The sequence below is a fragment of the Polyangium sorediatum genome (genome assembly GCF_029946465.1).
Lineage (GTDB): Bacteria > Myxococcota_A > Polyangia > Polyangiales > Polyangiaceae > Polyangium > Polyangium fumosum.
Window position 1 is genome coordinate 1 of sequence record NZ_JARZHI010000048.1, and the last position, 57,671, is coordinate 57,671.

Here is a 57,671-nt window from a genome sequence, read left to right on the forward strand (position 1 = left end):
TCGCGCGAGCGACTGTGCCCTTCGCGCGAGCGACGGTGCCCTTCGCGCGAGCGACCGTGCCCTTCGCGCGAGCGACCGTGCCCTTCGCGCGAGCGACCGTGCCCTTCGCGCGAGCGACCGTGCCCTTCGCGCGAGCGACCGTGCCCTTCGCGCGAGCGACCGTGCCCTTTGCGCGAGCAGCAGTGCCCTTGTCGCGAGGCACGCACAGCGGGCATCGCGAGATCGTTTCGGCACCGATGGCCGAGACGCCGGAGGATTGATACGCTGCGCGCTCGCGAAGGAGAGCGCAATGGACCGTCGGCAACTGATCTTGGCATTGGGCGGCGTGGTGGCGCTCGGCGCGTGCCGGTCGGCGGACGGCAAGTCGCGGCCATCGGCGGCGCGCGCCGATCTCTACCAGTGCGAGGGCTGCGAGGGCGTGTTCGAGCGGCAGCCGACCGCTTCGAGCGCGCGGATCGCGCCGCCGGGTGAGCCGGGCGAACCGCTGGTGCTGGCAGGAACGGTGATCGCGCTCGACGGCAGGCCTGCGGCCGGCGTGACGATCTACGCCTATCACACCAATTCGGCGGGCTTTTATGCCAACGGCACGCCCGAGACCGAGTGGAGCCGCCGCCACGGCCGGCTGCGCGGCTGGGCGAAGACCGGAGCCGATGGGCGCTACCGCTTCGAGACGATCAAGCCCGCGCCCTATCCCGACCGAAGCCTGCCCGCGCATGTCCATCTGACCGTGCTCGAGCCCGGGCGGCGGCCCTACTGGATCGACGACATCGTTTTCGACGACGATGCGCTGGTCGATGTTGCCTATCGCCGGCGGATGGAGAATCGCGGGGGCGACGGGATTGTCCGGCTGGACCGCGAGGCCGACGGGCGGCTGCTTTCGGTGCGCGACATCCTGCTCGAGCGGCACCCCGCGTAGCGGCGGCAGAGCCGCGCGTCCTCGACCGAGGGCCCTGCCATCCCGGCGGGGTTTCCTGGGGAGTTCTGCCACTCGCAGAGAAACCGGACTATGCCGCGCGCCTCCGCGCAAACACCTCCACCGTGATGTTGAACGCAGCGCGATGCAATACCTCCGCCGCGCATGCTGCTTCCTCCGCCGTCGCCGCAAAGCCGCGGAACACGTCCCGGCCTTCCGCATCGATGGCCCCTTCCTCCACATAAATGCAGCCATCGCTCCCGAGCGCGAGCTTGTGGAGCATCGCCCACGCGAGCAAGTCCGCCGCGCTGAACCTCACGGCTTCTTCCGCATGCAATGCGTACCCAACGAACAACGGACGCCCCGGAGGCAGCCCGTCCTCGAACTGGAAATAAAGCTTGCCGTCGCTGGCGAGCGCAAACTCCGTGGCCAGCTTCTCAGGTTCGGACGACTCGGGAGCGGCGGGGACCCTTCTCTTGCTGGGCTTTCTGGGCATGGCTTTATCTCCTGAACGAACGTCAAAGAGGACGATGGAGACCACGCGCCGAGGGCGTGCAGCCTCGTTCGCCCCCTTTGCGGGGACGTTTCCTTCGGCCGTCGTCGTGACGGACCTACTTAGGGGGATTGGGTCGGCCGCGGCGAAGGGACACCCAAAAGTTCACTCAGCGCGCGGCTTTCACAATCTTCCCGAGGAGCGCTGCCCTCACCTTGGGGAAAGGGTTCGCAGGGAAACGACCATCGTAGCGAGCAAGCGCCTCACGGGCATCCGCGATATTCCCCCGCTCCAAGGCGCCTCGGGCCCGATCCAGCAAGGCACGCGCCTCGAGCAGGGGATCTGCCGGTGAATGCCCCGCAAGGAGTTTCTGCGGTGGCGCTGCTGGCGGCGTGCTTGCCTGCGTCGACGTCGCGTCCACGGCAGGGACGTGCGGGACGCGCTCGTCCATGTAGGCCCGTACGGCCACCGGCATCGGGGCCGGCGTGATTTGCATCTGCGTGAAGAGATAAACGAGGACGCCAACCACGATCCCGCCCATGAAGTTTCCGCCGACGAACGAGCCGACGTTCGAAGCGGCAGACGTGGCCGCGTCGGCATTCGGCGCGGCCTCCGGAACCGCGGGCCGGGCCCCCGACGCAGGGCTTTGCTCGACGATGGCGCGAAGCTGCGCGAGCTGGTCCTCCGACACCTGCTCCGTGCGGGCGCGAATGAACGCGAACAGCCCGTCCACCACGAAGGGCAGGACGACGAGCCCGCGGTCGCGCATCTTCCGCTTGATCCGCCGGGAAAAGTCCTGCCGCGCCCGTTCCAGCCGATCCTTGACCGTTCGTTTCGAGTCCCCGATGAGCTGTGCCGTCTCCTCGTAGCTCAGCTCCGCGAGCTCCACGGCCGTCAGCACCTCGCGGAGATCCTCGTCCATTTCCCCGATGGTCTCGTGAACGAGCCGCTCATACTGCGCTGTCGCCATGGCCTCCTCGGGGTTTCTCGTGCCCACCGGCAGGAGGGTCACGTCTGCATCGTCGGTGAAATCGCTCCGATAGCCCTCGCGCTGGCGATGATCACGCGCCATCCGCCTCGTGATCACGTAGAGCCAGACGCCCAGCGAGCCTTTGGCCGGATCGTACCGCGACAACCCTGCGACGGCCGCGAGCAGCACCTCCTGCGTGAGGTCTGGGATGTGCTCGTCGGCGACGGGCCCCCAAGGGGGCGCGAGACGGGCCAGCCAGATCGGTACGCGGCGGGCGAATTGCGCGAGTTGGTCACGGGTCGACGTGTTCGAGGTTCGTTCCTGGGTCACATCTTCGGGGATTGGGTCGAGCCCCCGAGAGGGACACCAAAATCTCAAGGGCGACAGCAAATCGTCGAGGGGCGGAGGCGCTCCACCTCGCCGGTAGGCTCACCGCCGATCGGCTGACACGTGCCCGGGTGGTACTTGACGTCCGACAGGGTTTTGCTTCCGAGCGCCGGGCCTGGTGGCGTCAAGGGCAAACACACCTCGTCCAGCGACGAGATCGGGTATCCCGAAATCAGCGGCGTCTGACACAGGCTGTCCGCGTAGATCGAGGCGGTCGCTGTGCACAGGCTGCCGTCGACCTCGGGCGCGCACGTGCAATCCGTGCAGGTCCGCTTGTCGTCGTAGCCGCTATAAATGACGAAGCGATCGGTATAACTTTCGCCTTCGCAGGGGACGTCCCCTTCCTGATATACGCAGACGAGAAACGCGGGAGGAGGCGCGGGATTCGGGGCGCACTTCGCCGCGGAGCCGCACCCCACCTCCCCGCCTTCCGGGAACCCTTCGCAACCGAGAACCGTGACCCCCCACCTCGGCACGTCGGAGGTTCCCGTGAGGATGGGCTCCTCCTCCACCTCGCAGCCGACGTCCACGGCTTGCATCGGGCCAATCGTGAGAGACTCGACGCATGCCTTCCCGTCGCATTGTTTGCCGGCGGCGATTGGGTTCGTGTTCGAGCAGGATCCATCCCACGCGGTCGGAGGATCGAACGATGTGACCGCGGTCTCCGGCGCGTCGCAGGCGGCATTTTGGGCGGTCATCGTCGCGGGAAGCTTGCACGTCCCGGTGGACGGCTTGCAGCCACAGGCGCAGTTGAGCGGCCCCGCAATCAGCTCCGTGTACTTGGTGAAATGGTGTACGGGCGCCTCCGGGGGGCATTTGAGGAGATGACCCGACGACAACGCGACGAGGATGGGGTCGCTCCATCCGATGGGCCGCAAAGGGACGCACTGCCCCCCGCGTGCCTCGCATGATTTGGCCTCGACGCCGCCGTCGTCCTCGCCGCCATCGGACGTTCCGGCGTCCTCGGCGTCCGGGCCAGCGTCGCCTATCTCGTAGATAGTTATGGCCCCCGTATAGCATGCCACCGTGCAACAAACCAATGCAACTGCTGATACGTTTCGGATGATGGCTAGGGTTCCCATGTGGCTCCCACTCCGATAGATGGTAAAAGAAACGGCGTATTCCAAATTGGTTCGGCGTCTCGTGCACCAAGGCGCACGAATTCGATCTCGCTCCTGGTGCCTGCCACCATGAGTTCCGCATATCCCCGAAGCTTTACGCGGGCCGCAACCGGGAGATCGTACGAAACCCGCAGCCCCGCTCCGCCGAATGGTTGGGCACCGCCGTACTCTGTTTTCGCTTGGATGCCTACGGTAGCTTGATAAACGCCGCCCGCGATCGGCATGCAGAGGCGCGCATGCTCCCGGATTACGAGGCACGGGAGCCCTACACCCGTCAGCAGCAACGTGCGGACCGGGGCATCGTCCACCTCCCCCAAAGGATCGACCACCCCCCGCAGCTCGACGCCCAGCGTTGCCCATTCCCAACGCAGCGCGGCCTGGAAGGCTCCGCCGAGCGCAACGTTCGGGGTGTCGAACGGTCCGAACACGGCGGCCGCAGACAGCTCGGTCCGGAACGGCGGAGCGTCGGGAGCCGAGGGCGTCGAGGGCGTTGAGGGCGCCGAGGGCGGGAACAAGGGCTCCTCATAAGCCCGCCGACGGAGCTGCGGGAGGGGCATGCTCGGCGGCGGGGGCTTGGGTGCCTCCGGAGGCGCCGGCGGGGCAAGGAGGGTCCACGCCTCCGGCGTCTCCCCCTTCACGGTCACGAACCGCGCCGCCACCATGAGCGCGACGTCCTCGACGAGATCAATGCACTTCCCTCGGGGCGTCGCCGTCTCCTCCCATTGCAGCGCCCCTTGCTCGTCTCGCGCGATGAGCACGGCCTCCAGTTGCCCCCCAGCACGCCGCACCGTGACGGAGAGGGACGCACGCGCCGATTCCGGGAAGACGTCGTAGCGGAACTTCGCGCTCGTCAGCTCGGCAAGGGCCGCCTCCGTGGGACATCGAACGTCCGCAGGAACGACGTACGCCAAGCGGAATGCGATCCGCGGGTCCACCAACGTATCGTCGGCCATCGCAGGCGTCGCAAGCGCGACGACCGAGGCCGTGAACAGCTTTGCACCGGAGGAGCGCATCGAATCCGTGGACGAACCTTGAAGCTACCAGGGAACGTCCGGAAACACAAGGGGATGGCGCACGGGTTCGGCCCACGACGAACCAGGGGGTGCCCTCGGACGAACCCCGGAGCCTGCCTGCGGTCATTCGTTGCAGTTCTATTTGCAGTTTCGGCCGACCTGGCCGCATGCACCGGCCCCCCCGAGGTCACCTTCGAACCACGGGCGGCGCTCCGAGGCAACTCCGAGTACGGTTCCAGCACCCCTCCCCTCCCACGAGGGGACCACAGGCAGGGACAGCTCCATGACGACCTGGATCCGTGAAGACTGCGAAACGAACGGCATCACCATCCACTACCTCCGCACGGGAGGCGCCAAGAATCCCGTCGTTCTGCTCCATGGATTGATGGGGAGCGGCGCCTGCTGGACGCCCCTGGCGCGGGCGCTCGAAGGTGAATTCGACGTCATCATGCCCGACGCCCGAGGGCACGGCGGTTCGAGCGCGCCGCACCACGGATACCGGTACGACGATCACGCGAGCGACGTCGTAGGCCTCATCCGCGGCCTCGGGCTCTCTCGTCCGGTTCTGCTCGGCCACTCGATGGGCGGCATGACCGCCGCGGTGGTGGCGAGTCGAGGGGCGGGGGTCCTCCGCGGCCTCATCCTGGTCGAACCGACGTTCTTGAGCCCCGAGCGCCAACGCGAGGTGCGCGACAGCGACGTCGCCGATCAACACCGCCAGGCCCTCGGCTTCCAGACGTCTGACCTCGTCGCGCAGGCCCGAGCCCGACACCCGCATCGCTCGCCCGAGATCGTCGAGCTTCAAGCCGAGGCGAGACGGAAGACCCGCATGAGCGCATTCGACGTCCTCACGCCGCCCAACCCCGCATATCGCGACGTGGTGAGCGCGATGGACGTCCCGAGCCTGCTCGTCATGGGTGACAAGAGCCCCGTCGTCACGCTCGAAATGGCGACGGAGCTGCGGCGTCTGAACCCACGTGTACGCATCGAACAGGTACAGGACGCCGGCCACGGCCTTCCGTTTGAACAACCCGAGCGCCTGGGAGAGGTGGTCCTGTCGTTCTTGCGGGAGCTTTCGTAGCTGCTGCGGTGCACGCGGTCAGCGGCGCGTGAGCGTGAAGCTCGTTTCGAACTGATCCGGCCGGCCGTGCACGTGCACCATCAGGGCCTCGCCGACGCGCTCGTAGCGAATGTGCGTCGGCCAGTCGTGCGCCTCGTTCACGAACGTGGCGAACGTGGCCCCAGAGATGCGCGGATCGCGGCGGAATTCGGTCGTGCTCCCGCCGCCCGGCGTCGCGACGTAGATCACGTCTTCACCGCGCACCTCGATGCGTAGGTGCTCGACGAGGACGTCGCCGCCCTTCGTCGCCTTGCCTTCGCCGGTCATCGTCATGGGCCCGGTCACCTTCCAGGTCTCGTCGACGATCGCGTCGTCCATCTGCTTGCCCTGCCAGCTCCCTTCGAGCCAGGCGACGAGCTTGAGCGAGCCGGTGGCCGTGCCGCCCGCGGTGGGCGCGGCGGACGAGGTCGACGAGGGCGACGGCGAGCCGGACGCGGACGCAGGCGCGGGGGTCGGCGTGGCGGGCGAGGCGGTGGTGGCCGCGACTTGCGAGCTCCCGCTCCCCGAGCGGCACGCGACGAGGCCCGGCGCGAGCGTCAGCACGGCGAGGCCGAGGGCGCGAGCGGCTTCCATACGAGAAATCATCGAGCTTCACCGCCTGGTTATTCGGAGGGCGACGACGTAGCAGGTTTTGAAGTCGTTGATCAAGCTCTCGACCCGTGCCCATTGCAGCAGAGAGCAGGGCCGATGGCATGGTGAGGTCACAACGAACCCTCGCATGCGCTCGGACGAACCCTTGCGCGGGCCCTTACGGTACGCCTAGAGTGCCGGCCCATAGGAAGGTCCGGAACATGATATCATCGAGATTCAGTTGGTTGATCCTTGCTTCGACGCTCGTTGCGGTCCCGAGCTGCATCGTGGGGGACGACAGGAGTGAAACAGACGACGCCGAGGGTGCAGGCGTTGAGGTCGACGGGCCCGTTGGGGCCGTCCAGCAGCCCATCACCGTCGCGGGGCTTGGCCATTACTGCAGCGGGCGCTGGCCCTCTGGTGGGTGGGCGTTCAACTGGTTTGACAGCGCCACGAGTGACCCCTGCACGCTCTTGAACTTGACGGCGACGGGTGGCTCCATCGCGCGCGCCGGCGTGTACGCGACGAACGACACCAACAACGTCGTGGTGCGCTGCGATGGCGGTTTCGTCGCCCAGCGCGTTGGCACCGGCGGTGCGCCGCTCGCGGCAGCCTTCACCGACGCTGGGAACCGCAATGGTTGTTTCTTCACCGTCGCCCCGAAGGTCCTTCGGCTCTTCGACGCGCCCTTCAACACGACCACCACCACCTTCACGCCTTCGAACGGGGTCGACTTCGCGCGCCAATCGATTACCTCGCTGGATGTCACGCAGTTCGGCCAGGTCGGCTCGACCACGGCGACGATTGTCAACCATGATGGTGAGGAGAAGACCTTTGGAAACAACCATGATGGCTACGACTGGTTGATGCCGAGGGGGACACCCCTTCTCGCCGTGGCAGATGGTACGGTCGTCAAGGCCCGATTCTTCTACACGGGCGCGACGAACAGCGACGGCCCCTTCCAAGGCGAGATTTATATCGATCATACGATTTCACGTAGCCCGTCGACCTACAACGAGACGTTCCGATCGTCGTATTTCCACTTGCAGACGCTCTATGTGGCCGACGGCGATACCGTCACGAAGGGGCAGGTGATCGGCGACTCGGGCAACTACGGGGACAGCAGCGCTCCCCACCTGCACTTCGCCGTCTTCCGCATGACGAACACAGCCAATGACTGGCACGCGACGCACACCATCAATGCCAGTGGCAATGATGGCCATAGGCTCACGATCGACCCGTATGGCTGGTTCGCGCCGCAGGGGTTCGATCCCTGGGCCTTCCGTGCCTATAGTGCTGGCATGGGCGCGCTGAGCATCTGGCTCTGGAATGTTGGGAAGGCGCCGAGCACCGGCGCCTGGTAGCCGGCCACGCATTCGTGAGGCGCCGCCGTTCGCATCGGCGGCGCCTCGCCTTGCTCCTCTTCCGCGCCTGCGCGGGCCTCGAGGTGACCTCGAGGGTCGGTTCGACGGGATGCGCGGTGTTCGTGGACTCCTACCGCACCTGCTCCCCGAACGCCTCGTCCTGGCGGTCCGCCTGGGCTTGGGCCTTCGTCTGCTGGACCCGCCCTCGGATGTGGTTCGGCGGTGCGTAGAGCGTATACAGCTTGAGCGGCGTCTTGCCGGTATTGATGAAGTTGTGGCGGACGCCGGCCGTCACGAACACCACGTCACCGGGTCGGAACGGCGACGCGACGCCATTGAGGACGACATTTCCTTCGCCCTCGACCAGGAAAAAGACCTGCTCGACCCGCTTGTGCTGCTCCCTCCCGATATCGCCCCCCGGCGGGATGCTCATGGCCACGATCTGCATCCGCTTCGCCGTGAAGAGCACGCGACGAAAGGCTTGGTTCTGACTCGTGAGCGCGGCGATGTTCGCCTGGAACGTCACCCTGGCCCGCGGCGCGCGCTGCGCCTTGGCCTGATGCGCGCGTTGCGTCTGGGCCTGCTGCGCGCGTTGCGTCTGGGCCCGCGGCACGCGTTGCGCCTGGGCCTGCTGCGCGCGTTGCGTCTGGGCCCGCGGCACGCGTTGCGCCTGGGCCTGCTGCGCGTGTTGCGCCTGGGCCTGCTGCCGAGATTCGGCCCGCGCCGACGGCGAGAACGCCCCGACGACCGCGAGCACGCCTGCAAACGCGAGAATACCCGTCAATGAAGTACGCTTCATGAGCCCCTCCCCGTGCAAGGTGTCCTTTGAGGAGGAACATAATGCAGGCGGGCAGGGTCGTCAGCCGTCCCTACGAGATCACGCGTGGATGTGAGGGAGAATCAGAAGAACCGCATCGCGCGGAGTCGTGAAATACGGAGATCGAGGCGGGAACGAAACGAACGGCGAGATCGCCGCCCGAGGTCTCGTGATGGGACCCGCGCTGGTGCAGCTACCTGCAGGCGCCGCTGATGCAGGATTTCCCGGTGGGACAGTGCTTGTTGCAAACGCACTCCGGGTAAGGCTTGAAGGCAGTGCCGCAGACTCCGTTGGAACAAATCCTGGCGACGCCGCAATCACAATTGCTACTGCAAGTTTCCGGCGGCGCCTCGCAGGAGCCATAGTCTTTCCCGGAAAAGAAGACGCAGCTCTTGGCCCCCGTACACTGGCATGAGGCTACGCAAAAGGGGCTCGGCGGGGGCGGACTGACATTGTTGATCGGGTTGCATACCCTTTGACCGGATTCATTCGCCTTGCAGGCCGTTCCCAGCTCGCATTGACAGTTCGAGGAACACGGCGAGCCCGGTGGCAGCAGCTCGCTACTCGCCTGGTCCGTGTCCTCCTCGACATTCCCCTGCGGGTCAGGACTCTCCATGAGACATGCCGCCGGGGCAGCGCAGAAGAGCACGAGCGCGGCCAACGGCTTGATCAGCGTTGCAAATCGACGAAACATGCTGAACCTCCCAAACAACTCCAAGATGGCGAGAGCACCATCGCGGGGCGCGGGCGCAGAGCAGCTATCGTGCCAGCAAAGGAAGCCACGGAAGTCCTCTGGCCGGCTCTCGGCGTGGAGCCCGCCGTGGCCTTGGATGCGCAATTGGTGCATCGCACCTGCGCCTTTTGCGCAATGATGCGCCCTTCGCGCAACACGCACAGAGTCGTCGGGGGCCTGCGCCGCGTGAGGGCTGCGCCTGCGCTACGGATGCCCGAGCTCGACCTCGCACTGGGTCGTATCGGTATTCCCCGTCAACCAATTGACCATGCACACGTCCCCGGGGTCGCCCTTGTTCCACAAGAGCCCGCCCTTGTGTTTCTCGCGCAATCGTGCCTTTCGCACGATCGTCAGCACCTCGGGGTCGGCGGCCTTCGTGAAGACCTTGGCTGCGAGCTCCGGTTCGAGCGCCAAAATCGAGCGGTAGTTGTCCTCCAGCTCGGCGATCGTCGTGGGCTCTTTCCCGCCGGAATAGTATTCGTCGTAGTTCTCGACGTTCGGCGAGGTTCGCTCCTCGTACCGGCGCAACCCGTACTGGCCATACAGCCGCAGCGGTCGCGCCGCGTGGCCGTGGCAATCAAGCGTGCCGCAGCGGCGTTCGAGGACCGCGGAGACCGCGCGGAATGAGGTCGGGTCGAAAGGTGGGGCCGCGATTTCGTTCACGGCAGGGCCGAGGTCGCCGCAACCAGCGGCGACGAGAAGGACGCCGCAGCCCGCGAGGGCGAAGAGCGGCGCCACGCCGAAGCCAAAGAGGCTCGCCTTGCGTCGTGTGTTCATTTCGCAGCTCCCGGGCAGGCGGGGTCTTGCGGCGGGAACGGAGGATTCGTCTCCGCGGCGGCACACGTGACCCACCCAGGCGAACCCTGGTTCGGGTTGCCCACGTGGCACCCCGCGCAGGATCCGTCGCGGCTGATGCGCGTCGACATGACCACGCGCTTCGTGCTCTCCAGCGCCCCGGGCACGGGGTACTCGATCTCGGCGCGCAGCGGAAAGGCCGGGTCCCACTTGTCCGCTTCGATGAAGAAGTTGCCCGCGCAGTTCGTGCCGACCTCGTATTGCTCGCCGAACGAGTCGGTCAGCTTGACCTTCACGCCCTTGACGGGCAGCGGCTTCTGCTCGGCCGTCTGCGTCGGGTACGCGTAAATCGTCCCGCCGACGCTCATGACCGGGCTCTCCCGCAGGTACTCGCCGTGGCAGAGCACGCAGGGCTGTCCAGGGCGATGAAACTCGCCCACGGGGACGTTCGGGTCCTCTTCGCCGAGCGCGGCGATACGCTCGTCGACGGCGCGGTTGCCGCAGCCGACGAACATGCCGAGCGCAACGAGCGACGAGGCGAGGGCGGTCTTGGCCGTCATCATTCGACGTCGACCTCCAGCGTGAGCGCGCCGAAGTAGCCGAAGCGCTGCAGGATGAAGAGCGTGTTCAAGAAACGCGTATAGATCACGTCGCCGCTCGCGATGAGGCCCCAGTTCTTGGCCTCGCCGAACGCGATGCGCGTGCCAAGCCCGCCGGTCACGCCGACCAGCGGGCCGAGCTCGCGGTCGCCCGTGCGCAGCGCAGGCACTTGCAGGCCCGTGGGCGTCCGTTCGGCCACGTACGCGAGTTGCCAGAAGGCCGCGCCCGTCTGCGCGTGGAACCGGAAATGCGGCCAGATGCGCACGCGCTCGCTGATGTCGTAGAGGTACCGGAAGTCCGTCGTCGTGGCCTTGAGGCCCCAGCTATCCGCGTAGAGCCGCTCCTCGGCGCGCAGCGTGCTCGCGGAGAAGCGGCGCGCGTAGCGGGCGGCGAACGCGAAGCGCTGGCGGTCGAGCGGGAGCTGTTCGAGGATGCGCTCGGGGTTGCGGTAAAAATTCACCGTCGCGAGCGACTGTCCCGGCAAGACGCGCGGGGCGATGTCCGGCGCGAACGTCGGGATGTAGCGGTAGGGCTTGGAGCTGTCGCCCGACTCGATCACCGCGCTGAAGTTCGTGGTCAGGACGGAGTTCTTGTCGAGCACGAACGACGAGGCGAGGTCGAGCGCGTGGCGCTGGATGCGCCGCGAGAAGACCTCGTAACTCGTGCCCGATCGGCCCGCGATGTCGTACGAGAAGTCGTAGCTCAGGCTCGGCGTGACCGTCTTCTGGCGCAGGTCGATCGCGACCGTGGTGCCAACGCTCGACGCCAGGTAGTCGGGCTCGATCGACATCGCGGCGTGCAGGTTCACGTCGACGTCGCCGAACTTCTTGTGTCCGCCGAGCGCAGGTACGTACCGCTGCTCGGTCCAGCGCGGCGAGGCCGTGGCCACGATGTCGGTCGACGCGGCCGTGACGACGTCGACGAGGAACGAGCCGCCAAAACCCCAGCCGCTCGTGGGGTTCTCGACGTTGAAGAAGAACGTCGGGCTGACGACGTCGACCTTGTCCGAGTCGTGGTACGCCGAGAACTCCAGGCCGAACTTGAGGTTCAACGGCAGCTTGCGGTTCTTCGCGATGCACTCGTCGAACTGGTCCTGCGTCTGCGCGTTCTGCATGCACTGGACGAGCGCGCGGTCGATCGCCTTGCCCTTCGGCACGAGCTTGATCTCGACCGTCGCCGTCTCGCCTTCGCCGACGTTCACGCTCTGCTCGAAGGACTGCTCGGCGCCGTTCACCTTGCCCGTCGCGATGATCGTGCGCTCGCCGGGGTTCACGGGGATCTCGGCGCCGAGCTGATCCTCCGCGAGCTCGACGCCGTTCACGCGGACCTTGAGATCGGTCGCGTTCGCCGGCTTCTGGACGACGATCTTCGGGATCTTGGCGCGCAGCTCATCGGCGCGGCTCTGCGCCTGCGCGGCCATCTGGCGGATGTTCTTGCGCGACGCAGCCTCGGCGGTCGCCTCGTAGTCGGAGACGGCCTCGACCCAGAGGCCGGCGCGCGCCTCACACGCGGCGACGAGGAAACGCGTCGAGGTGCGATCCTCGGCCTCGTACGACGCCCGCCCATACGCGATGCAGTCGAGCCACTCGCGCTCCTTCTCGGCCTTGGTCGCGAGCTCGTGGTAGAACGAGCCCTCGCCCGTGCGCCAGCCGCGCGCCGGGGGCTGGCCCTCGTACGTGGCCTTGAGCTTCTTCGAGCCGCCCGACGCGGCCTTCGCCTCTTTCGTCTCCGGGTTGCCGCCGCTCGGCGAACCGGCGCTGCGCGCGTCGCTCCACGCCTTCTCGATCTCACGCGAGGTGAAGTCGGGGAAGAGCGTGATGGTCGGATCTTCCTTGATCGCCGTGGCGAACGCGGCCTTCGCCTCGCTCGACTTCTTCATGCCGCCGGCGAGCACGGTGCCGAGCGCGACGTAGAGCTTCGCGCGGACCTTCGAGCTGCACGCGCTCTTCTTGGCGCACGCTTGTTTCGCCAGGTTCAGCGTGTCGAGCGCCTCCTGGTACTTGCCTTCCTTGTAGCTCGCTTCGAGCACCGTCTGGACGAGGACCTCGACCTCCTCGTCGTTGGGCGCGGCGCTCGCGGGCGCGGGGGCGAGCGTGAGCGCAGCGGCGACGAGCGGGGCGAGGAGGGCTTGTGCGAGGCGGCGGATCACGCGACGGCCAAGATAAACCCGTCCCCGAAAAAAAGGATCCGACAAGATGGCGACCTTGGGCTCGGAGGAGGAGATCAGTTGCAGCCGCAACCGCTGCCGGTGCCGCCGCTGCCCCCGACCGCGCCCTCGGTGATGGCGCGCAGGTGCGACTCGCCGAAGCCGGCCATGTCGGCGGCCGTCATCGTCGGATGCGCGAGCTTGCCGCGCTCGTACGGCGCGACGGGCGCGCAGCCGGTGCTCGCGAGCAAGCCTCCGCCGAGCACGAGGACCACGAGGAGCGCGCGACCGGCGCGCACGACGAGCGAGGCAGAGGTGTCTTCGTTCAGCATCGCGGGAAGCTCCGATTTTCTCTTGTATAACGGGGTTTCTCTCGCCCCGCGTCAAGATTCTTCCAGAGCTACGCGCGGCTCACGGCCCCGCGTCCCCGCCGCCGCCCGTCCGCCGCAGGCCGCAGAGCGCCCACTGCTCGATGAGGGCGTAGTCGGCGTCGGACAAGCCGCTCGGGGGCGGCATCGGCGCGCCGCCGCCCGGCGTGCCCTGGAGGTTGCAGAGGATCCAGGAGCGCGAGGGGTCTTCCTCGTTGATGTACGGGTACCCCTGCGCGCCCGAGTACCCTTTGAGCTCGTCGTAAAACGCGTCGGAGCTGTCGGCCGAGAGGAAGATGCCACGCGCGCCCGGGGCCGCGCCGTGACAACCGCCGATCGTACATCCCGCCGAAGGGCCCGTGAGGATCGAGTAGACCTCAGCCCAGGTCGGGGCCGTGGTGCACGCCGAGGGGTCGAGGATCGTGAGCTCGGGGCAGCCAGTCTCGCGGACCTTGGGACCTCCGGGCGGGCCGTAGGGACAGGCGTCGTCCTTGTCGTTGACGATCGACTGCTCGGTGCACGCCTGGTCACCCACGCCGATCTGACAGCCGGCAAACGCGCCAAGCGCGAGGACGGGGATCAGGGCGAGGACGGCGCGGAAGGTGCGGCGCGACCGGGCCCTGGGCGAGGTTCTCGCGGTCATGGCCCCGCATGGTGCCCTCGGTTCGTCACAAAGTCGACTGGGTGGGTTGGGGCTGAGGTAAGCTCGCGCCGTGCGCGCGGTTCAAAGGATCGGTCGTGCTCTCGCGATCGAGGCCCGAAGCCGCAGTTTCCGAGCGCAAAGAGCGCCGTCTTAGCAAAACCAGGAGACCTGAATGAGCTCGAGATCGTCGATTGTCCGCACCCTCAGCGCGCTCGTCATGGGCGCGGCCCTCTCGCTCACCGTCGCGGCGTGCGGCGGCGGCGCCGCGTCGGGCGGCGGTGCAGAGACCGGAGGCGCCGAGGGCGGCCTCGTCGGGAAGCCGGCGCCCGAGTTCACCGCAGAAGCGGTCACCGGCGAGGGCCCGAAGAGCGTGAAGGAAGCTTCCGGCAAGGTCACCATCATCGACTTCTGGGCGACGTACTGCGGCCCCTGCAAGAAGTCGTTCCCGAAGTACCAGGAGCTCGTCGATCAGTTCGGCGGCGACCTCAGCGTCATCGCGGTGAGCGTCGACGAGGAGGACACGGACAAGGCCAAGCTCGAGGAGTTCGTGAAGGCGACGGGCGTGAAGTTCTCGGTCGTGTGGGACAAGGACAAGAGCGCCGCGAAGGCCTACAGCCCGCCCAAGATGCCGACCGCGTTCGTCGTCGACAAGACGGGCACGATCCGCCACATCCACGCCGGCTACGGCGAGGGCGAAGAGGACAAGATCGCCGAGGAGATCAAGGCCCTCATCGGGCAGTGATCGCAGCACGCGGGGCTTCGGTCGGGCCGCTCGCGTGGCCCTGCCTCGGCCCCCGGAATCCACCCCCGAAGATTCCGTGAAGTGCCCCCCGCCCGCATGTTTCCCGGCCCGTTTCGGCAGGGAAGCAGGCAGCGGGGGGAACACCTCGCCCGCGCTCCGCCCCAGGAGCTTGGCTTCCTCGACGCGGATGTCGGCGGTCTCCTGCCGCGGACGCCCGGGGCACGACGTTTCTTGTGATCACGAACGATCGAGCGCCCCGTTCTCGGGTGTCGTCTCCCGCGGGATCGCCTCGCACGAGACGAACCACGAGCACGCGCGTCCACGCCGCGATGGGCTTCTCCCGATCATCGTCCTGCCGTCCGTCCGCCACTTCCGTCCGATCGAAAACTTTTCCAATATGCTGGTGCCGGATACGCTGAATATGCGTCGCGCGTTCTCTCGATCGCCCCATTGATGAGGTGAAGTCGTGAAGGTCTTTTCAGCTATCGTTCTGGCAATGCTGTGTGGGTGTATGGCGGAAACCGAAGAGGATCGCGACTATGACGTCCTCCTCTCGGAGGGTCCTGGTTTGGAGACGGCGAAAGAACCCAAGGCCGTCATGAACTGCTGGACCGGCGTCTGCAAATGCACCGGTTTGAGTCAAAATGCATGCATATCGGAGTGCGACAAGTTATGGGACGCCAATTGTAGCAAGCCGGCGTCCGAGCAGCCCGGACAGCCGTAGGCCCCTGCGCTTCGTCCCCGGGACGCCCCGAAAAGCTCCCCGCATCAGCCGCCTTCAAACGGAACGCACGGCCGCAATCTGCGAAAGCAGCTCGGCCCACGCGCGTGGGCCGGGCAGCACCAGGTCCGCCTCGACGTTCGGCGTCGGCCGCTCCGCCGAGGCCACGTAAATCCCCACCCCATCCCGCTGCCGTGCGAGGGCGATCGCGCCCTCGTCGGTGGTGTCGTCTCCGGCGTACACGACGAGCGTGTGCGGCGGCAAGCGCGCGAGCAAGAGCGCGAGCGCCGTCTGCTTCGTGACCCCCGGGTCACGCGCCTCGACGACTTGTCGCCCCTCCATGATCTCGAATCCCGCAGCGACGGCGGCCTTGCGGAACGCATCGAGCACTTCCGCTGCGGCCTCGCGCATCGCAGGCTCGACCTCGCGCACGTGCACGGCGACGCCGACCGACTTGCGCTCGAAGCGCATGCCGGGGATACGGGCGTGGTTCGCCTCGACGAAGCCCCAAAGCGCGGAGAGGCCGGCCGCGCGCTCGGGGTGCGTGCCGCCGATCGTGCCACCGTCGGGCCCCTCGATGAACGCGCCATGCTCGGCGACGCGGTAGACCGGCGCGAGGGCGCTCGTTCGTTCCAGCAGGCTTTCCATCGTGCGTCCCGAGACGACGGCGACGTGCACGCCGGGCGCGCGCGTGAGCCTTCCGAGCGCGGCGAACGCGTCGTCCCTGGCGTGCGCGCTGTCGGGATCCGTCGTGATGTCCGAGATCGTCCCATCGAAGTCGGTGGCGACGAGCAGCGACGCAGCTCGAGCGATGCGGGAGAGGAGCGCGGGCTCGTTCATGCCCCGAGCGTCCCCCGAGGAAGCGTCCAGCGCAAACGTGCAAGCGCGGTGGTAGCGTCGGTTGCATGTGGCATCCCGGGAAACACACACGTCTCGCCTCGGCCTCGATCGTGGTCACGGCCGCGATCGGGATGCTCTCCGGCTGCGGCGAAAACGAACCCGCGGGCGTAGGCGGCGCGGGCGGGCAAGGCGCGGCGGGGTCCGTGTCGTCGTCGTCGTCTTCGGCGGTGGTGGGTCCAACGACGGGCGCGGGAGGCGCGTTGCCCGAGGTGTTCCCCGTGACGGGCGTGGTGACGGACGGCACGTCGCCGCTGCCCGGCGCGATCGTGATGCAAGGCGGCGGCGCGCCCGCGCTCGTGACGGGACCCGACGGTGCGTTTTCGATCGAGCTCTCCACGTCGATCCCGGGCGCGCCCACGGTGGTCGCGGCGAAGGTCGGCTACCGGAGCGCCGGGATCGAATTCGACGCGCTGCCCGAGGGGCCGATCGAGCTCGTCCTGCACGAAGCGGCGCCGCCGGACAATGCCGACGGCTACAAATTCGGTCCGCCGGGCGTCGGCGATGAAAACCTCGACGCGACGACGGCCCTCTGCGGGCATTGCCACACGACGCTCGTCGCGCAGTTCCAGCAATCGGCGCACGCGAAAGCGACGCGGGATCCGCTCGTGCAGGACCTTTATGCGGGCACGTCGCGCGCGCACGGGGACGCGGCGTCGTGCGCGGCGGCGGGCGGGGAATGGCGGACGGGGCGGGTGCCGGGCTCGATGATGGGAACGGCGCCGCGTTGTTATCTCGGCAGCGGGGTCTTGCCGGACCTCAATGGTTGCGGCGCGAAAGGCGCGCTCGCCTGCGACGATCCGGCCCTGCCCGCGGCCGAGAAGCCGACAGCGTTCGGCGCGTGTGCCGATTGCCACGCGGCGGGGCTCGACGGAAAGGCGGGCGGCCGTGATCTGCTGGAGGCGACGGGGATCGCGTTCGACAACGGAAACCATTGCGACACGTGCCACAAGGTGCGGGACATCGACCTGACGAAGCCGCCGGGCACCGCGGGCCGGCTCCTTTTGCAGCGGCCGAGCGAAACCGTCTCGAACGATCCGCTGGCGAAGCTCCGCCAGGTGATGTTCGGCCCGCTGCCGGACGTGCCGAACGAGTTCATGGGCGGGAGTTATCAACCCAAATTCTCCGAGGCGACGTTCTGCGCGGGCTGCCACGAGCAGGCGCAGCCGGCGTTGCTCCCGGGCCAGATGGTCGATCCGGCGCGGTTTCCCGACGGCCTGCCCGTGCATTCGACGTTCGCGGAATGGTCTTCGAGCCCGTGGGCGGAGGCGGGCGCGCCTTGCCAGCATTGCCACATGCCGCCGAACGAGGGGCTCTGGAACACCCTGGACAAGACGACCCCGAAAAACGGAGGCATCACGTTCGGCTTCGTGCGGCCGCCGGAGCAGATTCGGTCGCACGCATTTCGAGGGCCGCTCGCGGGGACGCCGCGGCTTTTGGATCTGGCGCTCGGAATGTGGATGACGGCGAAGGCGGCGGGAGGCGGGGTCGACGTCTCGGTGACGCTCTCGAACCAGGGATGTGGCCACGCCTTGCCGACGGGCGAGCCCATGCGATCGCTCGTGCTGGTGCTTCGCGCCGAGGCCTGCGGCGAGGTGCTCGTGGCGAGCGCGGGGCCGACGGTGCCGGACGTGGGCGGCGCGTGGGCGGAGGGGGTGATCGGGCAAGGCGTGGCGGTCGTCGGGACGTCCTGGTCCTGGCCGGAGGGCGCGGCCCACGCGAAGCCGGGGCAGGTCTTGCGGGTGGTGCGGGAGACGGGGAATTGGCTGGACTACCCAGGCATTGGCGTCTTCGCGGATCCGACGCTTTCCCCGGCGGACAAAGGCATCCCGATTCGCGTGCCGGTCGCGGAGGCGAAGGTCGTATCGGCGGCGAACGGGCAAATCGTGACGGCGGGCATGGCGGAGGTCATGCCGGGAGATCGGGTGTTCCTCGGGGATGGACTCGCGGCGGAGGTGATGGACGGATCGGGCTCGGCGGCGCTCGCGGGTGCGCCGGGGCAGGCGTTCGCGCGGGTGCTCGTGGACGCGGAGGGAAAGCGGTTCGTCCCGCATTATCGCGCGGTGGACATGGCGAGCGACAGCAGGCTGCCGCCGTTCACGAAGGTCACGAGCCAGCATTCGTTCGTGCTGCCGGCAGGTTGTCCGGGCGCGACGGTGACGGCGACGGCGCTCTATCGGCCGGTGCCCGTGGGGATGGCGAAGGAGCGGGGATGGGAAGCGCGGGATTGGGTGGTGGCGGCGCGGAAAGAGGTCGTCAGCGCGAACTAGGAGAAGCGGCCGCCCCGTTCACCACGGGAAACGCCTGCATGCGCGGCGCGCCGTCCTTCGCATCGGCCCCCCACATCACGATCACCCCGTCCCGGCGCACCGCCCACGTCCGCCCGGGCATTGCCTCGATGGCGACCGCGTCCTCGACCTCGTCGATCTTCACCGGCACCGGATGCCCCTCGTGCAATTCGTCCGGCATCACGCAACCCGGGACACGCTTCCTTATGGGCGTCACGTTCTTTCGGGCCCGCTCCGGCGTCCAGCCGAGCCGCCCGCACGCGTCGTCCACGCGGCGAACCCGGTTCGCTTCTTCCACGAGGGGGCCCGGTTTCGCTGGGCTTTCGCACGGTGGATTCGCCGCCGCCTCCTCTCGCGCTTGTTCGGTGGCGGCCTCGTCAATCGGGCAAACCTCGCGCTTCTCCGTCGCCTCCTTGCCCGCCTCGCCCGTCTCTCCGACTTTCGAGCGGCCCCAGCACCACACGTCGCCCTCCTCGTCGATCGCGCAGGCGTGCTCTCCCGACGTGGAGACATCGACCACGCGCGGCAATCCGACCACCCGCACGGGGTTGTCGTGGCGCTCGCGCGTGCCGTCGCCGAGCTGGCCGAAATCGTTCCGACCCCAGCACCACACGCTGGCGTCGTCGCGCACCAGGCACCCGACGATATTGTTGAATCCAAAGTCCGCGACCGATACCCGGACCACCCGATCGAGCAGGATCTGGTTGCTCCGGCGTCCGGGGCCTCCGAGGACGAATCGGCCGTCCTCGAGCAGCGCGGCCCGGCCCTGCGCGTACAGGTTCCGAAGGGGGCCATACGCCTCGAGTTCCCCGTAAATCGCCTTCATGTCCCGCGGACAACGCACCTCGCCGCCGCCCATCACGCAAACGATGGCATACTCTCGACCGACGACCTCGGCGAGGCGCGACCCACCTTTCGCCTCGAACCCGACGCCCCCCTCGGTGAAGTCGTTGTAAGGCCTCTCGAGGCCCGTGCCGCGCGCGTCGAAGCTCCGAAGCACCACGCGGCCGTCCCGGAGGAGGAGCACGACGTCCTCGCGGCGACACAGAGAATCGAGCACGGGCTCCGAGGACGTCCAGCTCGCCTGCAGGATCAACTGGCCCGACCCGCGCCCGACCGACACCACCGCCACCCGCCCGTCCGCGAGGCGCAAGCAGCGGTGGCCCGACAGGACACGCGGCGGCTCCCGATACCCCGCGGTGATCTTCAGCGGGCCCGGCACCGCGGGGCCGGGGCCCCCGTCCTTCCCCGCCCCACAAGCCGCGGAGAGCAAGGCAAACGTGGCCGCACCCGTGACTCGTAAAATCGTTCGTCGTGCTCTCGTCATGGGCTTCGAGCGAGGAGACTACCACGCCCGGCTTCCGCGCCGAAAAGAGGAAGAGCCTGCCACATCGGGCAGGCTCTTCCGAAGCCTCCTCTTCATTTCCAATCGCCTTCATGACTCCCCGATATTTACCTCCGCGAAGAGCTCCCCGCCCCATCGCCAGAAGGCCACGGTGCGGCTGAACAAGAGGACCACTTCGAGGCCCAGGCCGCTGTCGAATTCGACGCGCCAGCGACCGGGGTCGACTTCGAGGATGCGCACGAAGGTCAGAGGTGCAATCGATGGGCCACGTGGCCTCGGCGTGGCGCGCGGATTCCCACGTCCCTCACATGCGATTCATCCGTCCCAAACAAAGGGCCCGGTTCCCGATGCGCGGCCCTTGCACGGGCATTGCGCAGGCCTCTGGCATGGCGCGCGGACGATCCCGCCATCCGACCTCATTGCAAGACAAGCGCCCGGGTCACCACCCGCCGAACGGCCTCCGTCACCCCGAGACGGCCGAGATCGTCCACACGCGCGAGGATCACCTCACTCGCGTCGTCCCCCGCCCTTAGGTCGCCGCCCGTCCGGAGACACGCGTAATCGAGGATCACGTAATGGTAGGGAGGATCCACGACCTCGACGACCTCGACGAGCGGACCGACTCTTACGACGAGCCCCGACTCCTCGAGCACCTCCCGAGCGACCGCGACTTCCAGCCGCTCGCCCGGCTCGACACGTCCCCCCGGTAGCGACCACGTCCCGGCCATCGGAGGGTGCGCGCGGCGGACGAGCAAGACACGCGGCTCGCTCTCCCCGCGATCGATCACGGCCGCGCCGACGGCCAGGCGAGGCGCGCCTTCGACGAACACCTACGGCTCGCCCCGCTCGGTCACTTGGTCCCCCCCGCCCCGCAACGCGCGCCGCCCGGCGTGCGCAGGCCGAGCTCGTACTCGCCGAGCGAGAGCTCGCGCGGGATGACGACGGGCCCGTTGTACGCGCCGCGCTCGTCGGTGGAGAGCGAGCCGACGACGATGCCCTCGGGCGCGTTCGTGCTGCGCAGGACCACGTCGACGCGCACGTTCGGGCAGGCGCTGCCGCCGCTCTTCACCTCGCCGCGCAGGATCACCGGCAAGCCACGCCGCACGTCCCGGCCGACCTCGCCCACCGTGATCTCCGCGGGCGGCGCGTTCGGATCCGCGGGCTCCGTCGCGCTCGGCGCGGGCGCGGGCTCCGGCGGGGCCGCGCTGGACGACGTCGTCGCGCTCGGCGAAGGCGTGGCGCCGTTCGTCCCGCCATTCTGCGCGTTCCCGCTCTGGCCGCCGGCGTCGTTCCGCGCGCGGTCGGCCATCTCCTGTCCGGAGTCCTGGCTTTCCGGCCAAGCGTAGGGATCGGGCGGCGGCTGGTGCGCGGGCCGATCGTCCTGCTGCGACTCCATGTTCAGCGCCGCGCCGCCGAGGTCGATGCGATGCCAGAGGTTGCCATCGAACGCCTCGACCCACGCGTGCGCCTCGTTGACGACCATACGCGCGGGCAGGCCGATGTTGAGGGCGGTCACGAGGAACGCGAACGAGCGATGTCGGCAGACGCCTTTCCGCGTGAGCGCGAGGTCGAGGTAGATGTCCTCGCGGCCGCGCGGCGGATCGTCGGAGGGCTCGAACGAGCGGAAGTAGCCGACCATCTTTTCGAGCACGTCGCGCGGACGCATCGCGCGCGAGATGCCGATCGCGTCGGCGACCTGGGCGAAGGCCGCGCGGTGCGTGGTGGGCTGCGGCGGCACGAGGCGATCGAGCTCGGTCCAGCCTACGTCCGTGAACGCGCTGCCGAACGCGGCGCGCGGGATGCCGAGCTGGACCACGAGGCGCACCTCTTTGCGATCGTGTCCGCGGACGAACCAGTTGTCGGCGCCGTCGCGAAGCACCTCGATGCGCGTCTCGGGGTTCGAACTCAGCCGGAGCAAACGCGAGCCGGGCCCGACGTTCGGGATGCGCACGGGCTGATCGGGGACGAGGCCGACGGAGAAGTCGCCGTAAAAGGTCTCCTCGCCGGGCGCGAGCGTGCCGCCGATGGGAACGGGGCGCAGGGTCTTGTCGCGAACGGCGAGGGTGTAGTCGTCGAGGACGGCGTCGAAGGCGCGCAGGCGCTTGAAGGGCGCGGTCGAGGGCGTGAAGGGGTCTTCGTAGTTCTCGACGTTGGGGCGGCGCGTGTCCCGGTCGGGCTCGTAGGTGGACTCGGGCGTGTCGTCGGTCGTCGAGCCGCCGTAGAGGTTGCGCGCGTCGGGCGGCCGACGCGGATCGGGCGCGGTGGCGATGCCGCTCGGCGTCTGCACCGCGGCGGGCAGGTCGCCGTCGATGGTCGTCGTGCTCCACGAGAGGTTCTCCTGCGGATCGGGCGGGAGAAACTCGTGCAGGATCGAGCTCTGCTGCGCGTCGACCGTGCCCGAGAGGGCGATCGACGCGGCGAGGACGAAGGGCACGAACGGAAGGCGCGCGAGGGCGCGTCGAAGTCGCGAGCGGGCGGGGAGCGAAGGAGGAGCCACGCGCATGACGTTCCGCTAGTGAACCACGAAGGGCGCGGAAGTTCCACGCGACGCGCGTGGGATCGCGTCAGGGCGAGGAAAAGTGGACGATGATCGAGGCGATCTTCCAGGCGCCTCCTACGCGACGGTACTTTTCCTCGTAGCTGCCGAAATACGTCAGCCTCGTGGCGTCCTTTGGTTCACGCGGGACGCTGTGCGCGACGAACGACCACGTCCCCTCCGCGGTGTCGCCGTCGACCGACAGGATGGGGTTCATCACGTGGTGGGCGGCCCAGCGCGAGCTCGCGGGAAGCTGCTCGGCGAAGGCGCGGAAGAGCGCCTCCTTGCCGGAGAACGTGCCGAAGAAGCCGTAGTCGGCGGTGGCGTCGTCGGTGAACAGGTCCGCGAGGGCGCGGGCGTGTTCGGCGCTCGGCGTGGTGAGGCAACGGTCGGCGAAGACCGCGTACTGCGCCTTGAGCGTGCGGATCGCCTCCAGCGACTCGAGCCTCTCGATGCGCGAGGGAAGGTCGTTCGAGCTGGTCATCGCGGGTCCTCCTGTCGTGCGGGACACCCGCGAAGCGTACCAGAGCGATCCGCGCGCTGGGCCTATCGCCGTCCGCGGTGGGACGGATGCGGCCGCTCGCGATGGTGATGGTGCGGCAGCGACGACGTCGAAGGCGCGGCGCCGCGGAACCGCTCGAGCGCGGTCGTGGGCTCGCCGCGGGCCGTGAGGTCGGCGAAGGCGACCTCCAGGGCCGCCTGGAAGAACTCGGTGCGGGCGAAGCGACCCGCGCGGCCCGTCGCGAGGCGCGGCATCACGCCGATGATGCGGCGGATGCCGTCGGCGTACCTGCGCGAGAGCGCGAGCCGCTCGATCAGCGGTTCGAGGAAATCCGCCACCGCGGCGCCCCGGTCGCGCGCGCCGTCGCACGCCTCCTTGAGCGGTTCGAGCAGGAGCAAGGTCCAGAGAACGGTGTCGTCGAGCCCGCCCACCTCGGCGCTGCGCTGATCGATGTACTCGAGCAAGCGCCACTGCCGGATGCCCGGGCCGTCCTCGCGCTCCTCGTCGTAGAGCAGCGACGACAGCTCGGGCAAGAGCACGTCGAGCACGCCCGTCTCCCACGCGAGGTAGATCGTCCGGCGCGCCTGACCGCCGCGCAAGAGACGCAGGATCTCCTCCGACAGGCGCGGGCGCGCCGCGAGCGCGAGCGCCTCGCGGCAGAAGACGATGGCATCGTAGACGTCGGGCGTGATCGCGAAGCCGAGCCTGCCTGCGAACTTGAGCGCGCGCAGGATGCGCACCGGGTCTTCGCGGAAGCGCGTCTCGGGGTCGCCGATCGTGTGCACCACGCGGCGCTCGACGTCGGCCATGCCGCCGACCCAGTCGAGGATCTGGCGCGCCTCGATGTCGTAGAACAGCGCGTTCATGGTGAAGTCGCGCCGCATGGCGTCCTCGCTCGCGACGCCGAAGACGTTGTCGCTGCGGATGAGCAGCTCGGCGGACTCGTCGCCGTCGTCCTTCGGGTTGCGCCGGAACGTGGCGACCTCGATGACCTTGCCGCCCTGGAAGAGGACGTGCACGAGGCGGAAGCGACGGCCGATGATGCGGGAGTTGCGGAAAAGCTCGCGCACCTCCTCGGGCCGCGCGCTCGTCGCGACGTCGAAGTCCTTGGGGCTCCGATCGAGCAGGAGGTCACGGACGCAGCCGCCGACGAGGTACGCCTCGTGACCGTGACGCGTCAGGCGCCGGATCACCTTCTGCACGTCCGGGTCGATGCGCGCCTCGTCGAAGGAGACGTCGTATCGACGCGCAGGCTCGCACAGCGGGAGCGGCGCCGGGCCGACGGTGTAGCTCGGCTCGAGGTCGGCCTCGGCGTAATCAGGCAGGGGATTCAGAGGAGAGGGGGTCGTTCGCCCCATGGCTTCCATGCGGCTCGTGGGTGTGTTGCTCGGCTCGTCCGAGCGCTTTGCACGGCCTGGGCCGCCCTTCGAGAGGATTCAGGGCGTCTAGCAGGGGACGGCCCCGGGGGCAAATGTCCACCGCAGAATCGTGTGCACTCTCACCGCAAACAACGTCCCTCGGGGGTGTCGCGCAGGGCCTCGGCCATGGCGACGGCGGAACCGTACCGCCGGTCCGGGTCCTTTTCGAGCGCACGAACGACCACGGCTTCGAGCGCGGTCGAGGCTGCGAGCGCGACGTTTCCCGCGCGGAGCGGCGGCGGGCGCTCGACGGCGTGCCTCTCGGCGATCACCGCGGGCGGGCCGACGAACGGCGGAGCGCCGGCGAGCATCTCGAAGAGCACGACGCCGAGCGCGTAGATGTCGGCGGTCGGCTCTGCAAGCTCGCCCGCGGCCTGCTCCGGCGGCATGTACTCGGGCGTGCCGACGGCCGAGCGTCGCGACGTGAGACGAAACGAGTCCTTGCCGCCCGGATCCCCGTCGATCCAGGCGGAGCCGAAGTCGAGCAGCTTCACGAGCTCGCGCCCGTCCGGCGCGTGCACGAGGAAGATGTTCTCGGGTTTGACGTCGCGGTGCACGACGCCGGACGCGTGCGCGGCGGCGAGGGCGAAGGCGGCATCCACGGCGATACGCGTGGCGCGGACGGGCGTGAGCGTGCGCGCGTAGGAGAGCGTGTCGGCGAGGTCGAGCCCGACGAGGTGCTCGGCCACGAAGTACGGCAGGCCGTTCGGCAAGGTGCCGGCGTCGTGAACCTGGAGGACGCGCGGATCGGTGACGCGGCTCGCGGCGGCGATCTCGCGATGGAAGCGCGCGCGCAACATCTCGTTCGCCTGGTGCTCGACGCGCAGCACCTTCACGGTGACGCGAGGACCGTTGCGCCCGCCGCGCAGACCTTCGGCGACGTAGACGTGACCCACGCCTCCGCTGCCGAGGTACTGGATGACGCGGAAGCGCTTGTCGATGACAGCTCCGATGAGCGCATCGGACGTGGCGGAGCTCTCGCGGTGCATCGGCGGGCAATCTTACCGCGCGACGATCGCCGACACACGCACGGATTCACGCGGCAAGCGGGACCAGTCGAGGGACGCGGCGAGCGCTTCGAGGGGAGCTTCGGCGTCGCCGAGGTCGTGACCGTACGCGCGGGCGATGGCGCGCACGAGCGCGCGTGGGTCGCGGCCCGCGTCGCGATGATCACGAAGCGGCATGAGCTTGTCCCGCTTCGCGAGGCGGCTGCCATCGTCGGCGACGAGCAAGGGGACGTGCGCGAACGTGGGAGGTGTTCCGCCGAGCAGCCGCGCGAGGAGGGTCTGCCGCGCGGAGGAGCTCGCGAGGTCGCCGCCGCGCACGACGTCGGTGATCTGCATGTGGAGGTCGTCGACGACGACGACGAGCTGGTACGCGAAGACGCCGTCGCCGCGGCGGAGGACGAAGTCGCCGGTCCCATGGCCGACGTGTTCGGTGTACGTGCCGAGCACGCGGTCGTGGACGGTGACCCGCGCGCGCTCGTCGTCGGGCACGGCGAGACGCACGGCGGGCGGGCGCTTGAAGTCGCGCTTCTGCATGCCGAAGGGCCTGCACGTGCCGGGATACCGAGGGCCTTCCTCGCCGGCGTGCGGCGCGCTGGCGACGCGGGCGATTTCGGCGCGGGAGCAGTCGCAGGCGTAGACGAGGCCACGCGCGGCGAGCGCTTCGATGGCGGCTTCGTAGAGGGCGAAGCGCTCGGATTGCACGTACGGCGCGAAGGGGCCGCCCTGCGCAGGAGACTCGTCCCAGCGAAGGCCGAGCCAGGCGAGGTCGTCGAGGATCGCCTCGGCCGCGCCGGGGACGACACGCGGGCGGTCGATGTCTTCCATGCGAAGGACGAGGGTGCCGCGCGCTTGCAGGGTGGCGGCGGCGCAGAACAGGGCGGCCGCGGCGCTGCCGAGGTGGAGGGCGCCGGTGGGCGAGGGAGCGAAGCGGCCGCGGTAGGCGGTCATGGTGGGGCGAGCGGGACTGAACCACCCGCGAGGCAGGTCGTCGAGGGGGCGAGGTAGTTTCGAACCACCGGCGAGCCGGGTCGGCGGCGGTTCCAGGTGGTTTCGAACCACCGGCGAGCCGGGTCGGCGGCGGCGCGGAGGGGTTTCGGACCACCGGCGAGCCAGGTCGGCGGCGGTTCCAGGTGGTTTCGAACCACCGGCGAGCCAGGTCGGCGGCGGTTCCAGGTGGTTCGACTAGGCCTTCTCGGGGACGTTGGCAGTGGGGGCGCTCCTCGCGCGCGCGTCGGCCTTCTTCTCCGCGTCGCGGAGCGGCCCGAAGACGAGCGCCTCGGTGGCGGGCGCGAGCTCGGCGAGATCGCCGTCGGCGACGAACGCATTGACGACCCGGATCCACCGATTGCGCGCCTTGACGAGCGCCGACCCGCTGGCGAGCTCGGATTGCTCGGCGAGGAGGCGGCCCTTTTCATCCTCGCGCTCGCCGAGCTGCTTGCCGAGGGCAATCCACTCTTCGAGGTACGCCGTGAGGGATTTCTGCGCGGGCACGTGACCGATGAGAATGGCACTCGTGCGCATCTTGATCGCGGGCGTGAGGCGATCGGCGAGCTGCTGCGCCTGACCGGCCTGCGCGCGATAGGTCTTTTGCAGGCTGGGGAGGCCGTCGGGGACGAGGATATCGCGGAGCTGGATGAGATCGGCCCCAGCCTCGCCGCCGACGAGCTCCGCGGTGGAGGTGAGGAACCCGAAGACGCCCCGGATGATGGAATCGTGCCGGACGTCGATCTTAGCCTCCTCGGCGCTGATCTCGTCGAGCCGCGGATTCTTGGAGGGCTGGGCCGCGACGGCGAGAATGGTATGGATCTCGTCGATGCGGGGGAGCTTGGCGGAGAGATCGGGGTTTCCGAGAAGGGCGGCGCGAGCGGGGGATTGAAGGTCGATCCAGGTGGCGGAGACCTGGAGCATTTCTTCGGTGCGGAGGTTTCGGAAGGCCATGGGTATGCGCGGACGGTATCATGGGATACCGCGGACATACAAGAGGGCCGTGGGGAGGCCTACGGAAGGCTTGGTACGGGTCAGCCCTGGCCGACGGGTCCGCCTGCCTTCTTCATGATGTCCGCGACGCTCGCTTCGAGCCGCTCCCGGTACGCGCGCATCTCCTCCACGAGGAGCCGGAGCTCCCGCTCCACGTCCTTGAGCATGTCCATCTTCTCGATGTCCTCGCGCATCCGCACGATGTCCTCGTGCCGGACCTCGTGTCCCCCCTCCTCCATGAGGGAATCGAAGAGCTCCGGCTGCGAGGCGAGCTCGTCGAGGACCTCCTTCATCTGCTCCGATCGCGCTTCGCTCTGGGGCTTCATCCGCGCGCGCTCCTCCGGCGTGAGCCGCCTCCGGAGCAGCGGGAGCATTTCCATGAGCTCCTGCAAATGCCGCTGGCCTTGCTCGTGGTCGACCGTGGGCCTCGGGCCGGGGGCGTCCTCGAGCGTCATTCCCACCTCGACCGCGAGCGCGCGGCGTTGTTCGCGCAGGAAAGCCACCACGAGGTCGACACGGCGCCGCATCTCGGAGACCGTGAGTGTGTCGAGCCGCCCTTGGAGATCGTCGTCGTCTGCCATCGGAATCGCTCCTAGCGCCCCCGCTCGTAATCCTTCGCCGCGCGCTCGACGATGTCCCAATCCCGCGCCGCCCGCTCCGACTCGGCCACGAGATCCGCCGTGAACAACGTGAGCCCCCAGATCCCATTCTCGCGCCGCCGAAACCCGTACCGCGTCCCGCGCGCCGTCTCCACCGTCGCCCGCTCACCCACGATTTCGACCTTCGCCATGCCGGAGAGGTCCCGCCGGAGCCGCGTCACGAATCCCTTTTTCGTGGCGAGGTCCACCCAGACGTCCGCCCCGTCCTCGGCCGTCGCGTGCGTGCGGTACGCGTCGACCAATCGCGTGCGCTCGGGCTCGGGGTAGGCCTGCGCGATGCGCTCGCTCGCCTTTTTGCGGTAATCACGGATGCTGTAGGCGGCGTGCTGCGCAGAGTCTTCGAGGTAATGGAAGCAGGTGCGGGCGTCGCCCTGCGAGAGGCTGAAGGCGATGCGCAGGTAGGCGCCCTCAGGCGTGGTGTCCGGCGGGAAACGAGACGCCGCCCAGAAGACGTAACCGCCGCCGCCGAGCGTGAGGAGGGCGAGGCCGGAGGCGAGGGCTTGGCGGCGCGTGAGGGGCATCGGCGTGGGGCAGTCTCGTTTCCACGGAAAAGGCCACTCGGCAAGCGGCCAGGCGCTTCAGAAGGTGTGGACGAAGAGGCCGCTCCGGAGCTTCGGCTCGAACCAGGTGCTCTTCGGCGGCATGAGCAGGCCCGCGTCGCTCACCGCGAAGAGCTGCTCGATCTGCGTGGGGTAGAGGTGGAGGCCCAAGGTAAAATCCCCCGCGTCGACGCGCCGCTCGAGCTCGCCGTAGCCGCGGATGCCACCCACGAAGTCGACGTGTTTGTCCCGGCGAGGGTCCTTCACGCCGAAGATCGGGCCGAGGAGGAGGTCCTGCGCGATCGAGCAGTCGAGCGAGGCGACCGGATCCTCGGCCCGAACGGGATCCTGCGGGGCGCGGAGGAGGTACCACTTGCCGGCGAGGTACGCGCCGAAGGTGCGCGGCTCGGGCGGGGTCGCGGCGAGGCCGTCGGGGCGCGGCTCGACCTGCATGACGGACCGGAGGCGCTCGAGGATCGCCTCGGGCGAGCGGCCTTCGAGGTCCCGCACGACGCGGTTGTAGGGCAGGATCTTCATCTGGTCGTGCGGGAAGACGACCGCGAGGAAGACGTCATGCTCGCGGCCGTCACCGCGGTACGTCTGGTGCACGCGGGCCGCGGCGGCGCTGCGGTGGTGGCCGTCGGCCACGTAGAGGCACGGGACCTCCTCGAAGCGCTCTTCGAGGGCGCGCGTGGCGTCGCGGCCGAGCACCCAGAAGCGATGGCCGACGCCGTCCTTCGTGGTGAAGTCGTAGATCGGCGGCGCCTCGGTGGAGGCCCGGACGAGCGCGTCGATCGTGGGGTCCTTGCGGTACGTGAGGAAGACGGGCTCGTCGTGCGCGGCGAGCTCCTCGATGTGGCGCGTGCGGTCGTCTTCCTTGTCGGCCCGGGTTTTCTCGTGCTTCTTGATCGTGCCTGCGAGGTACTCGGAGACGGCCGCGCAGCCGACGACGCCGATCTGGCGGTGGTCGCCCATGGTCTGCGCGTAGAGGTAGAGGTGCGGCTCGGGGTCCGCGGCGAGCGCGCCTTCGGCGATGAGCTTCGCCAGGTTGTGCGCGCCCATGGCGTAGACCGCGTCGTCGTGCTCGTCCGTGCCCTCGGGGAGGTCGATCTCGGGGCGGGAGACGTGCAGGAAGCTCGCCGCGTTGCCCTCCGCGAGCTTGCGCGCCTCGGCCGTGGAGATGACGTCGTACGGCGGGCTCGCGACGTCGAGGGCCAAGGAGGGCGGGGGGCGGAAGGCGCGGAAGGGGCGGACTTTGGCCATGCGTGGCGGTTAACTCGGTTGGGCCCAGGTGTCGAGACAGGCGCGTCCTGGGCTGGCCAAGCAGATCCTGTGGTACACGTCCGGGCGTGCCCGTGCCCGGAGACGACGACAACGAGCGGCTGACACCCACGATCCCGCCGCCGCCCATGATCGAGTCGGCCTCGGGCACACGCACGCGGCGGGTGATCGCCGTGGGAGGCGGGCGCGGCGGCGTCGGCAAGACGCTGCTCACCGTGAACCTCGGCGTCTACTTCGCCCAGCTCGGCCGCGAGGTCGTCGTCTGCGACACGGATCCGTTCGGTTCGAACCTGCACGGGGTGCTCGGCCTGGAGACGCCGCCGCTCGTGACGAGCGAGGCGCTCGAAGAGGGCAAGGCCAAGCCCGTGAGCACGATCGTGCCGGGTCTGCGCCTCTTGCCCACGGCCTACGATCCCATGACGGCGACGCCGATCCGACCAAACCGCGGGTCGCACTGGGCGAGGCAGATCGAGAAGCTCGACGTCGACTACGTGCTCCTGAACCTCGGCGCCTCGACGACGGCCTCGACGCTGGATCTCTTCCTCCAAGCCGACGTGGGGATCTGCGTGACGGCGCCCGAGCCGCTCGCGATCGAGACGACGTATCGCTTCTGCCGCGCGCTCTACCTGCGCGTGCTGCGGCGCGCGCTCACGAAGGAGCGCTTCAAGCTGCGCCTCGTCGAGCGCGTGATCGCGGCGCTGCCGCCGCTGGCCCCGCCGCCCGCGATCGTCGCGGAGATCAAGCGCTACGACGACGGCGTGGCCAAGGTCGCGGCCGAGGAGATGCTCCGCGTGGCCGCGCACCTCGTCGTCGGGCAGACACGCCTGCGCTCGGACCTCGACCTCGGCGTGAGCATGTCCGTGATCGCCGAGCGTTTCCTCGGCATCTCGCTCGAGAACCTTGGCCACATCGAGCACGACGACGCCGTGTGGCTGACGGTGCGGCGCAGGCAGCCGCTCCTGATCGACAGCCCGACGTCGAAGAGCGCGCGTAACATCGAGCGCGTCGCGCGCCGCATCCTCGCGCTGCTCGCCGCGCAGAGCACCCGCGGCGGCGCGCTCCCGCCCCGCGCGCCCGCCACCCAGCAGCGCGCCGCCGCCCTGCCCGCCACGCTGTACGAAGTGCTCGGCGTGCCACGCACCGCGGCCGACGACGAGATCCGCCGCGCCGTGAAGCGGCAGCGGGAGATCTTCCGCGAGGGCAGCTTGCCGCTCTGCTCGGTCGTCGCGCCCGAGGTGTTGCGCCAGGTGCAGGCGCGGATCGAGGAGGCGCACGACACGCTGCTCGATCCCGTGCGCCGCCGCGCCTACGACCTCTCCACGTTCCCCGACGACACGCCGGCCACGGTGGTGCCGCAGCGCAGCAGCAACGCCGCGCAGATGGCGGAGCTCGCCATGCTCCAGGCCGAGCTCGCGCGCGAGATCAACGCCGAGACGCAGTTCACGGGCGCGCTCCTGCGCAAGGTGCGCGAGTCGCAGGGGATCGAGATCACCGAGATCGCGCAGCGCACGAAGATCAACGTCGCGCACCTGAACGCGATCGAGAACGAGTCGTTCGGGGATCTGCCGGCGCTCGTGTACGTGCAGGGCTTCGTCCAGCAGGTCGCCAAGCACCTGAAGCTCGACCCTGCGCAGGTCGCGAAGACGTACTCGCGAAGGCTGCGAGATCTTTCCCTTGGGCGCGCGAGGAGCAGTGGATAAGCCTTCGGACGAAGGACGGGATCGGCTCTTTTCGGCCGCCCTCTTCGTGCTGGCGCTCCTGCCGCGCCTCTACGTCGCCATCGCCTGGGCCCGCGAACCGGTGTGGGACGGGCACTACTACGACTTCGGCGCCCGCCGCATCGCCGAGGGCCTCGGCTACTCCGACGACGTCGTCGTCGGGGGACAACGCATCTGGCACCCGTGGTGCCACTACCCCGTCGGCTACAGCGGCTTCCTCGCGATCTTCTACCGTCTCTTCGGCGCAGGGCCCGCCACCGCGCCCGTGGTCAACGCCGTGACGGGCGCGCTCGTCGCGGTGCTCGTGCACAGGCTCGCGCGGTACGCGACGACGAAGAACCGTGCGCGCGCTGCGGGTCTGCTTTGTGCGCTCGATCCCGGCCTCATCATCTACGCCGCGCTCGTGATGACGGAGCCGCTCGCCGCGCTCGGCCTCGTCGCGGCGGGGTGGCTCGTCGCGCGGGACGCCAAGGAAAGACCGCTGCGCGGCGCGCTCCTCGCGGGCCTCACGCTCGGCCTCGCCACGCTGGTCCGGCCGCAAAGCTTGCTCTGCGCGCCGGCTTTGGGTCTGTTTACGCTGGGCGACGGGACGCTTCGGACGAAGCTGAAGAAGGGTCTCGTCACGGCCGGCCTCGCGCTCGCGACCGCCGTGCTCGTCGTCGTGCCTTGGACCGCGCGCAACTGCCGCGTGATGGACGGGTGCGCCTTCGTGTCGACGAACGCCGGATGGAACCTCGCGATCGGCGCTTCCCCGCGCGCGACGGGGCGCTTCGAGACGCTGCGCGCGAGCGACGGCTGCAAGGTCGTCACGGGCCAGGTCCAGCAGGATCAATGCTGGCGCGACGAGGGCCTGCGCTGGATCACGAACGACCCGATCCGCTGGCTCTCGCTCGTCCCGAAGAAGCTCGGCCACACCTTCGATCACGAGTCGTTCCCGATGGGTTACCTCGGCGAGGCGAACCCCGCGGCCTGGCCCGAGCCCCGCAAAGCCACGGGGCGCGCCGTGCTCACCGCCGTGCACGTCGCGCTGCTCGCGCTCGCCGCGCTCGGCCTCGTGGCCTCCCCGCTCGGGCGTTTGCCGCTGCGCGCGCGGCTCACGCAGATCGCCGCATTGCTCGCGGTCGTGGGCGTCGTCCTCCACGGCATCTCCGCGGACGCGCATCCGTTCTGGCCGCTCGCCGTGTTGATCGTGCTCTTCGGCGCCTTGCCGCTCCCGGGCGCGCCGGCCCGCAACGCGACCGTCGGGTACCTCGTCTTCGCGGTCGCCACCGTGGCGCTCACGCACGCGATCTTCTTCGGCGAAGACCGGTATCACGTGGTGATCACGCCGGTCCTTTGCCTGCTCGCGGCCCTCGTGTTTCGACCCTCCCGAGCGCTCGCCGCGCCCGCCGCTGCGGCCGCAGACGTTCCCCACCGTCCTGACCAGGTCTGATAGAGTACCGCCATGCTGAAGAACCTGAGCCGCGAGGATCGTCTCCGGGTGATGGGGTTCGTGTGCTCGTTTGCCTGGGCGGATCTCGAGGTCAAGCCCAAGGAGCGCGCTCTCGTCCACAAGATGGTCAAAGAGCTGAAGCTCGATCCGGACGAGGCAAAGCAGGTCGAGGGCTGGCTGCAAGTGCCGCCGCGCGCCGAGGACGTCGACCCGGCCGCCATCCCGCGCGCGCACCGGCAAATGGTGCTCGATTTCGCGCGACGTATGGTCAAGGCCGATGGGACCGTCGATCCGGAAGAGGAGGAGAGCCTGTCCCTCCTGGAGGCGCTCTTGGCCTGACGGTCGGGGGCTCCGGTCGGGCGGCAGAGCCGTCCTTCCTCTGCCCCCCGCGGGCGTAACCGGTCGCCATTCCTCGCGTCCGTCTGGTACGCTCGGAGCGTGCTTCGCCAAGGTCTCGGTCGCCGGCACGGCCCGCGGAGGATCCTCCTCGCGGGCGTGGCGACCGCGCTCGCCCTCCTCCTCGTCCCCGCCCGACCCGCAGGCGCCTTCCCGCACGTCGTCCGCGCCGGCGAGACGCTCGCGCAGATCGCCGAGCGCGTGTACGGCCGCGTCGAGATGGAGCAGATCCTCGTCTCCGCGAACGCCCTCGACGCAGGCAGGGGCCTGTCGATCGTGCCCGGCATGCGCCTGGAGATCCCGTCCGTCGGGCATCACCGCGTCGCCGCCGGCGAGACCTGGACCTCGCTCGCCGATACGCTGCTCGGCCACCCCGATCGCAGCGACGTCCTCGCCCTCACGAACGAAGCCAAGCCCTGGATCCAGCCGACCGAAGGCCAGGAGATCCGCGTCCCCTACAACCTGCGTTACGTCGCCGGTCCGGGCGACTCCACGCTGACCGTCGCCTACCGCTTCCTCGGCCAGCGCGACAAGGCGTGGATGCTCGATCGGTACAACCGCCTCGGCGGAGAAGCCCTCCAGCGCGGCGACGTGGTGCTCGTGCCGCTCACGGAGCTCGAGCTCACGGCCGAAGGAAAGACCCTCGCCGCGAGCGCCGGCGCGCTCGTCCGCTCGGAAGGCGCAGGCCGCGCGCGCGACGCCCAGCGCCGCGTCGAGACCGACCTGCCGCAGCTCGCCGCCGACGTGCGCAACGGCCGCTACGTCGACGCCGTCGCGCGCGCGAGCCGCATGCTCGGCTCGGGGGACCTCTCGCGCACGCAGCTCGCGCAGATCCACCAGCGCCTCGTCGAGGCCTACGTCGCGCTCGACGCCCAGGGCCTCGCCGAGACCTCCTGCCTCGCCTGGCGCGAGGCCGATCCCACGCTCGTCCTCGACCCGATCGAGCTCTCCCCGAAGATCGTTCGTGCCTGTACGAACGCGAGCACCCTCGGCGCCGCCGCACCGCCTCCCTCCGTGATCCCTTCTGCGTCCGCGTCCGCGGCGCCCTCCGCGCCACGCCGCGCGCCTGCGGGAGGTCGGTAGGCGTGGAGCAAGGCGAGCCGCGCGCCCCGATCGCCTCCGGCGCCGAGCAGCTCGCGCCGGGCTGCGTCGTCGCCGCGCGGTACACCGTCGAGTCCGTCGTCGGCGAGGGCGCGAGCGGCATCGTCTACGTCGCAAAGGACGGCGAGACGGACGCGCGTGTCGCGCTGAAGGTCATCCACCGGAGCCTCTGCTTCGACCCGCTCTTCTCGCGCCGCTTCACGCGCGAGGCCTCGATCCTGACGCAGCTCGAAGGCAACCACATCGTGCGCCTGCTCGACGTCACCGAGGACGACGGCCTGCCCGTGCTGGTCCTCGAATACGTCGAGGGTCTCTCGCTCGACGTGGCGCTCCGCAAGCATCGGCCCTCGATCGACGATGCCGTGGAGATCACGCTCCAGATCTGCGCCGCGCTCGGCGCCGCGCACGCGGGCGGCTTCGTGCACCGCGACCTCAAGCCCGCGAACGTGATCATCCAGGGCGAGCTCGGCACGGGCCGCGTGCCCATGGTCTGGGTCGTCGACTTCGGCCTCGGCAAGGCGCTGCACCGCGATCCCTCGGGCACCTCGCTCACCGAGCGCAACATGATCCTCGGCACGCCCGAGTACATGTCGCCCGAGCAGGTCCGCGGCGACGACGTCGATCATCGCTGCGACATTTACGCAGCCGGCGTGCTCCTCTTCGAGATGCTCACAGGCCGCGCGCCCTACACGGGCAAGACGCCCATCGCGGCCATGACAGCGCACCTCACCGAGCCTGTCCCCTCGCCGCGCGCGTCGAGCCCCGATCGGGACATCCCGCCCGCGCTCGAAGCCGTCGTCCATCGCGCCCTCGCGAAAAACCCCGACGAGCGGTACGAGACCGCGCGCGCCTTTGCCGAGGCCCTCTCCGGCGCGCGGGACGAGCATCACGTCATCGCGCCTGCGGCCGTCGACGACGCCGACGCGCTCGCCATCGGCGACACCGAGCTCGAACTCCGCACGGCCGTGGCGAAGGCCGTCGCGCTCGATCCCAAGCCTGCGTCGCCCGTGAAGACGGCCGCGGAGCGCCCGGGACAGCCGGCGACGCGGTGGCCGTGGATCCTTTTGGCGCTCGTGCTCGCGGCCGTGGCCATCGCCGTCGGCGCGATGGCGGGCGCGCGGTAAAAGCCGCGCATCGCGGATGGCTTTCGCGGGGCATCGCGGCGATAATGCGCCGCGATCATGAAGACGCGCTTTCTTTGGCGAAAAGGTGTTCTCGCGGCCTCTGCTTTTGCCCTCGGGGTCGCGCTTTTTCCGAGCGCTGCGCGCGCCGAGGTCGTCGCCGTGGATTGCGACGTCGATCCCGACTGGTGCAAGACCGCCCCGATCGCCTTCTCGCACAGCGACTCACTCCCGATCGAATGGAGCTTCGACACCGGCTGGGTCCCGGCGAACTCGCCCTTGCAGGTCCACCTGTGGGCGGGCGTTTATGCGACCACGCGTGTCACGCTCAAAGGCGCGCTCGAAACGAGCTGGCCCGAAGCGCTCCTCCTTCGCGCGCCCGGCACGCCCGAGGGCGGCTTGCTCTCGTATCACTACGGCGTCGAACTCGGCGCGCAGGCGCAGCTCCACGTGAAGATCGCCGGCATCCCCTACGATTGGGTCGGCGACATCCCGTACATCCCGCAGATCGACTTCCAGGTCGAAGGGGAACAGATCTTCGACGCATGGGGCTGGAAGCCCGGCGTCACGCTCGCCAGCAAGACCACGAAGCAGACGATCATCGAGGTCCCCCTCAGCGACATCATCAGCATTCCCAGCGTCCTCGTGGACGGCGGCCTCAAGGTCGACGTGCAGATGGAGCTCGCCGCGACGTACACGACCGAGCGGATCGTCGTGGAAAACGTCGAGGGCAAACCCGTCGCGGGCGGCGACATCACCGAGGAGGACGGCGAGACGAAGGCCGAGTACTTGAACGGCCCCTCGATCGACCTCGACGTGCATCCCGAGGGGAACATCGATTACGACGGCATCATCCACCTCATCCCGGGCATGTGGGTCGAGATCCTCGGCCAGAACTTCTCGTTCGACATCGTCGACATCCCGATCTCGTTCCCGATCACGGAGACGAAGTGGTCGTTCCCCAAGCAACGCGTCCACGTTCCCCTGCCCGACCTCGTGCTGCCGAAGGCCGAGATCGATTTCGGCGAGGTCGAGGTCGGCCAGAAGAGCCTCGAGAGCTTCGGCTTGTGGAATGCGGGCGAGGCGCGCGCGAAGGTCACGATCGTATCGAGCAGCCCGGAGCTCTTCCCCGCGTGGGATCCGAGCCTCGAGATCGAACCCGGCGTCACGGCGGACACGGCCGTGCGCTTCATGCCCAAGAAAAACGGCCCCTTCGAGGCGACGTTGTTCATCGCTTCGAACGATCCGAACGACCCGGTCCAGGAGATCGTCCTCAAGGGCGTGGGCTTCGGCGGCCCCGTGGCTCCGTCGCAGGACATCTCGCAGGAGAGCGGCTGCGCCTGCCGCGCCGCGGGCACCGACGCGCCTCTGCCCACCTCCGGTGGCCTCGCCCTCACCGCCCTCGCCGGCGTCGCGGCCTTCGTACGTCGGTTCCGCAAGGGGGGTCCACGTTGACCCCCATGGGTCAACCGATACCCTCCTGACGGAACGTCACGGGATCGACACCTACGTCATTTCGATAGCTTACAAAATCAAGCCTGGGTCTTTCTCGACCCCCCCATTTGACGTAAATCTGCGAAACTTCGTCAATTCCTTGGCTGGCATGCCCGTTGCTGAAGTCCATTGCGGACCTGACTTCAGCATCGGGGAGTTCCTGACATGTCGACGGCCACGCAGGATCAGCACAGCCACGAAACCCAGCCCTCTTCGCAGACCCGCGCCGTGCGCCCGGCGCTGGCCTTCATGGGGTCTCGCGTCGTCGGGCAAAGCGCCATGATCGAGGAGGTCGTCCGCGTGATCGGACGCCTCTCGATGTCCCGCGCGCCCGTGCACTTCGTCGGTGAGCCCGGCGCCGGCAAGCGCTTCTTCGCGCGGGTCCTGCACGAGACGACGGCCCAGGGCCCGCTCGTCGTGCTCTCCGACGAGAGCGCGCCCCTCGACGCCGCCGCGCTCCACGCCGCCGCCGAGAGCGCCCGCGGAGGGACGCTCGTCGTCGTCGCGATCGATCGCCTCCCCGCCGAGCTCTCCGACGAGCTCGTCGCCCTCGCGAACCACGGCGACACGCGCCTCGTCGCGACCTCCGAGCGACCGCTCGATCCGAGCAGCGGCTGTCACGCCGCGCTCTGCGCGCTCTTCGCCGAGACCACGGTCAAGCTCCCGACCCTGCAAGAGCGCGCCAACGACCTGCCCCAGCTCGTCCAGCATTTCTTCGAGCTCCACGCCGCGCGCGCCCATCGCAGCGATCTGCGCGGCATCTCCCCCGAGGCGAGCTCGCTGCTCGAAGGTCACATGTTCGCCGACCACGTGCGTGGCCTCGAACGCGCGATCGAACAGGCGATCGGCTTCGCCGAGGGCCCGTTCGTGACCGTCTCGGATCTGCCCGAGGAGATCCGCGCGCCGAAGGCGCCCGCCTCGCCGCTCCTGCTCGGCGCCCTGCCCGTGCAGGGGCTCGATCTGCGCGCTGCGGTCGAGGAGTTCGAGACGCGCATGATCCTCCAGGCGCTCGAGCGCACGGGCTGGAACAAGAACCGCGCCTCGCGCCTGCTCGGCCTGAACCGCACGACGCTCGTCGAGATGATCAAGCGCAAGCGCCTCGCGCCGCCGCCCGGCTCCCGCAAGCCGGTCTCTGCGAAGGCCGACGCGCACGAGGCGCTCGCCCTCGCCGACGCCGAGTGATCAGCGCATCACGTCTTTGAAGCTCATCGCCGGCTTCGGCGGCCCCTCGTGGGCCAGCCGGATCACGAGGTCGGCCATCTTCTCCACCACCCACGGAAAGTGCTCGGGCCCGAGCGACGTGATGTCGAAGTCGGGCGCCGAGTTCATGAAGTCGATTGCGTACGGCACGCCGTCGCGGATCGCGAGCTCGACCGTGTTCATGTCGTAGCCGAGCGCGCGACAGAGCGAACGAGCGTCCTCCACGCACCGCGCGAGCAGCGCGGGTTCGAGCGGCGGCATCGTCTCGCTCGCCCGCACGTACCTGTCGAAGTGCCCGAGCCGCGGATCCCACAACGCGGGCAGCACGTGCTCCTTGCCGATCACGATGCACCGCACGTACTGCGACCACGGGATCGCCTCCTGCGCGATCATCGTGAGCATCCCCGTCCGATCGTACGCGCGCCACAGCTCTTCGAGTGAGCTCACGCGATAGACGTCACGGAACCCTCCGCCCCAGTGCGGCTTGATGAACATCGGGAAGCCGAGCTCGCGCGCCGCGCCTTCCCAGTCGAGCGGGAAACGCAGGTTGCAGAGCGTCTCGTTCGACACGCCCTCGCCGTACGACTTCGACGGCAGCACCACGGTCCTCGGCACGCGCACGCCGAGCCGCGCCGCGAGTGCTGTCCCGAAGAGTTTGTCGTCCGCGATCCGCCAGAACGGATTGTTCACCACGCGCGTGCCGTTCAGCACCGCGAGCTTCAGCACGGGCTGGTAACACGTCACCTCGTGCGAGATGCGATCGACGAGCACGTCGTACGGCGGCGGCCGATCGATCGAGGTGATGTCGAGCTCGGCGTAGCTCGCCACGACGCCGGCGTCGCGCCGCGCGACCTCGGCGATCAGGGCATCGGGAAAAGAGCGCTCACGTCCGACGAGCAGGCCAACGCGGAGGACCATCCTGCCCTCCTACACCAAACCTCCGCGCTCGTCACAGGGCCATGGCGCGCAGCTCGCGCTTCAGCACCTTGCCTGTCGGGTTGCGCGGCAAGGACGGAACGAACACGAATTCGCGCGGCACCTTCGCGCCTGAGAGCCGAGCGCGCGCGAACGCTTCGAGTTCCTTCGACTCCGCGCGCGCGCCCGCCTTCAGCACCACGAACGCGCGCACCCGCTCGCCCCAGGCTTCGTCCGGGACGCCCACGATCGCGACCTCCGCGACCGCTGGATGATCGTGCAGCACGTGCTCCACCTCGGCCGGATACACGTTCACGCCGCCCGAGATGATCATGTCGCGCTTGCGACCTTCGAGGAAGAAGTAGCCACGCTCGTCCCTCCGCGCGAGATCACCGACCGAGAAGAACCCGTCGCGCATCGCGTCGCGCGTGCCCGCGTCGTCGGCGTGGTAGCCCGAGAAAAGCTGCCCGCTCCGCGCGTAAAGCTCGCCCACCTCGCCCGGCCCGCAGATGCGCCCCGCCTCGTCGTAGAGCCGCACCTCCGCGCCCGGGATCGTCCGGCCGATCGTGCCCGGCGCCGCGCGCAGATCCGCCGGCTTGGCGAGCGTCACCACGCCCGTCTCCGTCGCCCCGTAGAAGTTGAACAGTTTGTCCCCGAAGAGCCGGAGCACGTCGTTCGCGAGCGGGATCGAGATCGCCGCGCCGCCCGTGAAGATCGCCTTCAGCGACGACGTGTCGTAGCGCCGGATCGTCTCCTCCCCGAGCTCCACGATCCGGTGCAGCATCGTCGGCACCACGGCGGTCGTGGTCACGCGGTAGCGCTCGATCGCTTCGAGGAACGACTCGGGCCGGAAGTCGCGCAGCACGATCACCGTGCTCCCGACGAGATACGACATCGTGATGAACCCGAACGCCGTCGCGTGATAGAGCGGGCACACTGCGAGGTGCACCTCGCCCATCTCCATCGGCGTCTCCCCGATGAACGCGAGCGCCGCGCTCGTCGCTCCCTTCGCGAACTGCCGCACCGCGCCCTTGGGTTTGCCCGTCGTGCCCGACGTGTACATCACCACCGCGGGCTCGTCGCCCGGCTTCGGCGGCGGCCCCTTCGCCGACGCGACCAGCGCTTCGAGCGTCGGGAACGACAGGGCCTCGCCGCCCACGGAGAAACATCGCGCGCCGCCGATCTGCGCGAGCTTCGGCGCCGCCTCGCGCACCGTCTCGACCACGTCCACGTCGAAGAACAGCGCGCGCGCGCCCGAGTGCATCACCACGTACTCGAGCTCGCTCGGCGTCGACCGGAACGAGCAGCTCACCGCGCCGCACCCGAGCTTCCCCGCGGCGATCTGCAGCAGCACGAACTCCGGCCGGTTCTTGATCATCAGCGCGATCCGATCGCCGGGCCGAACACCTCGCTCCGCGAGCCCCGCGGCGATGCGTTCGATGCGCTCGTTCATCTCCTGAAACGAGTACGCGCGATCCTCCATGAGCCTGCCGCTCGGCGACGCCGAGAGCCCCACGAGGCCCACGGTGTGCGGATCGTTGTGCGCCATGAAGTGAAAGAGCAGCGGCGGCGTGGCCTTGCGTGTCCGCAAAAGCTCGCGCGCGGTGGCTTCGAGCCCGGTCCAGCGGATGTGGCTCGGCATCTTGGTCTGGATCGCGACGCGGCCTACCGTCCGCGCCCCGAACACCACATCCTCGGCGGCCCGCTTGAGCGAGGAGAGCCTCTCCTTCCAGTGCATGCCCGGATTGTAGTCTCGCGACGTTGGGGATAGGTTACTCCCGTGAGCGACCGGCGAAACACCGGAGGCCGCGCGGCCATCGAGCTGAACGTCGAGTACAAGCGGCTCAACACGTTCTTCGCCGACTACACGCGCAACATCTCGAAGGGCGGCACCTTCATCCGCACGGACCGGCCCCTCGACGTGAACACCGAGTTCGTCTTCGCGCTCAGCATCAAGAACCTGGCCGAGCCGCTCCGCCTCCGCGGGCGGGTCAAGTGGATCGTGCGTCCCGTCGACGCCACGCCCGACTCCCCCGCCGGCATGGGCATCGAGTTCCAGTACAACGACGAGAAAGAGCGACGCGAGACCGAGGCGATCGTCGAAAAGCTCATGGCGAACGAGCTTGGCGACGAGCTCGCCGGCAAGCTCCTCGGACACAAGCTGAGCACGAAGGCGTAAGCGCGAAGCGCTCCGGTTCGTCTACGCCGGTTTCCAGCCTGCTTCCGACGTCCGGGGGGCCTCGTGCCCTCGTGCAGGTTCGCGCCCGCCGTGTACACTCCGCGAAGATGCCTTCGAGATCTACGCCCCGCGCGCGCGCGTTCGCCCGAGCCATCCTCGCCTCGCTCCTCGCCGCCGGCTCCGTGGGCTGCGGGACGTCGAACCGGACCACGAAGACCCCCGTGCAGGTCGTCGAGGGCCCCGTCCGCGCCGTCGACGTCCAGGACGCGGACTTCTCCGCCAGCCTCGCGCGTGTCCTCTCGGACGGCGCGCGCACCCCGCAGCGGCTCGGCCTCGTCGCGGGCGTCGTGCGCCGCCAGCTCGCGCATGCCGAACGCCGCTTCGCGCTCGGACATGCCGAGCGAGGGACCGCGAGCGTGCTCGGCGCGCTCTACCTCGTCCGCGTCGGCGAAGGGCAAGGCGCGATGGTCGACGCGACCGGCGCGCGCGCGCTCGACGGCGCGATCCGCCACCTCTCGGGCCTCGGCGACGAGGGCCGCGTGCACGCGCTCATGCGCATGCGCGCCTCCGCGCTCGGCACGAACGCCCCGGGGCGCACCGAGCTCGACGAGCACCTCGCGAACCTCGAACGCTGGATGGGCGACACCCACGCGGGCAGCCCTGGCGTGAAGCTCGGCGCCGAGGCGCGGTACCTCGCTGCGCGCGCCATGGTCGATCCGTCCGGCGAGACGCTCGACGCCGCGGCGAACGCGATCGAGGCGTGGGTCGGGCGTGGCATCGAGATCAACCGCATCTTCCGGCAGACGGGCAAGCGGCCCGAGCGCGCCGAGGCCATGGAGGCCGCGCGCGCCATCGAGACCGGCGCGATGATGCTCGCCTCGATCTTCGCGCGGCACGGCGACGCGCAGAGCGCCCTTTCGCGCATCGAGAGCTCCGAGGTCCGCCTCATCGCCGCGCCTGGCCTCCGCCAGGGCCTCCTGATGGCCGCCGAGGACGGCGACGCGCGCGCGTGGGAGCTGCTTGCCTCGGCCTTCGTCAACGAACGCACCCCGATGAGCGACGAAGAGGAAGAGGACCGCGAGGAGCGCCTCGATCCGCGCCTCGTCGAGGCGGGCCTTTGGGGCAGCGTGCTCGAAGCGTACCGCAAGGACCCGAAGGACTTCTCCGCGGCCCGGATCCTCGCCGGAGAGCTCGTCCTGCTCGGCATGTCCGAGGGCGCGCCGGCCGTGCTCGCCAGCGCGCTCGGCCCGCAGCCGAACGCGAGGCTCCTCGCGGCCGCGAACCACATCGTCTTCGATGGCATGGCCATCGACGCCGACATCGGGGACATCGACGCCGTGCGCCGCACCTTCCGCGCGGCGGCGCCTCTGCTCGCGGCGGCCGATCGCCCGGAAATTGCGGCCGCGGGCCTCGAACCCACGCCTTCGCGCCTGCGCTTGCTCATGGCCTCCGTCGAGGTGCACGCTGGCAACCTCGCCGCGGCGCGCCCGCTCTTCGTCGCCGCTGCCAAGGGCGACCCTTCGGTCGCCGCGTGGCTCCGCGTCGCGCGCGCCGATCGTCAGGCCAAGGACTCCGCAGCGGCGCTCGACAACCTGCGCCGCGCGTTCTCCGCGCCCGACGCGCGTGCCTCCCTCGCCGACCTCGCCGAGGCGCACCTGCTCGCCTTCGAGATTCACCGCGACCTCGGGGCCACCGATGCGGCCAAGGCCGAGCTCGCGGACGCGCTCTCCGCGGCGCTCGCCTCGCAGAAGCAACGCGGCGAGGCGGGCACGCGCGCGCGGGCCGAGACCTTGCTCGGCCGCGTCCTCGAAGCGTACGGCGACGCCAAGGCGGCGCGACGCGCGCAGGATCGGGCCCTCGCCATTGCAGCCACCGATCGCCCTGCCCTCGGCGCCACGGTCCTCCAGGTCGTCTCGCGCGCGCTCGTCCGGCGTGACCTCGACGCCGCGCGCGCGGCTGTTCGCCAGGGCCTCGAAGCCGACGTCGATCAGGAAGAACGCATCTATGGCGGCCTCTGGCTCTTCCTCCTCGAACGGGAGCTTCGCGTGACGCCGGACGATACGACTGCGCGTGCGCTCTCGACGAATGGCGATCGCGACGCGTGGGTCGTCAAGCTCGCGCAGTGGGCGCTCGGGCGTATGACGGACGAAGGCCTCCTCGCGGCTGCGCAGAATGCCTCGCAGCGAGTGGAGGCGGAGTTTTACACGGCCATGGCACGCCGCGCGTCGGGCGACCCGGCCACACAGGAGCGCCTGCGTAAAGTCGCAGACAGCCCGATCTTCGATCTCGTCGAGGTCCAGCTCGCGCGGGATCTGCTTGCGCCGAATTTTCGCGCAGAGCTGCCCCAGGGCGCCGCGTTGCCCTGAACGGCACGCAATCGCCGGCGCATTTCCCTCCCGCGACCGGCTACGAATGATATCATACATTCATGAAATTCTTATTGCTGCGGGGTGCTTCCGTCCTCGTTTCTGCGGGCGCGCTCTTCCTCGCCGGCTGCGGCGCCGATGGACCAGTCGTATGGCCTATCAGCGGCGCGACCGAGGGTGATTTTCCGCTCTCATCCACCTTTGGTCCCCGCGTCCGTACGGAAGACGACGTCTACGACTTTCATCGCGGCATCGACATCGCCGTCCCCGAGGGCACGGACGTCTACGCGGTCGCCGCGGGCCGGGTCAGCGAGATTCAGAAAAACACGAGCGCCGGCGGTATGCTCGTCAAGGTCGATCACGGCGGCTATTACAGCACGTACGTCCATTGCTCCGAGGTCGACGTCGACGTCGGCGACAGCGTCGACGCCGGCGAGGTCATCGCCCTGAGCGGCAAGGCCTCGAATGGCTTCGCGCACCTGCACTTCGAGATTCGCAAGCCCGGCGACAACAAAAAGGACTGCGTCCACCCGCTCGAAGTCCTGCCCTACACGGACAAAGGCGCACCCACCCTGGAGATTGGCAAGGTGGACATGACGAACCCCCTCCAGCCCAAGGTCACGATCACGGCGCGTGTGGGCGCGGGCGAGCTCGATCTCCGCCGCGTCTCCGTCGCCACCTTCGAGGCCGACGCCGGCGCCATCCTCGAAGGCCTCGTGCCCCTCTCCGAGCGGGCCTACGACATCGACGACTGGAATCGCACCTATTCGTCGAGCGAGTCCGACGTCGTCATCGACGACCCGGACAACGAGGGTATCCTCGTGCGGCCGCAAAAATACAACAACACGATGCCCAGGTACGAAGTCGATTTCACGTTCACGGGGCTCGTCGGCACCGTCACGAGCGGCCTGCTCCGCATCCGGGCCGTGGCCACGGACGTGACGGGCAACGTGATCAGCGTCGAATCACATTGACGCGCTGAACAGCCGGCCCGCGTCAGGGCAGGATGTTCAGATTGTCGAAACGTGCCCGGCCCGGGTTCGGCGCCGGCGCGTCGATCCCTCCGGTCAGGGCCACGTACAGCTCTCCGACGACGGGCAGCGGGTTCGGCTCGCTCGCCTGCACCGTCCATTGCTGCGCGTCGGGCGACGTCTCCCAGAACGTCGTCCCGTCCTGCTCGCGAAGGCGCCAGAACGCGTGCTCGATGGGATCGTATTCGGTGAACGCCACATCGATGTAGTTGTCGGCGAGGATCTTGTGGCAGTACAGCGTCCCCTGGTAGAAAGCGATCTCGACCGCGTTATCGCTCCCCGTGCCGATCTGGAACGCCGCATAAGCTTCTGCAGTCGGGTTCGGGACCTCCAGCACCTGGACGAACGCGCCACAATTCGAAACGTCGTACGGCTGGGTCGAGTAATGCACCGCGTATCCGGTGGCACCGGGCGCGATCGTCACGACCACGTTGCCCTTGGACTCGGCGACCGACGCGCCGCCTTCCTCGTAGAGCGACCATTTCTCTGGATCGATCATCTCGTCGTCGAAATCGTCCTTCAAGGCGATCGTGCACTGCGGAGCCCCGCCCCCACCGCCCGCGCCGCCCCCACCGCCCATTGCAGAGCTGCTGCTGCTCGACGCGCCGCCCTCGCCTCCCATTCCGCCGACGCCGCCCGCCCCGGAGCTGCTGCTGCCGCTCGACGCGCTCGTCCCCACGTCCGCGCCTCCGCCGCCGAGCCGCGGATCGTACGCGTCCCAGTCCCGGTTGCAGCCGACGAGGCTTACGAAGAGCGGCAACCAGGCGAGCCTCGAAATCGTGTTGTTGTACGTCATGCCAACCCTCGCCCGGCTCAGAACGCCCCACCCACTTCGACGAACGCGCCCGCGGGCCCGACCACGACCCGCGCGTCCGTCTTCTTCGCCCCCTTCGGCCCGCCGAGCGCGATCATCAACGCGCCCGCCGCCACGCCCACCGCGCCGCCCACGAGCGAGCCGAGCGCGATCGTATCGAGCCGTTTTCCCTCGTCGATCACGTCCGCATACCGCGGCTCCGTGCACCGCTTCCCCCCGCAATCGGCGATGATCCCGTCGTATTTGTTCTGCGCCATCGCGGTCGTCACACCAAACACCCCGAGCCCCACCACGCCGAGCCCCGCGACCACGTACCCGGCGATCCGCACGCCGCCGCCCGTCGTCGATTCTGCGGGCGCGGGCGTGATGGGCTCGTTTTTCGTCGCCTCGGCGCCCGGGGCCACGAAGATCGTCTTCGTCTGCCCGCCGACCACGGTCTCCTCGCGCTGCATCCGCGCGCCTTGGGCCGGCTCGACCACCACCACCACCTTGCCCGGCAGCACGACGATGGCCACGCCGAGCCGCTCGGCTGGCAGCGCCGTGCCATTGAGGGTCACGCGGGCGCCCTCGGGCTGCGCGAGGGCCACGATCACCTTCGCCACCTTGGGCTCGAGCGCGGCGAGGTCGGCCGCGGCGCTGTCGCGGGCCCGCTCGTATTTCGGTTGCTCCTGGGCCAGGACCGCCGCCTCGACCCGCGTCGCCGCGAGCTCTTCATACGCCTCGACGATCTTGCCCAGCGCGAGCAGCGACCGGGCGACCATCATCCGTGCATTCGGGCTCTTCGTGATCGCGTAGGCCTCACGAAACCGGGCGATCGCCTCCTCGTGTTGGCCCTTGTCGTACAGATCCTGCCCCGCGTCGAACGCCTTCTGCGCCGCGGCCGCGGATGCGGGGGGCGGCGCGGCGAGCGCGGGCGCGCCCGACATGGCGATTTGGACCGCCACCACGAATGCAGCGAGGGGACGTCGCATGAAACGCGTCATAACTCCCGAGGACGATAGCCCCCCTTCGACGGAGGGTTTGCCGTCCGAAGGGTCGAAGCCGTCGAAAGAGGCGTCGCAGGCTTTGCCACCGCGGACGGCGCCGCCTGCGTGGGTGTGGACATCGGCGCCGCCGCCGCAGACGCCCCCGTCGACGCGGCGGGCAGCGGCTCGGCGGCCGTCGTCACGGACGGCACCTGCGTCTCGATCGGCGCGCCTTGCGTGACGCGCCCCTCGCTCGGCCCATTTGCTTCCGGAGACGACTGCCCATACCGCACCCCTACGAACACCCCGATGGCCGCCGCCGCCACGGCCACCAGAACGAACATCCCCCGCAGCGACCTCTTCTTCGGCGGCTCGACCTCCGCGTCCCGCGTGCTCGTGAGCGCCGTGCGCGCCGGGGTCGCTGCCGGCGCGGGCAGGGCTGCCTCTTGGCTCCCCGTTCCTCCCGGCCCCGTCACGCTCGAAATGCCGGACACCGTCGAACGCCGGCCCTCCGGGGCGAGCGCCGACGGCGCGCGGTGCACGTTGATTGTCCGGACATACGCCGCCACCATGCGCGCGTTGGCCAGCACGACCCCGTCGGCGCGCGCCGCCGCCTCCAGCGCATCGGCGAAATCGGCGGCGCTCGCGTGACGCTCGTCGGGGTTTTTCTCCAGGGCCTTCATGCACACCTGCGCGACGGCCTCGGGCACCTCCGGGATCACCTCGCGCGGCGACACGGCCGCGTTCTCGGTGATCTGGTACATCATCGCCACCTCGCTCTCGGCCCTCACCAGCCGGCGACGGGCGAGCATCTCCCATAACACCGCCCCGGCCGCATACACGTCCGTGCGCCTGTCGAGCGGCTTCGAACGAATCTGCTCCGGGGCCATGTACGGCACTTTCCCCTTCACCGTCCCGGTGCGCGTGCTCGAAAGCCGTGAATCGGCGCGGGCGACCCCGAAATCCGTCAGCTTGGTCGTGCCGTCCGTGCTCACGAGGATGTTTTGCGGAGACACGTCGCGATGCACGATCCGGAGCGGTACGCCCTGTTCGTCTGCGAGCTCGTGCGCGGCTTCGAGGCCCGCGAGCGCGTCGAGGAAGATCCGGAGCGCGACGTCGACCGGCACCGGATCGTTCTGACGAACGGCGCGCCGCAGGATCTGCTGAAGGCTCGGCCCCTCGACGTATTCCATCACGAGCGAGAGCGCGCCCTCCTCGGCCTCGGTCACGTCGAGGGTCGCGACCACGTTCGGGTGCCGGATCCGCGCGGCGAGCCGGGCTTCGTCGAGGAACATCGCGACGAACTCCGGCTCCTTGGCGAGGTGCGGGTGCATCTCCTTCACGGCGACGAGCCGTTCGAACCCGCCGAGGCCGTGGGTCCGCGCGAGGTAGACCGTGGCCATGCCACCGGAGGCGATCTCGGCGAGCTTGTCGTAACGGCCGCTCTCGGATGCCATCCGGAGCAGGGTACACGAGGTGCCCCGACCTCTGGAAGTCCTCTAGATCACGAGCCCGTCACGATCGACGAATCGTCTGTCCCGCCGACCGAAATCACGGCGCCCCCTTATGGCAATGCCATCACCTCCACCACCGCCGCCCCCTTCGCGCCTGCCTTCTTCGGCGCCACGAGCTTTCCGCTCTCCAGATCAAAACGCCCCTCCGCCGCCTCGATCACCTTCTTCGACTTCGCCCCGTCCACGCCCGCCGCGCTCGTCACCGACACGCGCACCACGCTCCGCTCGAACACCGCCGCGAGCAGCCCGACCGTGTCGATCAGCGCCTCCTCGTCGAACTTTTCCTGACGGAACACCACGAGCGGCTTCTCGCCCTCCGAGAGCTTCCCCTTGCCCGCCTCGCTCTTCCCATCACCGCCGGGAAGCGCGCCCGAGCGCGCGAGCGCCGCGATCACGTTCGTCGCAATCGGCGGCGTCTCCGGCGGCGGCGTCGCGAGCACCGAGGCCCCGCGGTAGAGCTGCCACGTCCGCTGGAACAACGTCGTGAGCGTCAGCGCCCCGCGCCCCGACAACCCCGCCATCCTCGCGTTGTCCCCGATCGACGCCGGGGCCACGTCCCCGAGCCGCCGCAGGAGCGCGAGCGGCTCCGGCGCGCCCTTCGCCGCCGCCACGATCCGCGCCCCGCCCGGCGGATCCGCGGCGAGCTTCTTCTGCCCCTCCAAAAACCCCTTCGCGAGCGCCGCGAGCGCGCGCTCCTTGTCCGTCACGAGCCCGCGCGGCGCCACGGCCACGAGCGGAACGAGCCGCGGCGCGTCCGCCGTCGTCAGCACGATCTTGCGCCCCGCCGCGCCGTCCGCGCCCGCCTCCGTCCGATCGAAGGCGACGAACCCGGCCTCTTTTTCCTCACGGCTCCCGGGCGCCACGACCTTCACGTTCGCGGCCGGCACGCCCGCGACGTCGAGCAAGAAGAGCCCGACGAACGTCGCCGGCGCGCCCGGCGTCCCCACGAGCGTCACGTCGCCCTTCACGGGCCCCGTCGGCAGCCCGTCCTTCGCCGCGAAGGCTTCGCGTCCGCGGGAGAACCCCACCACGAAAAACACCTCGGGCGACAGGGCCCGCAGCCGCTCGTAGGCCGCGAGGAACGTCGGCAGCGGCACCACGGCCACGTCCGCCCCGTTCTCGTCGCCGCCGCCGCGCGCGAGCGCCTCCTCGACCGCGCTCATCGCGTCCTGCACCGAGATCCGCACGTCGAGCCCCGCCGCCGTGAACACGCTCTTCGGCCCCGGCGCCTGCCCCTCGTTCGCGAGCAGCCCCGGCGCTGCCAGCTCCCAGCCGAGCGACACCACCTTCAGCGGCCGATCGAGCAGCGGCTCCGGCTTCGCGTCCACCGCCGGCGCGCCCGCGCTCCCGCTCCCGTTCGCCACGGGCGCGGCGCCCGCGCTCCCGCTCGGCACCACGCCTGCGCTCGCGACCGCGCTCGCCCCAGGGCCTGCGCTCGCGCTCCCGCTCGGGGCGGGCAACGCGGCTTCGACGGCCTCGGGCTTCGGCGGCGGCGCCGTGTGGGGCGCGCGGCTCCGCGTCACGAAGATCGCGCCGAACCCCCCGAGGAGACAGATGAGCAAAACGAAGACGATTTTCTGGCGCAATGGACTCACCACTGGCTGGAGGAGGCGCTCGGATCGCCGAGCTTGCGCCGCCCGGGGTAGCTCGTTTTGACGAGGCGCTTGAGCTCGTTCACCGGCACGGCCAGGTTCAGGTTCTGCGCCCTCTCATAGGCGCCGCCGAACTGGGCCGTGTTGATCCCGATCACCTCACCGCGCATGTTGAACAGCGGCCCGCCGGAGTTTCCCGGGGAAATCGGCACCGAGATCTGGATCCACTGCCTTCCTTCGTGCAGCCGCCGCGCCGAGACGAGCCCGTCGGTCAGCGTGTGTTCGAGCCCGAGCGGGTTGCCGATCGCGATCGCCCTCTCGCCGACCACGATCTTCTCCGAGTCGCCGAGATCGAGCGGCTTCACGTCCGGCGGCGCGCCCCCTTCGAGTGGCTCCTTCAGGTTGATCTCGAGCAGGGCCAGGTCCACCTCGCGGTTGTCCATGAGCACCTGGATGTCCTGGTAGGCCGCGCCGTTCTCGAACTTGATCCGCGCCGACGTCGCGCCCTCGATCACGTGGTGGTTCGTCACGACGACCCCGGCCTCGTCGATCAAGAACCCGGTCCCGCCGCCCTGCGCCTCGCCCTTCTTCACGAAGATCGTCACGACCGAAGGCGAGAGATCACGGAACAGCTCGGCCGGCGTCTTGTCGAGCTTCCCTGTCGCGCCGGCGTCCCCGGGCGCGCTCGCATCCACGGGCGCGCTCGCGTCCACGACCGCGGGCACGGCCGCCGCGTCCGCCGCCGCGCCCGCATCCGCTGCGGCCTCCGCGTCCGCGCCCGCGTCCGCGGCCACGTCCGCGACGGGCGCGGGCGTCGGCTCCGGAAACGCGGGCCGCACGCCGCCGAGCAGGTACGCGACCTGCGCGAGCTGCGCGTAGCCAGCGGCGGCGAGCCTGTCGCCTTCCTTCACGTAGAGCGACCCGGTGAACTTCGCGGCGCCCGTGAACGCGAGCGCCACGCCGAGCCAAACGATCGCGAGCACGTCGGTGATGATGCTCGCGCCGCCCTTGGTTTGCCCTTCGGGCAGGAGCCTGTCGGCGATCCCGAGCGGCACGATCACGGCCACGGCGAGCGCGACGAGCACCCGGGCGTAGCCGTTCTCCGTCAACGCGCCGACCACGGCCATCAGCGAGATCAGGGTGGCGACGAACCCCCAGACGATCGCGACGATCTTGAGGAGGGTCAGCGCGACGCGGAAGCCTGTCGAAGGCTCGCTCCGCGTGGGCCTGGGTGCTGGCTTGGGCGTGGGTTTGGGGCTGGGCATGGACGTTCGTGCGGACGGGAGCGTCGCTCTCGGTTCGGCGTCGCGTCAAGCCAGAGCTTGCTTGGAGCGGCGATCCGGCGCTAGACGATGGGAGTGTCCGACGACGCACGTGCTCCCGAGCCCGAGACCGATCCGGTCCTCGCGAAGCTCGACACGCTCCCGACGAAGCCTGGCTGTTACCTCTTCTACGACAAGACCGGCGCGACGATCTACGTAGGCAAGGCGAAGAGCCTGCGCTCGCGCGTCCGCAGCTACTTCCAGGAGGGCGGCAGCGACTCGCGTTACTTCATCCCGATCCTGCGCAAGATCGTGCGGGACCTCGAGACCGTCGTCACCTCCACGGAGAAGGAAGCGGCCGTCCTCGAGAACGAGCTCATCAAGAAGCACAAGCCGCGCTTCAACGTGAAGCTCCGGGACGACAAGGACTTCCTCTGCTTGCGCATCGACACGAAGGCCGCGTGGCCGCGCCTCGAGACCGTGCGCCGCCCCTCGCCCGACGGCGCCCGTTACTTCGGCCCCTTCCACTCGGCGACGAGCGCGCGCCGCACGCTGCACCTCGTCAACAAGCACTGGAAGCTCCGCACCTGCACCGACCTCGACATGGCCTCGCGGCGCAGGCCCTGCTTGCAATACCAGATCAAGCGTTGCCCCGCGCCTTGTGTCTACGAGGTCGACCGCGACGAATACGCCGAGCAGGTCCGCTCCGTCTCGCTCTTCCTCGAAGGCCGGCACGACGAGCTCACGGGCGAGCTCGAAAAACGCATGAAGGAGGCGGCGCGCTCCATGGAATTCGAGCGCGCGGCCATCTACCGCGACCAGCTCAAGGCCGTCGAGATCGCGCGTGAATCGCAGCGCGTCGTCTCCGTGAAGGACGTCGACCAGGACGTCGTTGGCCTCTACCGCGAGGGCTCGATCGCCGAGGTCGAGCTCATCAAGGTCCGCAGCGGCCGCGTCGCCGACACCGTCTCGTTCTCCTTGCGCGGCGTCGAGCTGCCCGACGAGGAGATCCTCGGCAATTTCCTCACGCAATATTACGGCGACGAGGCCGAGGTCCCGGTCGACGTCATTCCGGACGAGATCCTCCTGCCGGTCCTGCCCGACGGCGCCGAGGGTGTCTCCGAATGGCTCGGTGATCGTCGCGGCCGCAAGGTCGCGCTCGTCGTGCCCCAGCGTGGCCCCCGCGTCGAGCTCCTCGCGATGGCGCGCGAGAATGCCGAGCACGCCTTCAAGGAAAAACAACGCGCCTCGGACGACATCGAAGCGCGCCTCGACGACCTCCGCGAGCGCCTGCGCCTGCCCTCGCTCCCGCGTCGTATCGAGTGTTGCGACATCTCGCACCTCGGCGGCGGCGACACCGTCGGCTCGATCGTGGCGCTGCGCGACGGCCAGCCCGACCGCAAGCATTACCGCAACTTCCGGGTGCGCACGAAGACCGAAGGCGACGATTACGCGGCGATGTACGAAGTCCTCGCCCGCCGCTTCCGGCGCGGCCGCACGGCGAGAGAGGTGAAGGAGGCCGAGGCGGCCGCGGAAGCCGCCGCGGAAGTCGCCGCCGAAGCCGCCGCGGAGGCGGAGCTGGCCACGGAGACGGAGATCGAGGTGGCCGTGGACGCAATGGCGGAGCCCGAGACCGAGACCGAGCCGGAGACCGAAGCGCCGCCGCCGTCGTCGGGCAAAAAGGCCGAGGCCGAATGGGATTTGCCGGACCTCTTCGTGGTCGACGGCGGGCGGGGCCAGCTCAATGTGGCGCTCTCGGCGGCGCGCGACCTCGGGCTCCACGATTTGCCGATCGTGGGCCTGGCCAAAGAGCGGGAGAGCGTGATCGGCGAGAAAATGGTCGACCGCGTCTACTTGCCTGGCCAGAAGAACGGCATCTTGCTCCGCCCGGGCAGCTCGTCCTTGTTTTTCCTGGCGCGCGCCCGCGACGAGGCGCACCGGTTCGCGAACCACATCCGCGAAAAGCTCGGCAAAGCGCGGCGCCTGCGCTCCGAAATCGAGGACATCGCGGGCCTCGGCGACGCCGTGCGCAAAGCGCTCCTGCGCGAGCTCGGTTCGATGGGGGCGCTACGCACGGCCACGGACGCGCAGATCCTCGCCGTGACGGGCGTGACGAAGCGGCATTTGACGGCGATTCGGAAGGTGATCGCGGCGCCCGGCGAGGCGGCGGCACCGGCACCAGCGGCGGCACCGACACCGCCGCCGGCCGAAGAGGCTATGCCCGCGGAAGAGCGCAAAGACGAAGCTTAGGCTCTCCCGGTCGAAGGGGAGGTCACGACGAGGGCTCGTCCTCGTACGCGCTCTCGTGGAACAGAGTCCGATGGGCGTGGTGGGCCTCCACCCGCCTCGCCAGGGCGTGCCGCCCGAGGGCCTCATACCCTGCGACCATCAGATCCAGGGCCTCGGCTTGCCATAGGGCGGGACGCTCCTCCTGGGGCGGCCAGGGATAGGACGCATGTAGCTCCCGCCCGAGGGTCAGCGCATAACGAGGATCTCCCTCCGCGAGCTCTCGCTTGGCGCGCGCAATCCAGCCCGGCAGCTTCGCCTGCACCTCGTCCTCCGCATCCTGGTACTTCGTCAGCGCGTCCGCGAGCTCCCTTCCCTCGGCATCTCCCTGCTCGGTCCGGATGCCCACGATGCCCAGCTTGAAGTCCGCCGCGCTCCGCTCCGCGTAGGACCAGCGCATGGCGGCGCGGTCCTCCCGTCGGATTCGCTCCTCGTGCTCCGCGAATGCGTCCAGCACCTCGAAGAGCCGCCGCGCCAGAAGCTTCTCGTCCTTTCGGTGGGCGTAGCGGTCCACGCGGTCTTCGAGCACGCCGTCCAGCCACGCGCGAATCTGATCCAGCAGCGTCTCCGCGCGCCAAACCCGGAAACCATCGTCGACGAGCATCACGCCGCTCGGTGTACAGGATGGATCGTCGTAGACCAGGACGAGCCGATGGTCGGCGCGGGCGGACGCGACGAGCAGGTCCTCGGGGAGATCACACGGCTGGACCCGGTGCAATCGCTCGTCGAAGCCCTCCTTGACCTTTCGATCGAGCCCGCCGTCTTCGAATAGGTCCATCACGCCCCCCGGGTCGACGCTGAACAGCTCCCGGAAACCACGCGCCTCGGATTCCGTGAGGCTGGTGAAATAGGCCCACGCGAGCGCGACATGTTTCGGCAGGCGCAGCCCGTACGTCTTCTCCACCCGCGCCGCGACCGCCGGAAAACGCACCAGGGCCGTTTCGAGCGCGGCGGCCCAGCGACGCTTGTCCTGCTCCACGTCCGAAGGATGCACGGCCTCCAGGTACGCCCGGTACTGCTCTTCCTTGTTTCTGCCGCCGCTCTGGAGACCGTCGCGGATGGCCCACGCGAAGTCCTCTTCGGAGGTATTCGCTTCGTTGGCCAGCGCGTAGGCGCTCCAGATGTCCGCCATGTCCATCCCCTCGAAGGGATCCGCGTTCTCCTCTTCAATACGCTTGATGCACGTCTCCCAGCGTCTCACGAGGTCCGGGAACGCCTTCTGCCAGCCGGCGAGGAACGCGCGGAAGCGCTGCACGGAGACGTTCGTCACGTCGTACTGCGCGGCCACGAAAAACCCTACGCCCGAGCCGTCCGCGGGATTTGTGTAGGTGAAGCCCAGGTTCACGGTGAGGATTCCATCCTGGAGCTGAATGCAATCGACCGGTTCCGCGCGCTGTCCGTCTGCGGTCTCGAAGCCCAGGCTGTGGTCACGGAGCAGAAAGGGAAAATAGTCATCCGCAAGCGCCACGGCAGACTCGAACCCCAGCGGCTCGGTGGCGGGATCTGCGTTCTCATAGACGTCCTGCATGAAGATGCCGCGGTTTGCGTGGTGGACCTCCGCTTTGCGCGCGAGCGCGCCGCGCCCGAGGGCCTCGTACGCGGCCACCATCAACGAGAGCGCCTCCGGCTGCCAGAGCGGCGAGAAATTTCTCCGGTCCGGGACCCCGCAGGCGCAATGAAGCTCCCGGCCGAGCACCAAGGCATAACGCGGATCTCCTTCCGCGAGGAGCTGCCTGGCGCGCGCGACCGCCTGCGCGACGGCCGCTTGGGATTCGGCGGCATGGATGTCCGACGGGATCTCGAAGCCCGCTCCATCGCCTTGATCGGTGCAAATGCCGACCCCCGAGCCGTGCTCCGCCCTCTGCGTGCGCTCGCTGTAAGGCCAGCGCATCCGGGCGCGATCTTCTTCGCGGACCGGCTCCGTATGTTCCTCGAACTCCTCGAGCGCCTCCAGGAACAAGCGGATGTTGAAGAACGTGATTTCGTCGATCTTCCCGTCCTCATCCCGCAGAAACGCGGGATACGTGACGAGCTGCTGGGCCCAGTCCCGGAAGAAGTCGAGGAACGTCTCTCCCATCCAGCGGGACTTGTCTTCCATGTCGTAAACGACCGCGCCGCTGGGAAGGTAGTCCGGATCGTCATAGAAGAGCGCGAACGCGTTGAAATCCCCGCAGAACATGATCAGGGCTTCCGGCGGGAAGGCCGGAGCGACGAAGTGCATCCGCGGATCAAAGCCCTCCTTGAGCGGCCGTTGGAAAGCGCGCTCCGAATAGAGGCTGAGCACCCCCGAGGACACCGTATACGGGCCGATGCCGAGGCGCTGGGCGGGTGCGCGCCATTCATACGGGGAGAGGCTCGCGAAAAAAGCCCAGGTCAGCGCCGCATGCTTGGGCAGGAGAAGCCCGTAGGTCTGCTCGACGCGGGCTGCCACCTCCGCGTGGCGGGCCATGAACTTGTCGACGGCTTCGGCGCGCCGGCGCCGGGCGTCTTCTTTGCCCTTGGGCCGCGCCTTCAGCAGGAAGGCCTGATACCCCTCCTCGGTCTTTTCGAGGAACGGCCGGACATCCTCGTCCTCGGGGCTCGGCGTCAGGAACACCCGCTCGAAATCGTCCGCCGTCACGTTCGCTGGATCGTCGAGCACCTCCGGACGCCTCATCCTCTCCAGGTCGTGCTCGATGGCGGGAAACGCGCGCCGGAAGCCTTCCAGATAGGCCGTCCAGCGCTCCTCGGTGAGCGTCGTCAGGTCGTAGCGGTCCTCGAACTCGTAGACGTCGGAGATGCTGCCATCGGGCATTCGCTTCACGAGCATGTGGGTCAGGGAGAGGGTCTCACCTTCGATCCGGATGTCGTCCGAGGGCGACTTGTCTTCCTGAAAAAGGCTCCGCAACCCGAAGGTGTCCCCGTCGTGCTCGAACGGGAGGAACCGCAAGGCAATCTCTTCGATCTGGCGGGCAGTGAGCATGGTCTTCAATGGGGGGTGGGGCGAGCGGGCCTGGGTCGGAGCGCGTAGGTAAGACAAACGGGTCCTGGACGTCAAGAACAGCCTCGCGCGAAGGCTACAGCCGGGGCTGACCTCGGCCACGTCTCGTCGGGGTCGGACTGCCGGAGGGAGATTCAGGCGTCCTTTTTGCGCGGGAGCGCCTGCTCGTCGATCAGGCAATCGTAGATCGTGGCCTCACCCGCATACCGCAGATGGTGTTGAACATCTGGAACGACGACATGGCCGACTTCGGGCGGCATGAACTCGTACCCGGGATACACGACTGCGATTTCGTGTGCGACCCCATCCGCATAGGGTTGCTCCTCGGGTGTGAATTCGAAGCGCCGCTCCACCGGTGGGAAGAGATTGCCGTAGCTGTCCGGCTCGTCGAGGTAGAGATAGCGGTAACTATGGAGGACGTAGTACGGTACGAGAAAGCTCACCTCGAAGGCGAGCGAGTGAAAACCAACGTCCCGGGCGAGCGTGGGCAGACAGATGCCCCCCACGTGAGCCCCGACCGGCCCTGCCCTGACTTCTGCATGTTCAACTGCGCCAGCAGTTCCTTCTCGAACTCCAAGCAAAAGAGCGCTCGCAACCACTGTGGTCTTCTATGCACCCTTGCCGCCCAACAATGATCCCTTTACGGGATCACTCGTCTGGCAACCCCTTACAGCAGAAGACCCTCGGATCGACGCCCTTCACCTCTCCCACGTGCTCCCCACCCTTCGGTTCACACGTCCCGGGCTCGTTGACGGTCCACTTCGCCGAGATCGATCCGAGGGCGAAGGAAGCTGCGCCGAAGTTGATGCAGCTCCCGTCCAGAGCCGGGACGTTCTCGAACAGCGACATGGGAACGCCTCCGCATGCTGGGTCCTGGAACGCCGACAGGATCGCGCTGCATTTTGCACCCGAAGGCTCCCCGCATTCGCAGGACGAGCACTCGACCTTCCCGGTGGTCCCCCGGTACGTTAAGACCCGCTCGGGAAACGCCTCGGGACATTGCGGCAGGTTCGCCTCGTCCACGGGCAACGTGTACTGCACACATTGCCTGAACTCGGGCGGAGGTGGCTCGGTGCTCGGCAGGCACGTCTCGCTCGTGGACTCGCAACGCCCTTCTGCCGTGCCATGACAGGCTTTCGCGTACTTCCCCCAGGAAATGCCGTTCGCGAACGATTTGGGCCCACCAGGCCGGCCAGGCGCGAAGCCCGGGGCCTTGGGGGCAGGGTCTCCGATTGGCTCGCATCCCGTCACGCTGGGAGCCGCCAGTTCGATCGACGAGAAGCTTCCCGAGGGGAGCACGTCGGGTGAGACGCACGAACCGTCCCAACCTTCCGGGCCTG

51 protein-coding genes are annotated in these 57,671 nt (G+C 68.9%); 17 read left to right on the forward strand and 34 right to left on the reverse strand.

Annotation, left to right across the window (positions count from 1 at the left end):
* Nucleotides 1-289: 289 nt before the first annotated feature.
* A complete protein-coding gene (locus tag QHF89_RS35310) occupies nt 290-916 on the forward strand; it encodes a dioxygenase family protein (protein ID WP_136966735.1) in 627 nt (208 codons plus the stop codon).
* Nucleotides 917-1,004: 88 nt separating this feature from the next.
* Here the strand turns inward: QHF89_RS35310 and QHF89_RS35315 are convergent, their stop codons facing one another.
* The 4 genes from QHF89_RS35315 to QHF89_RS35330 form a co-directional block, all read right to left on the reverse strand.
* Nucleotides 1,005-1,454 (reverse strand): hypothetical protein, encoded by a 450-nt coding sequence (locus tag QHF89_RS35315; RefSeq protein WP_136966734.1) that lies wholly within the window; start codon nt 1,452-1,454, stop codon nt 1,005-1,007.
* 121 nt (nt 1,455-1,575) lie between these two features.
* Nucleotides 1,576-2,706, reverse strand: coding sequence for an RNA polymerase sigma factor (locus QHF89_RS35320; RefSeq protein ID WP_284721337.1), 1,131 nt, complete (start codon nt 2,704-2,706; stop codon nt 1,576-1,578).
* A gap of 44 nt (nt 2,707-2,750) precedes the next feature.
* A complete protein-coding gene (locus QHF89_RS35325) occupies nt 2,751-3,788 on the reverse strand; it encodes a hypothetical protein (protein ID WP_136966732.1) in 1,038 nt (345 codons plus the stop codon).
* A gap of 44 nt (nt 3,789-3,832) precedes the next feature.
* Entirely contained in the window at nt 3,833-4,312 is a 480-nt protein-coding gene (locus QHF89_RS35330) for a hypothetical protein (protein ID WP_136966731.1), read from the reverse strand.
* An 868-nt stretch (nt 4,313-5,180) separates the two neighbouring features.
* On the opposite strand from QHF89_RS35330, the gene QHF89_RS35335 reads away from it, so the two are divergent.
* Complete coding sequence (locus QHF89_RS35335) at nt 5,181-5,978, forward strand: alpha/beta fold hydrolase (RefSeq protein ID WP_136966730.1); 798 nt, start codon at nt 5,181-5,183, stop codon at nt 5,976-5,978.
* 18 nt (nt 5,979-5,996) lie between these two features.
* Here the strand turns inward: QHF89_RS35335 and QHF89_RS35340 are convergent, their stop codons facing one another.
* A complete protein-coding gene (locus tag QHF89_RS35340) occupies nt 5,997-6,590 on the reverse strand; it encodes a DUF6265 family protein (RefSeq protein ID WP_136966729.1) in 594 nt (197 codons plus the stop codon).
* Nucleotides 6,591-6,832: 242 nt separating this feature from the next.
* Here QHF89_RS35340 and QHF89_RS35345 point away from each other — a divergent pair, with 242 nt between their 5' ends.
* Nucleotides 6,833-7,951, forward strand: coding sequence for a M23 family metallopeptidase (locus tag QHF89_RS35345; RefSeq protein ID WP_284721338.1), 1,119 nt, complete (start codon nt 6,833-6,835; stop codon nt 7,949-7,951).
* Between the two features lie 130 nt (nt 7,952-8,081).
* Here the strand turns inward: QHF89_RS35345 and QHF89_RS35350 are convergent, their stop codons facing one another.
* The 6 genes from QHF89_RS35350 to QHF89_RS35375 all read right to left on the reverse strand — a co-directional run bounded on the left by QHF89_RS35350 (nt 8,082) and on the right by QHF89_RS35375 (nt 14,053).
* Nucleotides 8,082-8,750: a cupin domain-containing protein gene (locus QHF89_RS35350; protein ID WP_284721339.1), complete on the reverse strand. Its 669-nt coding sequence runs from the start codon at nt 8,748-8,750 to the stop codon at nt 8,082-8,084.
* Between the two features lie 955 nt (nt 8,751-9,705).
* Nucleotides 9,706-10,278: a hypothetical protein gene (locus tag QHF89_RS35355; RefSeq protein WP_136966727.1), complete on the reverse strand. Its 573-nt coding sequence runs from the start codon at nt 10,276-10,278 to the stop codon at nt 9,706-9,708.
* Entirely contained in the window at nt 10,275-10,859 is a 585-nt protein-coding gene (locus QHF89_RS35360; RefSeq protein WP_136966726.1) for a hypothetical protein, read from the reverse strand. Before QHF89_RS35360 ends, QHF89_RS35355 begins: the two co-directional genes overlap by 4 nt.
* Entirely contained in the window at nt 10,856-13,045 is a 2,190-nt protein-coding gene (locus QHF89_RS35365; protein ID WP_136966725.1) for a DUF3570 domain-containing protein, read from the reverse strand. Before QHF89_RS35365 ends, QHF89_RS35360 begins: the two co-directional genes overlap by 4 nt.
* A 74-nt stretch (nt 13,046-13,119) precedes the next feature.
* A complete protein-coding gene (locus QHF89_RS35370; RefSeq protein ID WP_211365331.1) occupies nt 13,120-13,374 on the reverse strand; it encodes a DUF4266 domain-containing protein in 255 nt (84 codons plus the stop codon).
* A gap of 79 nt (nt 13,375-13,453) precedes the next feature.
* Entirely contained in the window at nt 13,454-14,053 is a 600-nt protein-coding gene (locus QHF89_RS35375) for a hypothetical protein (RefSeq protein ID WP_136966724.1), read from the reverse strand.
* A gap of 172 nt (nt 14,054-14,225) precedes the next feature.
* On the opposite strand from QHF89_RS35375, the gene QHF89_RS35380 reads away from it, so the two are divergent.
* Nucleotides 14,226-14,795, forward strand: coding sequence for a TlpA family protein disulfide reductase (locus QHF89_RS35380; RefSeq protein WP_136928848.1), 570 nt, complete (start codon nt 14,226-14,228; stop codon nt 14,793-14,795).
* Between the two features lie 511 nt (nt 14,796-15,306).
* A complete protein-coding gene (locus tag QHF89_RS35385; RefSeq protein ID WP_136928849.1) occupies nt 15,307-15,519 on the forward strand; it encodes a hypothetical protein in 213 nt (70 codons plus the stop codon).
* A 54-nt stretch (nt 15,520-15,573) separates the two neighbouring features.
* On the opposite strand, the gene otsB is transcribed toward QHF89_RS35385, so the two are convergent.
* Nucleotides 15,574-16,356 (reverse strand): trehalose-phosphatase, encoded by a 783-nt coding sequence (otsB, locus tag QHF89_RS35390; RefSeq protein ID WP_136966723.1) that lies wholly within the window; start codon nt 16,354-16,356, stop codon nt 15,574-15,576.
* A 65-nt stretch (nt 16,357-16,421) separates the two neighbouring features.
* Here otsB and QHF89_RS35395 point away from each other — a divergent pair, with 65 nt between their 5' ends.
* Nucleotides 16,422-18,683, forward strand: a complete 2,262-nt coding sequence (locus tag QHF89_RS35395; protein WP_136966722.1) for a carboxypeptidase-like regulatory domain-containing protein — start codon at nt 16,422-16,424, stop codon at nt 18,681-18,683.
* On the opposite strand, the gene QHF89_RS35400 is transcribed toward QHF89_RS35395, so the two are convergent.
* The 12 genes from QHF89_RS35400 to QHF89_RS35455 all read right to left on the reverse strand — a co-directional run bounded on the left by QHF89_RS35400 (nt 18,670) and on the right by QHF89_RS35455 (nt 29,947).
* Nucleotides 18,670-20,028 carry an RCC1 domain-containing protein gene (locus QHF89_RS35400; RefSeq protein WP_136966721.1) on the reverse strand — a complete coding sequence of 453 codons (1,359 nt, stop codon included), beginning with the start codon at nt 20,026-20,028 and terminating at the stop codon, nt 18,670-18,672. The genes QHF89_RS35395 and QHF89_RS35400 overlap by 14 nt on opposite strands.
* A gap of 108 nt (nt 20,029-20,136) precedes the next feature.
* Nucleotides 20,137-20,286 carry a hypothetical protein gene (locus QHF89_RS35405; protein WP_153823572.1) on the reverse strand — a complete coding sequence of 50 codons (150 nt, stop codon included), beginning with the start codon at nt 20,284-20,286 and terminating at the stop codon, nt 20,137-20,139.
* Between the two features lie 176 nt (nt 20,287-20,462).
* On the reverse strand, nt 20,463-20,876 hold the full coding sequence (locus QHF89_RS35410) for an NUDIX hydrolase (protein ID WP_136928853.1): 414 nt from the start codon (nt 20,874-20,876) through the stop codon (nt 20,463-20,465).
* A gap of 20 nt (nt 20,877-20,896) precedes the next feature.
* Nucleotides 20,897-22,543: a transglutaminase domain-containing protein gene (locus QHF89_RS35415; RefSeq protein WP_284721340.1), complete on the reverse strand. Its 1,647-nt coding sequence runs from the start codon at nt 22,541-22,543 to the stop codon at nt 20,897-20,899.
* 67 nt (nt 22,544-22,610) lie between these two features.
* On the reverse strand, nt 22,611-23,066 hold the full coding sequence (locus QHF89_RS35420; RefSeq protein ID WP_136966719.1) for a nuclear transport factor 2 family protein: 456 nt from the start codon (nt 23,064-23,066) through the stop codon (nt 22,611-22,613).
* A 62-nt stretch (nt 23,067-23,128) separates the two neighbouring features.
* Nucleotides 23,129-24,442 carry a polynucleotide adenylyltransferase PcnB gene (gene pcnB / locus QHF89_RS35425; protein ID WP_136966718.1) on the reverse strand — a complete coding sequence of 438 codons (1,314 nt, stop codon included), beginning with the start codon at nt 24,440-24,442 and terminating at the stop codon, nt 23,129-23,131.
* A gap of 140 nt (nt 24,443-24,582) precedes the next feature.
* Nucleotides 24,583-25,491 carry a serine/threonine-protein kinase gene (locus QHF89_RS35430; RefSeq protein WP_136966717.1) on the reverse strand — a complete coding sequence of 303 codons (909 nt, stop codon included), beginning with the start codon at nt 25,489-25,491 and terminating at the stop codon, nt 24,583-24,585.
* A gap of 12 nt (nt 25,492-25,503) precedes the next feature.
* The gene (gluQRS, locus tag QHF89_RS35435) at nt 25,504-26,457 is read right to left on the reverse strand and encodes a tRNA glutamyl-Q(34) synthetase GluQRS (RefSeq protein ID WP_136966716.1); all 954 of its coding nucleotides are present in this window, start codon (nt 26,455-26,457) and stop codon (nt 25,504-25,506) included.
* Nucleotides 26,458-26,691: 234 nt separating this feature from the next.
* Nucleotides 26,692-27,447, reverse strand: a complete 756-nt coding sequence (locus QHF89_RS35440) for a hypothetical protein (protein ID WP_136966715.1) — start codon at nt 27,445-27,447, stop codon at nt 26,692-26,694.
* An 80-nt stretch (nt 27,448-27,527) separates the two neighbouring features.
* A complete protein-coding gene (locus QHF89_RS35445) occupies nt 27,528-28,067 on the reverse strand; it encodes a hypothetical protein (RefSeq protein WP_136966714.1) in 540 nt (179 codons plus the stop codon).
* Between the two features lie 11 nt (nt 28,068-28,078).
* Nucleotides 28,079-28,666, reverse strand: coding sequence for a hypothetical protein (locus QHF89_RS35450; RefSeq protein WP_136966713.1), 588 nt, complete (start codon nt 28,664-28,666; stop codon nt 28,079-28,081).
* A 57-nt stretch (nt 28,667-28,723) separates the two neighbouring features.
* On the reverse strand, nt 28,724-29,947 hold the full coding sequence (locus tag QHF89_RS35455) for a DUF1015 domain-containing protein (protein ID WP_136966712.1): 1,224 nt from the start codon (nt 29,945-29,947) through the stop codon (nt 28,724-28,726).
* Between the two features lie 86 nt (nt 29,948-30,033).
* Here QHF89_RS35455 and QHF89_RS35460 point away from each other — a divergent pair, with 86 nt between their 5' ends.
* The 7 genes from QHF89_RS35460 to QHF89_RS35490 all read left to right on the forward strand — a co-directional run bounded on the left by QHF89_RS35460 (nt 30,034) and on the right by QHF89_RS35490 (nt 38,409).
* Complete coding sequence (locus QHF89_RS35460) at nt 30,034-31,665, forward strand: helix-turn-helix domain-containing protein (protein WP_284721341.1); 1,632 nt, start codon at nt 30,034-30,036, stop codon at nt 31,663-31,665.
* Nucleotides 31,658-33,115 (forward strand): ArnT family glycosyltransferase, encoded by a 1,458-nt coding sequence (locus QHF89_RS35465; protein ID WP_284721342.1) that lies wholly within the window; start codon nt 31,658-31,660, stop codon nt 33,113-33,115. Before QHF89_RS35460 ends, QHF89_RS35465 begins: the two co-directional genes overlap by 8 nt.
* 12 nt (nt 33,116-33,127) lie before the next feature.
* A complete protein-coding gene (locus QHF89_RS35470; protein ID WP_136966710.1) occupies nt 33,128-33,454 on the forward strand; it encodes a tellurite resistance TerB family protein in 327 nt (108 codons plus the stop codon).
* A 99-nt stretch (nt 33,455-33,553) separates the two neighbouring features.
* Nucleotides 33,554-34,594: a LysM peptidoglycan-binding domain-containing protein gene (locus QHF89_RS35475; protein ID WP_284721343.1), complete on the forward strand. Its 1,041-nt coding sequence runs from the start codon at nt 33,554-33,556 to the stop codon at nt 34,592-34,594.
* A gap of 2 nt (nt 34,595-34,596) precedes the next feature.
* The gene (locus QHF89_RS35480; RefSeq protein WP_284721344.1) at nt 34,597-35,736 is read left to right on the forward strand and encodes a serine/threonine protein kinase; all 1,140 of its coding nucleotides are present in this window, start codon (nt 34,597-34,599) and stop codon (nt 35,734-35,736) included.
* 57 nt (nt 35,737-35,793) lie between these two features.
* The gene (locus QHF89_RS35485) at nt 35,794-37,188 is read left to right on the forward strand and encodes an Ig-like domain-containing protein (RefSeq protein WP_136932931.1); all 1,395 of its coding nucleotides are present in this window, start codon (nt 35,794-35,796) and stop codon (nt 37,186-37,188) included.
* 204 nt (nt 37,189-37,392) lie between these two features.
* A complete protein-coding gene (locus tag QHF89_RS35490; RefSeq protein WP_136932930.1) occupies nt 37,393-38,409 on the forward strand; it encodes a helix-turn-helix domain-containing protein in 1,017 nt (338 codons plus the stop codon).
* Here the strand turns inward: QHF89_RS35490 and QHF89_RS35495 are convergent, their stop codons facing one another.
* Nucleotides 38,410-39,345 carry an ATP-grasp domain-containing protein gene (locus tag QHF89_RS35495; protein ID WP_136966709.1) on the reverse strand — a complete coding sequence of 312 codons (936 nt, stop codon included), beginning with the start codon at nt 39,343-39,345 and terminating at the stop codon, nt 38,410-38,412.
* Nucleotides 39,346-39,376: 31 nt separating this feature from the next.
* Nucleotides 39,377-41,080, reverse strand: coding sequence for a class I adenylate-forming enzyme family protein (locus tag QHF89_RS35500; protein WP_136966708.1), 1,704 nt, complete (start codon nt 41,078-41,080; stop codon nt 39,377-39,379).
* 42 nt (nt 41,081-41,122) lie between these two features.
* Between QHF89_RS35500 and QHF89_RS35505 the strand changes: the two genes are divergently transcribed.
* From QHF89_RS35505 to QHF89_RS35515, 3 genes are all read left to right on the forward strand, one after another.
* Complete coding sequence (locus tag QHF89_RS35505) at nt 41,123-41,521, forward strand: PilZ domain-containing protein (protein WP_136932927.1); 399 nt, start codon at nt 41,123-41,125, stop codon at nt 41,519-41,521.
* A gap of 107 nt (nt 41,522-41,628) precedes the next feature.
* Nucleotides 41,629-43,887 (forward strand): tetratricopeptide repeat protein, encoded by a 2,259-nt coding sequence (locus QHF89_RS35510; protein ID WP_136966707.1) that lies wholly within the window; start codon nt 41,629-41,631, stop codon nt 43,885-43,887.
* Between the two features lie 62 nt (nt 43,888-43,949).
* The gene (locus QHF89_RS35515) at nt 43,950-44,861 is read left to right on the forward strand and encodes a M23 family metallopeptidase (RefSeq protein WP_136966706.1); all 912 of its coding nucleotides are present in this window, start codon (nt 43,950-43,952) and stop codon (nt 44,859-44,861) included.
* A gap of 22 nt (nt 44,862-44,883) precedes the next feature.
* Here the strand turns inward: QHF89_RS35515 and QHF89_RS35520 are convergent, their stop codons facing one another.
* The 5 genes from QHF89_RS35520 to QHF89_RS35540 form a co-directional block, all read right to left on the reverse strand.
* Nucleotides 44,884-45,714 carry an SseB family protein gene (locus tag QHF89_RS35520; RefSeq protein WP_136966705.1) on the reverse strand — a complete coding sequence of 277 codons (831 nt, stop codon included), beginning with the start codon at nt 45,712-45,714 and terminating at the stop codon, nt 44,884-44,886.
* 17 nt (nt 45,715-45,731) lie between these two features.
* Entirely contained in the window at nt 45,732-46,703 is a 972-nt protein-coding gene (locus QHF89_RS35525; protein ID WP_136966704.1) for a CDC27 family protein, read from the reverse strand.
* A gap of 8 nt (nt 46,704-46,711) precedes the next feature.
* Nucleotides 46,712-48,154 (reverse strand): serine/threonine-protein kinase, encoded by a 1,443-nt coding sequence (locus QHF89_RS35530; protein ID WP_136966703.1) that lies wholly within the window; start codon nt 48,152-48,154, stop codon nt 46,712-46,714.
* Nucleotides 48,155-48,261: 107 nt separating this feature from the next.
* Nucleotides 48,262-49,773, reverse strand: a complete 1,512-nt coding sequence (locus QHF89_RS35535) for a substrate-binding domain-containing protein (protein ID WP_284721345.1) — start codon at nt 49,771-49,773, stop codon at nt 48,262-48,264.
* 29 nt (nt 49,774-49,802) lie between these two features.
* Nucleotides 49,803-51,068, reverse strand: a complete 1,266-nt coding sequence (locus QHF89_RS35540) for a S1C family serine protease (protein ID WP_136966701.1) — start codon at nt 51,066-51,068, stop codon at nt 49,803-49,805.
* Between the two features lie 93 nt (nt 51,069-51,161).
* Between QHF89_RS35540 and uvrC the strand changes: the two genes are divergently transcribed.
* Nucleotides 51,162-53,315: an excinuclease ABC subunit UvrC gene (gene uvrC, locus QHF89_RS35545; protein ID WP_284721346.1), complete on the forward strand. Its 2,154-nt coding sequence runs from the start codon at nt 51,162-51,164 to the stop codon at nt 53,313-53,315.
* Nucleotides 53,316-53,337: 22 nt separating this feature from the next.
* Here uvrC and QHF89_RS35550 read toward each other — a convergent pair whose 3' ends face one another.
* From QHF89_RS35550 to QHF89_RS35560, 3 genes are all read right to left on the reverse strand, one after another.
* On the reverse strand, nt 53,338-56,313 hold the full coding sequence (locus QHF89_RS35550) for a hypothetical protein (RefSeq protein ID WP_136966699.1): 2,976 nt from the start codon (nt 56,311-56,313) through the stop codon (nt 53,338-53,340).
* A 152-nt stretch (nt 56,314-56,465) separates the two neighbouring features.
* Nucleotides 56,466-56,837, reverse strand: coding sequence for a hypothetical protein (locus tag QHF89_RS35555; RefSeq protein WP_136966698.1), 372 nt, complete (start codon nt 56,835-56,837; stop codon nt 56,466-56,468).
* Between the two features lie 142 nt (nt 56,838-56,979).
* Nucleotides 56,980-57,180: a hypothetical protein gene (locus QHF89_RS35560; RefSeq protein WP_136966697.1), complete on the reverse strand. Its 201-nt coding sequence runs from the start codon at nt 57,178-57,180 to the stop codon at nt 56,980-56,982.
* Between the last annotated feature and the right edge of the window lie 491 nt (nt 57,181-57,671).

Coding starts and splice junctions, on each gene's coding strand:
- QHF89_RS35400 (WP_136966721.1), bottom strand. CDS start 20,028: ATGACGAGAGCACGACGAACGATTTTACGAGTCACGGGTGCGGCCACG.
- QHF89_RS35335 (WP_136966730.1), top strand. CDS start 5,181: ATGACGACCTGGATCCGTGAAGACTGCGAAACGAACGGCATCACCATC.
- gluQRS (WP_136966716.1), bottom strand. CDS start 26,457: ATGACCGCCTACCGCGGCCGCTTCGCTCCCTCGCCCACCGGCGCCCTC.
- QHF89_RS35540 (WP_136966701.1), bottom strand. CDS start 51,068: ATGCCCAGCCCCAAACCCACGCCCAAGCCAGCACCCAGGCCCACGCGG.
- QHF89_RS35510 (WP_136966707.1), top strand. CDS start 41,629: ATGCCTTCGAGATCTACGCCCCGCGCGCGCGCGTTCGCCCGAGCCATC.
- QHF89_RS35525 (WP_136966704.1), bottom strand. CDS start 46,703: ATGCGACGTCCCCTCGCTGCATTCGTGGTGGCGGTCCAAATCGCCATG.
- QHF89_RS35560 (WP_136966697.1), bottom strand. CDS start 57,180: ATGTCGCTGTTCGAGAACGTCCCGGCTCTGGACGGGAGCTGCATCAAC.
- QHF89_RS35495 (WP_136966709.1), bottom strand. CDS start 39,345: ATGGTCCTCCGCGTTGGCCTGCTCGTCGGACGTGAGCGCTCTTTTCCC.
- QHF89_RS35430 (WP_136966717.1), bottom strand. CDS start 25,491: ATGCACCGCGAGAGCTCCGCCACGTCCGATGCGCTCATCGGAGCTGTC.
- QHF89_RS35360 (WP_136966726.1), bottom strand. CDS start 10,859: ATGATGACGGCCAAGACCGCCCTCGCCTCGTCGCTCGTTGCGCTCGGC.
- QHF89_RS35440 (WP_136966715.1), bottom strand. CDS start 27,447: ATGGCCTTCCGAAACCTCCGCACCGAAGAAATGCTCCAGGTCTCCGCC.
- QHF89_RS35375 (WP_136966724.1), bottom strand. CDS start 14,053: ATGACCGCGAGAACCTCGCCCAGGGCCCGGTCGCGCCGCACCTTCCGC.
- QHF89_RS35515 (WP_136966706.1), top strand. CDS start 43,950: ATGAAATTCTTATTGCTGCGGGGTGCTTCCGTCCTCGTTTCTGCGGGC.
- QHF89_RS35490 (WP_136932930.1), top strand. CDS start 37,393: ATGTCGACGGCCACGCAGGATCAGCACAGCCACGAAACCCAGCCCTCT.
- QHF89_RS35310 (WP_136966735.1), top strand. CDS start 290: ATGGACCGTCGGCAACTGATCTTGGCATTGGGCGGCGTGGTGGCGCTC.
- QHF89_RS35485 (WP_136932931.1), top strand. CDS start 35,794: ATGAAGACGCGCTTTCTTTGGCGAAAAGGTGTTCTCGCGGCCTCTGCT.
- QHF89_RS35550 (WP_136966699.1), bottom strand. CDS start 56,313: ATGCTCACTGCCCGCCAGATCGAAGAGATTGCCTTGCGGTTCCTCCCG.
- QHF89_RS35395 (WP_136966722.1), top strand. CDS start 16,422: ATGTGGCATCCCGGGAAACACACACGTCTCGCCTCGGCCTCGATCGTG.
- QHF89_RS35470 (WP_136966710.1), top strand. CDS start 33,128: ATGCTGAAGAACCTGAGCCGCGAGGATCGTCTCCGGGTGATGGGGTTC.
- QHF89_RS35520 (WP_136966705.1), bottom strand. CDS start 45,714: ATGACGTACAACAACACGATTTCGAGGCTCGCCTGGTTGCCGCTCTTC.
- QHF89_RS35500 (WP_136966708.1), bottom strand. CDS start 41,080: ATGCACTGGAAGGAGAGGCTCTCCTCGCTCAAGCGGGCCGCCGAGGAT.
- QHF89_RS35530 (WP_136966703.1), bottom strand. CDS start 48,154: ATGGCATCCGAGAGCGGCCGTTACGACAAGCTCGCCGAGATCGCCTCC.
- QHF89_RS35455 (WP_136966712.1), bottom strand. CDS start 29,947: ATGGCCAAAGTCCGCCCCTTCCGCGCCTTCCGCCCCCCGCCCTCCTTG.
- QHF89_RS35340 (WP_136966729.1), bottom strand. CDS start 6,590: ATGGAAGCCGCTCGCGCCCTCGGCCTCGCCGTGCTGACGCTCGCGCCG.
- QHF89_RS35355 (WP_136966727.1), bottom strand. CDS start 10,278: ATGAACACACGACGCAAGGCGAGCCTCTTTGGCTTCGGCGTGGCGCCG.
- QHF89_RS35350 (WP_284721339.1), bottom strand. CDS start 8,750: ATGAAGCGTACTTCATTGACGGGTATTCTCGCGTTTGCAGGCGTGCTC.
- QHF89_RS35420 (WP_136966719.1), bottom strand. CDS start 23,066: ATGACCAGCTCGAACGACCTTCCCTCGCGCATCGAGAGGCTCGAGTCG.
- QHF89_RS35385 (WP_136928849.1), top strand. CDS start 15,307: ATGGCGGAAACCGAAGAGGATCGCGACTATGACGTCCTCCTCTCGGAG.
- QHF89_RS35370 (WP_211365331.1), bottom strand. CDS start 13,374: ATGCTGAACGAAGACACCTCTGCCTCGCTCGTCGTGCGCGCCGGTCGC.
- pcnB (WP_136966718.1), bottom strand. CDS start 24,442: ATGGGGCGAACGACCCCCTCTCCTCTGAATCCCCTGCCTGATTACGCC.
- QHF89_RS35380 (WP_136928848.1), top strand. CDS start 14,226: ATGAGCTCGAGATCGTCGATTGTCCGCACCCTCAGCGCGCTCGTCATG.
- otsB (WP_136966723.1), bottom strand. CDS start 16,356: ATGAACGAGCCCGCGCTCCTCTCCCGCATCGCTCGAGCTGCGTCGCTG.
- QHF89_RS35445 (WP_136966714.1), bottom strand. CDS start 28,067: ATGGCAGACGACGACGATCTCCAAGGGCGGCTCGACACACTCACGGTC.
- QHF89_RS35450 (WP_136966713.1), bottom strand. CDS start 28,666: ATGCCCCTCACGCGCCGCCAAGCCCTCGCCTCCGGCCTCGCCCTCCTC.